The 42,639-nt window shown below is 69.3% G+C and carries 31 protein-coding genes and 1 rRNA gene (1 of these 32 only partly in view); 14 read left to right on the top strand and 18 right to left on the bottom strand.

What is annotated here, in order from left to right; all coding sequences use genetic code 11:
• The first annotated feature begins 5 nt into the window (after nt 1-5).
• Nucleotides 6-122 (top strand): 5S ribosomal RNA (rrf, locus tag DL991_RS31300).
• A gap of 590 nt (nt 123-712) precedes the next feature.
• Here the strand turns inward: rrf and DL991_RS31295 are convergent.
• The 7 genes from DL991_RS31295 to DL991_RS31265 form a co-directional block, all read right to left on the bottom strand.
• Nucleotides 713-1,450 (bottom strand): Sir2 family NAD-dependent protein deacetylase, encoded by a 738-nt coding sequence (locus tag DL991_RS31295; protein ID WP_125787957.1) that lies wholly within the window; start codon nt 1,448-1,450, stop codon nt 713-715.
• Nucleotides 1,451-1,465: 15 nt separating this feature from the next.
• The gene (locus DL991_RS31290; RefSeq protein WP_125787956.1) at nt 1,466-2,659 is read right to left on the bottom strand and encodes an Ig-like domain-containing protein; all 1,194 of its coding nucleotides are present in this window, start codon (nt 2,657-2,659) and stop codon (nt 1,466-1,468) included.
• A 92-nt stretch (nt 2,660-2,751) separates the two neighbouring features.
• Entirely contained in the window at nt 2,752-3,618 is an 867-nt protein-coding gene (locus DL991_RS31285; RefSeq protein ID WP_125787955.1) for a patatin-like phospholipase family protein, read from the bottom strand.
• Nucleotides 3,619-3,627: 9 nt separating this feature from the next.
• Nucleotides 3,628-4,293, bottom strand: coding sequence for a DedA family protein (locus DL991_RS31280; protein ID WP_125787954.1), 666 nt, complete (start codon nt 4,291-4,293; stop codon nt 3,628-3,630).
• 61 nt (nt 4,294-4,354) lie between these two features.
• Nucleotides 4,355-5,356, bottom strand: coding sequence for a lipoyl synthase (lipA, locus tag DL991_RS31275; protein ID WP_125787953.1), 1,002 nt, complete (start codon nt 5,354-5,356; stop codon nt 4,355-4,357).
• A gap of 37 nt (nt 5,357-5,393) precedes the next feature.
• Nucleotides 5,394-6,350 carry an oxidoreductase gene (locus tag DL991_RS31270; protein ID WP_125787952.1) on the bottom strand — a complete coding sequence of 319 codons (957 nt, stop codon included), beginning with the start codon at nt 6,348-6,350 and terminating at the stop codon, nt 5,394-5,396.
• A gap of 42 nt (nt 6,351-6,392) precedes the next feature.
• Nucleotides 6,393-6,923 (bottom strand): hypothetical protein, encoded by a 531-nt coding sequence (locus tag DL991_RS31265; RefSeq protein WP_125787951.1) that lies wholly within the window; start codon nt 6,921-6,923, stop codon nt 6,393-6,395.
• Between the two features lie 133 nt (nt 6,924-7,056).
• Between DL991_RS31265 and DL991_RS31260 the strand changes: the two genes are divergently transcribed.
• Nucleotides 7,057-7,674: a TetR/AcrR family transcriptional regulator gene (locus DL991_RS31260; RefSeq protein ID WP_125787950.1), complete on the top strand. Its 618-nt coding sequence runs from the start codon at nt 7,057-7,059 to the stop codon at nt 7,672-7,674.
• A 24-nt stretch (nt 7,675-7,698) separates the two neighbouring features.
• A complete protein-coding gene (locus DL991_RS31255) occupies nt 7,699-8,634 on the top strand; it encodes an LLM class F420-dependent oxidoreductase (protein WP_125787949.1) in 936 nt (311 codons plus the stop codon).
• Nucleotides 8,635-8,695: 61 nt separating this feature from the next.
• Here DL991_RS31255 and lipB read toward each other — a convergent pair whose 3' ends face one another.
• The 7 genes from lipB to lpdA form a co-directional block, all read right to left on the bottom strand.
• The gene (gene lipB / locus DL991_RS31250; protein WP_125787948.1) at nt 8,696-9,439 is read right to left on the bottom strand and encodes a lipoyl(octanoyl) transferase LipB; all 744 of its coding nucleotides are present in this window, start codon (nt 9,437-9,439) and stop codon (nt 8,696-8,698) included.
• A 10-nt stretch (nt 9,440-9,449) separates the two neighbouring features.
• Complete coding sequence (locus DL991_RS31245) at nt 9,450-10,064, bottom strand: phosphatase PAP2 family protein (RefSeq protein WP_125787947.1); 615 nt, start codon at nt 10,062-10,064, stop codon at nt 9,450-9,452.
• The gene (locus DL991_RS31240) at nt 10,061-10,945 is read right to left on the bottom strand and encodes a TIGR01777 family oxidoreductase (protein WP_125787946.1); all 885 of its coding nucleotides are present in this window, start codon (nt 10,943-10,945) and stop codon (nt 10,061-10,063) included. The genes DL991_RS31245 and DL991_RS31240 overlap by 4 nt, the downstream gene beginning before the upstream one ends.
• Before the next feature lie 14 nt (nt 10,946-10,959).
• The gene (locus DL991_RS31235) at nt 10,960-11,460 is read right to left on the bottom strand and encodes a helix-turn-helix transcriptional regulator (RefSeq protein ID WP_125787945.1); all 501 of its coding nucleotides are present in this window, start codon (nt 11,458-11,460) and stop codon (nt 10,960-10,962) included.
• A 22-nt stretch (nt 11,461-11,482) separates the two neighbouring features.
• Nucleotides 11,483-12,565 (bottom strand): serine hydrolase, encoded by a 1,083-nt coding sequence (locus DL991_RS31230; protein WP_125787944.1) that lies wholly within the window; start codon nt 12,563-12,565, stop codon nt 11,483-11,485.
• A gap of 155 nt (nt 12,566-12,720) precedes the next feature.
• Complete coding sequence (gene sucB, locus DL991_RS31225) at nt 12,721-14,472, bottom strand: 2-oxoglutarate dehydrogenase, E2 component, dihydrolipoamide succinyltransferase (RefSeq protein WP_125787943.1); 1,752 nt, start codon at nt 14,470-14,472, stop codon at nt 12,721-12,723.
• Nucleotides 14,473-14,528: 56 nt separating this feature from the next.
• Nucleotides 14,529-15,902: a dihydrolipoyl dehydrogenase gene (gene lpdA / locus DL991_RS31220; protein WP_125787942.1), complete on the bottom strand. Its 1,374-nt coding sequence runs from the start codon at nt 15,900-15,902 to the stop codon at nt 14,529-14,531.
• A 214-nt stretch (nt 15,903-16,116) separates the two neighbouring features.
• On the opposite strand from lpdA, the gene DL991_RS31215 reads away from it, so the two are divergent.
• Entirely contained in the window at nt 16,117-16,461 is a 345-nt protein-coding gene (locus DL991_RS31215) for an oxidoreductase (RefSeq protein WP_125787941.1), read from the top strand.
• Between the two features lie 578 nt (nt 16,462-17,039).
• On the opposite strand, the gene DL991_RS31210 is transcribed toward DL991_RS31215, so the two are convergent.
• A complete protein-coding gene (locus DL991_RS31210) occupies nt 17,040-18,023 on the bottom strand; it encodes an SMI1/KNR4 family protein (RefSeq protein ID WP_125787940.1) in 984 nt (327 codons plus the stop codon).
• A 203-nt stretch (nt 18,024-18,226) separates the two neighbouring features.
• On the opposite strand from DL991_RS31210, the gene DL991_RS31205 reads away from it, so the two are divergent.
• From DL991_RS31205 to DL991_RS31180, 6 genes are read left to right on the top strand one after another with little or no spacing between them, the layout of a single operon-like run.
• Nucleotides 18,227-20,794 (top strand): M64 family metallopeptidase, encoded by a 2,568-nt coding sequence (locus DL991_RS31205; protein WP_125787939.1) that lies wholly within the window; start codon nt 18,227-18,229, stop codon nt 20,792-20,794.
• A gap of 16 nt (nt 20,795-20,810) precedes the next feature.
• A complete protein-coding gene (locus tag DL991_RS31200) occupies nt 20,811-25,496 on the top strand; it encodes a DUF6603 domain-containing protein (protein WP_233599080.1) in 4,686 nt (1,561 codons plus the stop codon).
• A gap of 20 nt (nt 25,497-25,516) precedes the next feature.
• A complete protein-coding gene (locus DL991_RS31195; protein WP_125787938.1) occupies nt 25,517-26,671 on the top strand; it encodes a kelch repeat-containing protein in 1,155 nt (384 codons plus the stop codon).
• Entirely contained in the window at nt 26,668-29,685 is a 3,018-nt protein-coding gene (locus DL991_RS31190) for a hypothetical protein (RefSeq protein WP_125787937.1), read from the top strand. Before DL991_RS31195 ends, DL991_RS31190 begins: the two co-directional genes overlap by 4 nt.
• Nucleotides 29,666-34,582, top strand: coding sequence for a hypothetical protein (locus DL991_RS31185; protein ID WP_125787936.1), 4,917 nt, complete (start codon nt 29,666-29,668; stop codon nt 34,580-34,582). Before DL991_RS31190 ends, DL991_RS31185 begins: the two co-directional genes overlap by 20 nt.
• Nucleotides 34,579-36,402 (top strand): hypothetical protein, encoded by a 1,824-nt coding sequence (locus DL991_RS31180; RefSeq protein WP_125787935.1) that lies wholly within the window; start codon nt 34,579-34,581, stop codon nt 36,400-36,402. The genes DL991_RS31185 and DL991_RS31180 overlap by 4 nt, the downstream gene beginning before the upstream one ends.
• Nucleotides 36,403-36,470: 68 nt before the next feature.
• On the opposite strand, the gene DL991_RS31175 is transcribed toward DL991_RS31180, so the two are convergent.
• On the bottom strand, nt 36,471-37,973 hold the full coding sequence (locus tag DL991_RS31175; protein WP_125787934.1) for a leucyl aminopeptidase: 1,503 nt from the start codon (nt 37,971-37,973) through the stop codon (nt 36,471-36,473).
• 132 nt (nt 37,974-38,105) lie between these two features.
• Here DL991_RS31175 and DL991_RS31170 point away from each other — a divergent pair, with 132 nt between their 5' ends.
• Together DL991_RS31170 and DL991_RS31165 are read left to right on the top strand one after the other, a co-directional pair.
• Nucleotides 38,106-38,960: a hypothetical protein gene (locus tag DL991_RS31170; RefSeq protein ID WP_125787933.1), complete on the top strand. Its 855-nt coding sequence runs from the start codon at nt 38,106-38,108 to the stop codon at nt 38,958-38,960.
• The gene (locus DL991_RS31165) at nt 38,953-39,579 is read left to right on the top strand and encodes a DUF402 domain-containing protein (RefSeq protein ID WP_125787932.1); all 627 of its coding nucleotides are present in this window, start codon (nt 38,953-38,955) and stop codon (nt 39,577-39,579) included. The genes DL991_RS31170 and DL991_RS31165 overlap by 8 nt, the downstream gene beginning before the upstream one ends.
• Here DL991_RS31165 and DL991_RS31160 read toward each other — a convergent pair.
• Entirely contained in the window at nt 39,576-39,887 is a 312-nt protein-coding gene (locus DL991_RS31160) for a hypothetical protein (protein WP_125787931.1), read from the bottom strand. The two genes, DL991_RS31165 and DL991_RS31160, sit on opposite strands and share 4 nt — an antisense overlap.
• Before the next feature lie 117 nt (nt 39,888-40,004).
• Here DL991_RS31160 and DL991_RS31155 point away from each other — a divergent pair, with 117 nt between their 5' ends.
• The gene (locus tag DL991_RS31155) at nt 40,005-41,108 is read left to right on the top strand and encodes a branched-chain amino acid aminotransferase (protein WP_125787930.1); all 1,104 of its coding nucleotides are present in this window, start codon (nt 40,005-40,007) and stop codon (nt 41,106-41,108) included.
• A 162-nt stretch (nt 41,109-41,270) separates the two neighbouring features.
• Here DL991_RS31155 and cobT read toward each other — a convergent pair whose 3' ends face one another.
• Nucleotides 41,271-42,347 (bottom strand): nicotinate-nucleotide--dimethylbenzimidazole phosphoribosyltransferase, encoded by a 1,077-nt coding sequence (gene cobT, locus DL991_RS31150; RefSeq protein WP_125787929.1) that lies wholly within the window; start codon nt 42,345-42,347, stop codon nt 41,271-41,273.
• A 93-nt stretch (nt 42,348-42,440) separates the two neighbouring features.
• On the opposite strand from cobT, the gene DL991_RS31145 reads away from it, so the two are divergent.
• Nucleotides 42,441-42,639, top strand: partial view of a 2-C-methyl-D-erythritol 4-phosphate cytidylyltransferase gene (locus DL991_RS31145; RefSeq protein WP_125787966.1) — the beginning only. Its footprint extends 470 nt past the window's final position; the window shows 199 of its 669 coding nt (coding positions 1-199); it begins with the start codon at nt 42,441-42,443; the stop codon falls past the right edge of the window.

The following is a 42,639-nucleotide window of genomic DNA, read 5'->3' as shown; positions in this document are numbered from 1 at the left end:
CCAGTGCCGGTGGTCATAGCGTCAGGGAAACGCCCGGTCCCATTCCGAACCCGGAAGCTAAGCCTGACAGCGCCGATGGTACTGCAACCGAAGGGTTGTGGGAGAGTAGGACACCGCCGGACTAACATTGAACAAAGACGGGCCCAGGCCGGTTGAGAACCCCGAGTTCTCCCGACCCGGGCCCGTCTTTTTTCATACCCGAAACCCGGGACACCCGTGACCAGACGGCCAACACCCGTGACCACACAGACGACACACGTGATCAGACGGACGACACGGCATAGCGGCCTCCCCGGCCTCGTGTCGTCCCCCTGATCACACGTGCCGTCCACCGGATCACACGAGTTCCGGCTTCAATCACGCGAGTGTCGGGTCCAGACACGCGAGTTACGGCCCTGAACACGCGAGTTACGCGACCTAGGTGTCGACCGCACGAGTGGACTCGAGCACCTCGGGCCCCGCGCCCGTGACCGAACCCGGAACTCACGTGACCGGACTCGTAACTCACGTGATCAGAGACGTAACTCGCGTGAATAGAAGCGTAACTCGCGTGATTGAAGCCGTAACTCACGTGATTGAAGCCGTAACTCACGTGAATAGAGGCGTCACGGGTCCAGACACGCGAGTTACGGCCCTGATCACGCGAGTTACGGGGCTGGACACGCGAGGGGCGGGAGTGGAGGGGTGGGAGTGGAGGGGACCGCGGCGGGGGTTAAGGGGTTAGGGCGGGGAGGGTTTCGCTGAGGGGGCCGCGGACGACGGCGGAAGCCATGGAGTCGTAGGGCGTTTCGGAGCCGTTGCAGATCACCACGTCGGCGCCGGCCCGGGAAGCGACGCTCACCAGTGAGGCGGCAGGCTGCACGCTCAGCGAGGACCCGGCCACCAGCAGGAGGTCGCTCTCGGAGACGGCGGTCCGCGCGGCTCGGAGCAGGTTCTGGTCCAGGTGCTGGCCGAACGACACGGTGGCCGACTTCAGGATGCCGCCGCACAGCAGGCAGGGCGGGTCGGCCTCGCCCGCTCGGACCCGCTCCAGCGTCGAGCGCATGTCCTGGTGATCGTCACAGGACAGGCAGACGGACTCGAACATCGTGCCGTGCAGTTCCAGCACCCGCTCCGGCGTGAAGCCCGCCTTCTGGTGCAGCCGGTCGATGTTCTGGGTGACGACATGCGTCGGCGCCAGGCGCACGAGCGCGTAGTGGGCGGCGTTCGGTGCCGCGTCCCAGCCGGGGTGTACCAGCCGCGCCTGCCACGTGCGTTCGCGTACCTCGCGACTTTCTCGGTACGCCTGGAGGTTCGACATCTTCTCCGCGGTCGGGTCGCGGGTCCACAGGCCCTGCGGGCCGCGGAAGTCGGGGATCCCCGAATCCGTGGAGATCCCGGCGCCGGTCAGTGCGACGACCCGGCCGGCGCCGGCCACGAGGGAGCGGGCGGTGCTCAGGGTGCTGGTCACCCGCTCATCATGCCTCTAGTTGAGCGCGCTGCCCGCTTGCCAGTCCGCCCACGACTTCGACCAGTCGCCGTAGAGGTCCCAGACCGGCAGCTGCGGGCCGCCGGAGTTGGTCACCTCGACGACGTCGCCGAGCCCCATGTTCTGGTAGAACCACTGGGCGTTCGCGGCGTTGAGGTTGATACAGCCGTGCGACACGTTCGAGCTGCCCTGCGCGCCGACGCTGTTCGGGTTCTCGTGGACGAACTCGCCGTCGTTGGAGATCCGCAGCGACCACTTCTCGTTCGCCTTGTAGTACCCCGGCTGGCCCTGGCAGACGCCATAGGTGCACGAGTCCATCGTGTAGTTCTCGTGTTTGTCCGAAATGACGTGGGCGCCCAAATGTGTGGGCGTAGCGTCCTTGCCCATGGAAATGGGCATCGATTTCGCCAGTGTGCCGTTGTGGAAGATCTGCATCTGCTCGGTGTTGCCGTCGGCTTTCGCGACCCAGGAATCGTGCACTTTGTACGTTTCCGTGCGGTCGGTCGCGCCGTAGACGCCATTGCCGAAATCGACGCCGTAGATCATCGCCGAAACCTTGAGCGTCGTCCCCGGCTGCCAGTACACCTTGGGGCGGTAGTGGACGTTCTTGTCGTCGATCCAGTACCAGGAGCCCTCCTGCTTCGGCGTGGACTCCACCGACAGCTTCTTCTCCACCTCGGCCTTGTTCTTCACCGGCTGGCCGAAGGCGAACACGATCGGCTGCCCGACGCCGACACCACCGGACGTGACCGCGGCGGGTGCCGGGATCAGGTTCGGGTTCGCCTGCTGCTTCGGGCTCAGCGTGGAGACCCTGCTCTGCTGCTCGACGGGCTTCCCGTCAGTGCCCTGGGCGTGCGCCACGATCTTGTAGGTGCTGCCGTAGCCGAGCGGCTCGGTGGTCTTCCAGCTGAGCCCGTCGCCCGCCAGTTCGCCCTTCACCTGGTTGCCCTTGTCGGCGTTGCTGACGGTGACGTCGATCAGCTTGCCGTGTTCGGCCTTGACCACCACCGGGATCGCCGGATTGACGTTCGTCCCGCCCGCCGGGTCGATGGTCACCGAAACCGGGCTTTCCTCCGACCCGGCACTGTTGCCTGCTGAATTCGGAGTGTCGCCAGCGGGTGAGCAGGCCGAGAACAGCACTACTGCGGCGAGTATTCCGGCCGTCGAAAGTAATGTCTTCTTGGGAAACATGTGATTCTCTTTTTACGTCGCTCGATCAGCGGAAAGTTCTCTTTCAAAACTACGCGACGAAGAAGACGTGATCGATGCCGGATGGTTGCCTGTCAGGCCACGACGAGACCCGGGGCACCATAAAGTCCGGGGCCATCGACGCTCAATTCGCCCAAATAGGTCTTCGCGGCCTCATAAGCCTCGGCGGTGAGTGTCGTGGTGTGGCTGAAGTCCAGGGGACTGACGCGCACCGGCTTCGGCCCCGGCACGTAGACCACGGGTACCTCGGCCGCGGCGATGGGCGCCTCCAGTACGGCCTGGTTCCGCATGCTGATCATCGCGGTGAACATCATCACCTCGGCGAAGGTTTGCGGGGTGCCGGGCATCTTGCCGGGGAAGGCACAGTCGAGGACGACGAGCGACTTCGCGCCCATGGCGAGTGCCTGGCGCATCGGCACGTTGGCGACCAGGCCGCCGTCGTAGAGCATGCGCTCCCCGAACGGCACCGGCGGATAGATCCCCGGGATCGCGCAGCTGGCCAGCAGAGGCGCCAGTACGGGCCCGGAACGGATGAGCAGCGGTTCGGCGGTGTCGACGTCGGTCGCGACGACGCCCAGCGGCAGCGCGAGATCCTCGAACCGGACGCCCTCGCCGATGTGCTCGTCGATGATCGCGGCGAGCCCGGTGTTGGGGAACAGGTTGGTCTTGCTGTGCCGCAGGGTCCGCACCTGGCTGAGCACGCCGCCGGGGAACGCCTCGTGCCGCGTCATCCGCGACCAGATCCGATCGAGCCGGGCGCCTGCCTCACCCTCGAGCGCGAGGACGGCGGCGTTCAGCGAACCCACCGAGGTGCCGACGACGAGGTCGGGCGCGATCCCTCTTTCGGTGAGCGCCCGCAGCATCCCGACCTGCATGGCGCCGAGACTGCCTCCACCGCCGAGGACGAAACCGATCGGCTGGGGCAGGTTCAAGGCGGCCATGCCCGGAATCTAGTCCTCCGCGCCGACCTTCGCCGGAGTGGCGTCTTCGACCGTGACGGCGGCGAGCGCCTTCTTCTTCTTGTAGCGCAGCAGGAAGAACACGGCGACACCCACCAGCACCCCGACGATCACCAGGCCGCCGGTGTTGAGCACGCCTTCGACCTTCTTGGCGGCCTCGCCGAGGGCGGCGCCGATGCCGATGTGGATGGCCGACCAGCAGGCCGCGCCCGCCGCGGCGGCGGGCAGGAACTTGCGGAACGGCAGCCCCGATGTCCCGGACGCCGCCGGGGTCAGCGTGCGGATCACCGGGAGGAACCGCGCGAAGAACACCGCCCACGCGCCTCGCCGTTCGAGCACGCCGGTCGCCTTGTCCCAGGCGTCGAGGCCGTACTTGCGGATCAGCTTCGTCTCACGCAGGCGCGGGCCGAAGCGTTTGCCGATCGCGTAGCCGAGCGAGTCGCCGAGTGCGGCGCAGACCGTCACGACGGCCCACAGGGTCAGGAACCGGGAGACCGACGTCGCCGTCGTGGCCGCGACCAGCAGCCCGGACTCGCCGGGCGCGATGAAGCCGAGCCCGATGGTGCATTCGGCGAACACCAGTCCGCCGGTCGCCGCGACCAGTCCCGGTTCCGGGAGACTCTGCAGCCAATTGAGAAGATCAGTTACCAACGCCACCAGGTCACTTTACTGATTCGTGACCTGGTGGGTGGCGATGTCGCGGAGAGGGTGACCGGAGTCACCGTGCCAGCAGCGAGCTGGCTTCCTGTGCGGCGGGTCCTTCGGCGGCGAGATGGGCCAAGTTCTCCGACAGCGGCTCGCCGCGGTGGGCCTTCGTCTGGGCGAAAAGGCGACCGGCGCGGTACGAGGAGCGTACGAGCGGCCCGGCCATGACGCCGGCGAAGCCCATCGCCTCGGCGGCGTTCGAGTGCTCGACGAACTCTTCGGGCTTGACCCACCGGTCCACCGGGTGGTGACGAGGTGAGGGGCGCAGGTACTGGGTGATCGTGAGGATCTCGCAGCCGGCGTCGACCAGGTCCTTCATCGCGGGCGCGACCTCTTCGGGGGTCTCGCCCATGCCAAGGATCAGGTTCGACTTCGTCACCAGGCCGGCCTCGCGAGCGCGGGTGATCACTTCGAGCGACCGCGCGTAGCGGAAACCGGGCCGGATCCGCTTGAAGATGCGGGGCACCGTCTCCACGTTGTGCGCGAGCACCTCGGGGCGGGAGCCGAAGACTTCGGCCAGCTGGTCGGGGTCGGCGTTGAAGTCGGGGATCAACAGCTCGACACCGGTACCCGGGTTCAGCGCGTGGATCTGGCGCACGGTCTCCGCGTACAGCCACGCGCCGCCGTCTTCGAGGTCGTCACGCGCGACACCGGTGACGGTCGAATAGCGCAGGCCCATCGCCTGGACGCTTTCGGCGACCTTGCGCGGCTCGGTGCGGTCCAGCTCGGCAGGCTTGCCGGTGTCGATCTGGCAGAAGTCACAGCGCCGAGTGCACTGGTCGCCACCGATCAGGAACGTCGCCTCACGGTCTTCCCAGCATTCGTAGATGTTGGGGCAACCGGCTTCTTCGCAGACGGTGTGCAGGCCTTCGCGGCGCACCAGGCCTTTGAGTTCGGTGAACTCCGGACCCATCCGCGCGCGCGTCTTGATCCACGGCGGCTTCTTTTCGATGGGAGTCTGGGAATTCCGGACCTCGAGCCGCAACAGCTTGCGGCCATCTGGGGCAGCACTCACTCCGTCACCCTACGCCCGCCGGAGCAGTGGTCGCCGCTCACGCGGGGTCGGGGGTGACGCCCGTCAACTTGGTGGTCACGTCCCACAACGCGGCGCCGAGCGATTCGCTCCTCGCGGCCGTCAGAGGACGCACCTTGACCGGGGCGCCGCGAAGTCCGCCGAGCCCGCGAGGGCCGATGTAGTCGCCGCCTTCGACCTCGGGGGAGGTCGCCGCGAACAGCTGCGGCAGCGTGCCCTGGCGGGCGTTCTGCGCGATGAAGATCTCGCCGATCCGGTTGCCCGCGCCGACGAGCGCGCGCACCACCGGGTTGCGGTAGGAGCGGGCCATCCCCGAACCGAGTCCGGTCCATGTGTAGCCGGGGTGTGCCGCGACGCTGACGACGTCCTCGCCCGCGGCGCGCAGCCTGCGGTCGAGTTCGAGCGCGAACACCTGATTGGAGAGTTTCGACTGGCCGTAGGCCGAACCCGGGTTGTACATCCGGCGTTCGAAGTTCGGGTCGGCGACGTCGATGCGCGCACCTGTCGCCGCGACACTCGACAAGGTCACGACACGCGCTCCCGAGCCGTCGCGCAGCGACGGCATCAGCAGCCAGGTCAGCACCGCGTGCCCGAGATGGTTCGTGCCGAACTGGGTCTCGAAGCCGTCTTTGGTGTGACCGCGCGGCGTCGCCATCACGCCCGCGTTGTTGACCAGGACGTCGAGCTTGCCGCCAGTCAGTTCCTGGACCTTCTTCACGGCTTCGCGGACCGAGTCGAGATCGGCGAGGTCCAGCCGGACGAGTTCGGGCACTTCCCCGGTCGCGGCCGCGCGAACCTGCTCCAGCGCCTTGGCGCCGCGCTCCGGCGACCGGCAGCCGAGCAGCACGCGGGCCCCCTTGCCCGCGAGCACCTCGGACATGCGCAGTCCGAGCCCCGAGTTCGCCCCCGTGACGAACACGGTCCGGCCGGTCTGATCAGGGATGTCGGCTTCGGTCCAGCGCGCGTGAGCAGCCATGTCGGTACCTAACTACATCGTCGGCAGCGTCGCCACGCCGGATCAGGCGCTCGGCGCGAGCAACCGGAGCAGGTGACCCATGGGGCTGCGGCGGCGGGCGGGTTTCGCGTGCCGTCCGTGCCGGAGCAGGGTGGCGAACGCGCTGCCGACCTTGGTGATCTCTTCGGCCGGTTCGTTGCCGTCGGCCAGTCCCGCCGTCAGCGCGAGAGTGCGCAGTTCGGCTTCGTGCGACGGGATCAGCGCGGGGCGCCGTTCGAGGGCCGCGTCGAGAACGGCGCGGAGGGTCTCGTGCTCGGCGGTGGCGCTGTTCCAGGCGCGGGTGACGGCTTCGACCCTGTCGAGCGCGAGGTCCTGGTCGGCGTAGTCCGGATCGGTCATCTCGGCGCGGAGGTGACCGGCGAACACCTGGTTCCACTTGTACCGAAGCGCGAGCAGGAGCTCGTCCTCGGTGGCGAAGTACTTGGTGGCGCCAGGGATTGCTTCGAGTGAGATCGCGTCGGACGGGTGGTGACCCGCCTGGCGCAGTGCGGCTTCGAGGATGTCGCGCCGCTGGTAGAAGTCGTTCCAGCTCATGATTATGGGCTCCCCTCCGTGACCCGGTTCATACCGCAGGTTTGCGGCATACTCCCGGTACGGACCTGACAGGAGCCAACATACCATGGGTATGGAGTGGGACCGGCGGCGTAAAGTTGTGAAGGTGGCGACAATGAGGTCAAGGCGGCTGGACTATTCCGAGTCCACCCGGTCGGCACTCGTCGAGAGTGCTGTGGAGCTGTTCACCAAACGCGGGTACGCCGGCACGTCTCTCGACGAGATCGCCAAGCGGGCCAGGGTGACGAAGGGCGCGCTCTACCACCATTTCAGTGGGAAGCAGGCGCTGTTCGAGGCTGCCTTCGACACGGTCGAGAGCCAGGTCTTCGACCGGCTCGAAAAGATCATGAACGGCCCGGCCTCGCCGTGGGAGCGGGCGCTGTCGGGGCTTCGCGGCTTCCTGCAGAGCTGCCTCGACCCGGCGTACCAGCGCATCGCGATCCACGAGGCGCCGGTGGTGATGGGCTGGGAGCGCTGGCGCGAGGCGGAAGAACGGTGCAGTTTCGGCCTGGTCCGCACCGGGATCCAGGCGCTCATCGAGGTCGGCGAGGTCGACGACGTCCCGGTGGACGTCACCGCGCGGCTGCTGTTCGGCGCTTTGTCGAGCGCCGCCATCGAGATCGCGAGTTCACCGGAGCCGAAGAAGGTCAGCGCCCAGGTCGAGGAGGTCCTGGTGCGGCTGCTCGTCGGATTCCGCCGGGTTCCGCCCGCCGAGCACGGGAAAGCGAGCTGACGAAGCCGTCTATAGGGTGGCTTCGTGGACCTCAGGATCTTTACCGAGCCCCAGCAGGGGGCCAGCTACGAAGACCTGCTCCGGGTGGCCAAGGCCACCGAGGACGCGGGCTACGACGCCTTCTTCCGCAGCGATCACTACTTGAAGATGGGTTCGGCGACCGGCCTGCCCGGGCCGACCGACGCGTGGATCACCCTCGCGGGTCTCGCCCGTGAGACCAGCCGTGTCCGGCTGGGCACCCTCGTCACCGCCGCCACCTTCCGGCATCCGTCGGTGCTGGCGATCTCGGTCGCGCAGGTGGACCAGATGTCCGGCGGCCGTGTCGAACTCGGCCTCGGATCGGGCTGGTACGACGACGAGCACACCGCGTACGGCCTCGACCTGCCGCCGATCAAGGAGCGGTTCGACCGGTACGCCGAGCAGCTCGCCGTCGTCACCGGGCTGTGGGAAACGCCGGAGGGGGAGACGTTCTCCTTCGACGGCGAGCACTACAAGCTCGTCGGCTCGCCAGGCCTGCCCAAGCCCGCGCAGCGGCCCCGGCCGCCGGTGATCATCGGCGGTGGCGGCAAGAAGCGCACCCCGGCGCTCGCCGCCCGCTACGCCGACGAGTTCAACCTGCCGTTCGTGGGGCCCGACTTCGCCGCCGAGCAGTTCGGCCGCGTCGACGACGCCGCACGCCAGATCGGCCGCGATCCCAAGGAGATCCTCCGTTCGGCCGCGCTCGTCGTCGCCGTCGGCCGTGACGAGGCCGAGGTCGCCAAGCGCGCCGGCGTGATCGGCCGTGAGGTTTCGGAGCTGCGGGAGAACGGGCTCGCGGGGACGCCGTCGGAGGTCGTCGAGAAGATCGGGCAGTGGCGCGAGAAGACCGGGATCACCCGGCTCTACCTGCAGCTGCTGGACCTTTCGGATCTGGACCAGATCGAGCTGATCGCTTCCGAGGTCGCTCCTCAGCTGGACTGAAGTACGTGAAGGCCCCCTTCATTGCGCTAGACGCGGTGAAGGGGGCCTTCATGTACTTGGGTCAGTTCTGCAGGGCGAAAGTGACGCCGGGGGCGGCGGGTGCCTCGGGACGCGGCAGCCAGCGCTCGTCGTTCACCGGGAGGTCGCCATCCAGCGCGGCGAGCACGGCTTCGCGCGCCATCGGCAGCACGGAAGCCACGGTGACCTCGCGGTCGAGCTCGTAGGAAAGCGAAGTGACGCCCGCGTCCCGGATGCCGCACGGGACGATCTTGTCGAAGGCACCGAGGTCGGGGTCGCAGTTCAGCTCGAAACCGTGCATGGTCACGCCGCGCTGGACGCGGATGCCGATCGCGGCGATCTTCCGCTCGACGCCGCGGTCGTCGGCCGGGATCCAGACGCCGCTGCGGCCCTCGACCCGGCCGGTGTGCACGCCGAGCTGATCGCAGACGGTGATCAGGGCCTCTTCGAGACGCCGGACGTAGTGCACGACGTCGATCGGGTCGGCGAGTTTGATGATCGGGTACCCGACCAGCTGACCTGGCCCGTGCCAGGTGATCTTGCCGCCGCGGTCGACGTCGATCACCGGGGTGCCGTCAGTCGGCCTGTCCTCGGCTTCGGTGCGCTTGCCCGCCGTGTACACCGACGGGTGCTCCAGCAGCAGCATGGTGTCCGGGCCATCACCGTCGGCACGCGCTGTCACGTGCTTTCGCTGGAGTTCCCAGGCTTCGGTGTAGTCGATCGTCCCGATCTCGCGGACGTCGACGGGCTCGGCGGAGGCGCGGCATGACGTGGTCGAAGAGCTCACGTCAGCGACACTACGCCGGGTCTTCCGGCAGGGGGAGCAGGCCCAGCCCGGCCGCCGAAATCAGGCCGACGCCGCCCACGGCGAGTACGGATCCCGCGGTGTCGGTCAGCCAATGCACGCCCAGCACGATGCGACAGAGCGCACCGACCGCCGTCGCCGCGGCGGCGATCGTCATCGCGAGCCGCGCCAGATGCGGACGGGTCCACGCGCACAGCAGCACCGCGACGAACCCGGTGCACGCGACGGCGACCACGTGTCCGCTCGGATAGCTCAGATCGGGGAATTCGCGAGGCCGTTCCCGGTAGAAGACCGGTTTCGCGATCAAGCTGGTCATCCGGCACAACAGCAGGACGACGGCCAGTTTGACGCACAACACGGTCAGGTCCCGGCGGCGCCAGGCGAGCACCGCCAGCACCGCGCCGAGCGCGAACGGGAGGACCGGGCCGAGGACGTTCGTGACCAGACCCGCCACGTGCCCGGAGGCCTGGGTGTGCTGGCCGCGGAACGCGTCGGCGAGGGCGACGTCCACCGGCGGCGGCCGCTGGTCGACGTACAACCCGAGGGTGACGAAACCGATCAGCAGCAGCGTTCCGGCGAGGGTGTACAGGCCGCGCCGCACGGTCATGTCGCGGCGGCCAGCGCGTCCTCGAGGGTCGGATGGCGGAACGCGTAACCCGCCTCCTCCAGTACCCGGGGCAGGGCGCGCTGCCCGAACAGCGCCATCTCCTCGGCCGCCTGCCCGAGGGCGATCTTCATGGCGAAACCCGGCACCTGCCAGATCGCCGGCCGGTGCACGGCGCGGGCCAAGGTCTTCGTGAAGGCGGCGTTCGTGGCGGGCTGCGGTCCGCAGAGGTTCACGGGACCGGACAGAGATTCGTTCTCCAGCGCGAAAACGATCGCGCCGACCTCGTCGTCGAGCGAGATCCAGGGCATGTACTGCTTACCGCCGCCGAGTTTCCCGCCGAGCCCCAAGCGGAACAGCGGCCGCAGGACGTCCAGGAGCCCGCCATCGCGCGCAAGCACCAGCCCGGTGCGGACGCGGACGACCCGGGCACCCGCGGTGGCCGCGCTCTCGGTGGCGCCCTCCCACGCGGTGCAGAGCCCGGCGAGGAAACCGCGCCCGACCGGACTCGATTCGTCCACAATGGAGGGACCGGGATCGCCGTAATAGCCGACGGCGGAGGCGTTGACCAGCACGGGGATCCCGTGCTCGGCGACGGCTTCCGCGAGTACCTCGGTCGGTTCGACCCGGCTGTCGAGGAGTACCTGTTTGCGGGCCGCGCTCCAGCGCCCCGGCAGCAGGGGCGCGCCCGCGAGGTTCACCACGGCGTCGACCCCGTCGAGCGCGCCGTCGGCGATCTCCCCGGCCGGGGGATCCCAGCGGCGCTCGTCGGCCGCCCGCTCCTCCCGGCGCACAAGGCGGACCACTTCGTGCCCGGACCGGCGTAACCGGGTCGTCAGGGAGGTGCCGATCAGTCCGCTCGCGCCCGCGATCAGAACTCGCATGATCCGATCGTGTCCTATCCGCGATCCGGTCGCACGCTCAGGTTCTTCAGTTGCCCGGCGACGTCGGAGGCGGCGGTGAGCAGCACCAGCACCGGGATCGTCGCGGCGGGGCGGAGCCGGTAACTGCCGCGTTTGTCCTGCTCGACGATTCCGGCGCCGGTCAGCGCCTTGAGGTGGTGGTACAGCTGGCCGGGAGACCCGAGTTCGGCGGCTTCCTGCAGGGCGGGCGCGGTCTGCGCGCCCTTCTCGGCCAGCGTCCGCACGAGCGCCACTCGCGCGGTGCTGGACAGGGCCGCGAGCACTTCGACCCGCGGCCCGTCCGCGAACGCCAGCATCGGGCCGGGCGTGACGTTGATCGCCCAGCTCAATTCGAGGGGCTCGGTGAGTTCGCCGTGGTAGCCGACCAGGCCGCCGGGGCTCGCCGCGGGCTCGGCCTGGTGCTCGCTGTGCTGGTTTTCGAGCGCGGCGACCCGTGCTTCCAGGGCGGCGATCCGGTCGGCGAACTCAGCGTTCATGCCGGTTATCTATACCGTCGCCTCAGCGGAGCGCTCGTTCCAGGGCGGTGAACCGCGCCGGGTCGGACAGCGCCGCGAGCACGAGATCGATGAGCGGCACGGCGTTCTGCATGTCCTGGTCGCTCACGCCGGTGAGCAGGACGGCGGCCGTACCCGATCGTCCGCCCGGCCAACGGACGGAAAGACCGATGGTCAGCGAACGCGGCAGGCTTCCGCCCTTGAAGAGCACTTCGCTCGCTCCGGGCGGTACGCGGTCCGCCAGCGGCTTCGCGAGGATCTCGCGCGCGGGTGTGTAGAGGCCCTTCGCGATACTGCGGTGAAGCGAGAACAGTTCCGACGCCGACCCTTGGCCGTGCCCCTTGATCCACGGCCACTGGGCATCGGAGGTGCCCGGCATGTCCGGCCAGCGCTCGAAGGCTTCGGCGCGGAACCGCGGATCGCGGACGAACCGTCGTGCGACCGCGTCGCCCATCGCCCGCCGGACGCCGACCGGGCTGCCGGGCGGGGGCGCGTACTCCGGCATCATCAGCATCAGGACCTCGCCGCCCAGCGAACGGGTGTCCGGCCTCGGCCAACCGCCCCGCGCCGCCGCCCGCCGGAGGGCGGGATCGCCGAGGCGGATGCGGAGATAGTCGGTCGCTGCGTTGTCGCTGAAGAGGATCATCGCTTCGGCGAGCCTCGCCAGGGGGACGCGCTGTTCGGGGTCCTTGGCGATACCGAAGTCGTCGCGGGGGACGCCCAGCCAATTGAGCGCCTGGAAATGCGCGCGGCCGTCGGCGACGAAGGGGTGGTGAGCGTCCCAGTCGCCCATCCGGATCTGTTCCTTCGGGTCGAGCCTGCCCTCGGTGACCGCGACGGCGTACGCGCTGAGATGCACGACCTTGATGGACGAGGCCAGCACACGCCGGGCGTCGGCGTCGCGCGCGGTACGGCGTCCCGCGCCGTCGTCGATCAGGACGGAGACATCGCCGCGGTGGGCGGCGATCCAGTCGAGCCAGCCCTGTGCGGTCGTCGTGTCCGGCTGGGCCGCGCTCGCGGTTCCCGGCAGCAGCAACGTCGCCGATCCCGCGGCGGCACCGGCCAGCAGATGGCGTCTCGTCAGCATGGGTGACATCCTTCCTCTAGTTTTCCGTAATTCCGGAATACTAGAGTTCCGGTGGCCTGTCAAACCCTCGCAAGTAGGTGACGAATTGCGGAGAGAAAGAAGAAGGCCCCCGCCCCGCCGAAGCGGGACGAGGGCCTTGATCGGCTACCCGAGGATCAGAGACCGAGCTCGTCCTCGAAGTTGCCCTCTTCCAGACGCTGCTTGATCGTCGTGACGAAGCGGCCCGCGTCGGCCCCGTCCACCAGGCGGTGGTCGTAGGTCAGCGGCAGGAACGCCATCGACCGGACGGCGATCGTGTCGTTGCCGTCGGCGTCCGCGATCACGACCGGGCGCTTCACGACCGCGCCGGTACCGAGCATGCCGGACTGCGGCTGCACGATGATCGGCGTGTCGAACAGGGCGCCGTTGGAGCCGATGTTCGTGATCGTGAAGGTGCCGCCCGACAGCTCGTCCGGCTTGATCTGGCCCGAACGCGCGCGGCCCGCGAGGTCCGCGATGCGGTGCGCGAGACCGGCGAGGCTGAGCTCACCCGCGTCGTGGATGACCACCGACAGCAGACCCTTTTCGGTGTCCACCGCGATCCCCAGGTGCACCGCACCGTGGTAGGTGATCTCCTTCGTGTCCTCGTTGTAGGACGCGTTGACGTTCGGGTGCTGCTTGAGCGCCTCGACGGTGGCCTTCGCGAAGAACGGCAGGAACGTCAGGTTGACGCCCTCGCGCTCCTTGAAGGCAGCCTTCGCCCGCTGACGCAGCTTGGCGACCTTCGTGACGTCCACCTCGTGGACCTGCGTGAGCTGCGCGGAGATCTGCAGCGACTCGCGGGTCTTCGTGGCGGTGATCTGACGGATCCGGCTGGCCTTCTGCACGGTGCCGCGCAGAGCGGCGAGCTCCGGCGAAACCGCGGCCTTGCGCGGAGCCGACGGGGCGGCGGCGGGAGCCGGGGCGGCGGCAGCGGGCTGCGCGGCGGGAGCCTGGGCGGCCTTCTGCTTGGCCTCGGCGGCCGCGAGCACGTCCTGCTTGCGGATGCGGCCACCGACACCGCTGCCGGTCAGCGACGACAGGTCGATGCCGTGCTCCGTAGCGAGCTTGCGGACCAGCGGCGTCACGTACGGCGCGTTGTCCGAGCCGTTGTCGCTGCTCGCCGCCGGCTTCGGGGCCTCGGCCTTGGGAGCCGGGGCGGGCTTCGGCGCGGGAGCCGCTTCGGCCTTGGGTTCGGGCTTCGGTTCCGGTTTGGGTTCCGGCTTCGGCTCGGGCTTGGGTTCCGGCTTGGGCTCGGCCTTCGGAGCCGGGGCGGAACCGGCGGCACCGATCACCGCGAGCACCCCGCCGACCTCGACGGTCTCGTCCTCACCGGCGCGGATCTCCAGCACGGTGCCGGCGACCGGGGACGGGACCTCGGTGTCGACCTTGTCCGTGGAGATCTCGAGCAACGGCTCGTCGACCTCGACGCTCTCGCCGACCTGCTTGAGCCACCGGGTGACGGTGCCCTCGGTGACGCTCTCGCCCAGCTCGGGCAGCTTCACCTCGGTGCCTTCACCACCCGAAGCCGGCGCGATGTCCGGCTGGGACGGCGCGGAGGCCTCCTCCTGCGCGGGCTCCGGCTCGGGCTCGGGCTGCGCCTCTTCGGCGGCGGGCTCGGCGGAACCGGAGGACTCCGGCACCCCGCCGGTCCCGTCGTCGATGACGGCGAGCTCGCCGCCGACCTCGACGGTCTCGTCTTCCTGCGCGCTGATCTTCACGACCTTGCCGGCGACCGGGGACGGGACCTCGGTGTCGACCTTGTCCGTGGAGATCTCGAGCAACGGCTCGTCGACCTCGACGGTGTCGCCCTCCTGCTTCAACCACCGGGTGACGGTGCCCTCGGTGACGCTCTCACCGAGCTCCGGCAACGTGACGGAGTAGGCCATCGTTCGCTGACTCCCTTGATATGTCTTGCTTGGTCTGATTCTTCGACGGTGAGACGTCAGCTGTGGACGTGCAGCGGCTTGCCCGCGAGGGCGAGGAACGCTTCACCGAGGGCCTCGGTCTGGGTGGGGTGCGCGTGGATGAGGGGAGCCACGTCCTCGGGGAACGCCTCCCAGCTGTAGATCAGCTGTGCTTCGCCGATCAGCTCGCCGACGCGGTCGCCCACCATGTGCACGCCGACGACCGGCCCTTCCGGAGCCTTGATCAGCTTGACCCCACCGGAGGTCTTGAGGATCTGGCTCTTGCCGTTGCCGCCGAGGTCGTAGGTGAAGGTGGTGACCTCGGAGCCGTACTTCTCCTTCGCCTGCGACTCGGTGAGCCCGACCGAAGCGACCTCGGGGTGCGAGTAGGTGACGCGCGGGATGCCGCTCTCGTCGATCACGCGCGGCTCCTGGCCGGCGATCTCTTCCGCGACGAAGATGCCCTGCTGGAACCCGCGGTGCGCGAGCTGCAGGCCGGGGACGATGTCACCGACGGCGTAGACGTTCGGCAGGTTGGTGCGCAGGCGGTCGTCGGTGAGGACGAAGCCGCGCTCCATCTTGACGCCGGCCTCCTCGTACCCGTGCCCGGCCGAGTTCGGGCCGCGGCCGACGGCGACCAGCAGCAGGTCGGCTTCCAGCGTCTCGCCGGATTCCAGTGACACGCTCACACCGTTGTCGTCCTGCTTGGCGCCGGTGAACCGGACACCGGTCTTGAAGCCGATCTTGCGACGACGGAAAGCGCGCTCGAGCTGCTTGGACGCGTACTCGTCCTCGTTCGGGACCAGGCGGGGCAGCGCCTCCACGATGGTGACGTCGACGCCGAAGGACGCCCAGACGGACGCGAATTCGACACCGATGACACCACCGCCGAGGACGATGACCTTCTTCGGAATGTAGTCCAGCGAAAGCGCCTGCTCGCTCGCGATGATGCGGCCGCCCAGCTCGAGGCCGGGCAGCGTCTTCGAGTACGAGCCGGTGGCGAGAATGACGTTCTTGCCGGTGTAGCGGGTGCCTTCGACCTCGACGGTCGTGCCGCCGACGAACGTTCCGGTGCCCTCGACGAGGTTCACCTTGTGCGCCTTGGCCAGGCCCTGGAGGCCCTTGTACAGGCGGGAGACGATCCCGTCCTTGTACTTGTTGACCCCGGCGATGTCGATGCCTTCCAGCACGGCCTTGACACCGAAGGTCTCGGCGTCGCGGGTCTCGTCGGCGACCTCCGCCGCGTGCAGGAGGGCCTTGGTCGGGATGCAGCCTCGGTGGAGGCACGTCCCGCCAAGCTTGTCCTTTTCGATCAGGGTGACGGAAAGGCCCAGCTCGGCCGCGCGGAACGCGGCGGCGTAGCCGCCCGATCCGCCACCCAGGATCACAAGGTCGGCGGAGGTGTCGGTCACTTCAATAACTCCTCGGCAAGCGGTAGGGGTGGAGCTCTGGCGCCGCTTCGCGCGGTATACGCGCGCGCGGACACTTGCCATCTTGTCACTACGTGTGGAGAGCCTGCGACCTAGGCCGCGTCCTGTGACCCACGGGACACGGCCCGCGTGGGTCACCACGGGGAGCACACGCCCGAGTCGGGATAATGGACATCGGACACGAGTGGGAAGTGAGGTGGTCGGAGTGGGTCTGTTCGACTCGCTGCGCCGGCGCTCCAAAGGCGGGCAAAAGCCCGGTACGCTGCGGAAAGCCTCTTCAAACGACTTCAAGCATCTCGAGGAGTGGGCCTCTTCGAGGACCGGTGTCGAGGCCTATGTGGAGCCCAAGACCAACGTCACGGAGACCACCGTCGTCCTCATCGCCCATGACGGCGAGTGGACCAGGCGCCGGATCGAGAGCCTGGACGCGGCGCAGCAGTTCGGCCGCAAACGGTCCATCCCCGTGTACGAGGTCGCCCGGGTCGGCTACCCGAAGCGGATGCGGGAGTACACCGAGCGTAAGAAGCGCGGCGAAGCCTGAGGCCCTGGTGATCGCGGGACCGTGGTCCGTGAAGGACTCCTTGAGGGACTCTGGGTCTCTCAAGGAGTCCTTCACGGACTCGAACACGCACCTCTAGCCCCAGTAGTCCCACCAATCACAGCGATGGCGCGTGAAGGTGCCGTCCCAAGTACGTGAAGGACCCCTTCACGTACTTCGAGCGACCAGGGTGCCGGAAAGCGTCGGTCACGGTGGTCTTGAGTGGCGATTCGGGTTATTGAGGGGTAAGGCAAAAGGTGGAGTGCTCGCGGAAGCTTGTTTCGCGACTCTGACCTCCAGAGGCTTGCCGACCGTCCACAGAGGACGCGAATCACGGGAAATGTCTGCTTGCTCCTAGTTTGACCGTATCGGTAAGTACGTGATGGCCCCCTTCCTTGCGTCTAGCGCAAGGAAGGGGGCCATCACGTACTTACCTGCCCGAGCCAGCGCGAAAACCGCCGGACCGCGAACCACTCCTGGCATCGACCCTCAAGGTAGGCAACGAGGCCTTGACGGACCGACGAGCGCCGCTGGACCCATACGCCACGCTTGCCTTACCCCTCAATAACCTGCCATACCACTCACGAGGCCTGTGCCAGCAACAGCAGGTGCCGCTCGAGCAGCGCCCGGAACGTCGGGTGCACGGTCGTGCCCAAAGCCGGGTCGATCTCGACCGTCCGCCACTGCTCCCCGGCGGCGGTGAGCAGCACGACGGCCGGGTCCGCGATCACGACGACGCCGCCTTCCGCGCGGAGTTCCGCCGTCCCGAGAAGCCGGGGGAAGACGACGTCGGCGGGCAGGCCGTCGCAGGTCAGCAGGAACTCTCTGTAATCAGCGGGCAGCCGGAGTCCGAGGCGTGCTTCGGCCGAGTCGATGTTCCTGGCCGAGGCCGCCGGGGGCACGGTGCCGCCGCCGCGCAGCCGGAGGATGCCCGCGATCATCTCGCGCCACGATCCGGTGTCCGGCGGGTAGCGCTCGTACAGCGCCGCGACCAGCGCTCCTGCGCACAGCCCCGTCCACTCGCCGAGTCCGAGCGGGTCGGCTCCGGTGGCTAGACGCGGCGCGAGCCGTCGTGTCGCGGCGAGCACGGCGACGTCCGGGCGGCCCTGGCGCGAGGCGATCCCGGCCCAGGCGTCGAGGTCGCCGCGCGAGACGGCGTCGCGTAACCGGTCCGGACGCGATGGCCCGAGGTGCGAGACGACCTCGCCGATCGGGGAGCCGCCGAGCAGACCGTCGAGATCGGACACTCGCCGGGCGAGGTACTCGTCGTGGGCACGTTCCTCGGCGTCGAGATCGAGCGGAGTCAGCGCGGCCGCCCATTCCGGCCGCGCGCCGTACGCCTCGAAGAGCATCGCCCACGCGCGGGCCTGCACGGCGCCGGGAACGAGCGCGGTGACGGGACGTTCGGTGAGCGCGTGCCAATGCGTGATCAGCCTGTCGGCTTCCGCCATCGCCCCGGACGCGGCGAACAACAGTGCCGCGTGCGCGATCCGGTCGTCGAGCGTCGCGTCTTCACCGCTCAGCACATCCTTTATCGCACCTTCGAGATACGCGTCCCTGTCCACGGAAACGACCTTGCCACAACGGGGTTCGCCCTGCCCGCCGCCTCATGGGGCAGTTCATCGGGCCATGCGTTGACGGCTGCTCCATTCGGCAGCCACGCTGGTGACATCCGCATCGACCGGATCGACCGGACGGCGTCGCGCCGGATTTCCCGCGACGCCGAATCCGATTGTTCTCCGCGCGTGGATGACAAAAGGGGTGGGGAATGGCCGTCACTTCCATCGGCATGGTGTTCTTCCCGCACTGCGACCTGCACGTCGCGCGGACCGGAACACCTCCGCTCCGGGTGTCCTTCCAGGCACTGACCTTCGACGACGGCAAACCCGATCGCTACGCGCTCGCGGACATCACCAAGGAATGCGCCTTCGATTTCTTCGCGCCCCACAAAGAGGTCGGGAAGCGGCTGGAAGGTCTCCCGTCCGTCGACCCGCTGACCGGCTTGGTGACCGCGAGGGAACTGGGCGTCTTCCTGTTCCAGGTGCGCTGGCGGGAGATCTACCTGGTCGGTCGCCTGCAGGTACATGATCGCGCCGAGTCCTGGTGGTTCGGCAATGACTCCATCACCACGGCGTTCGAACCGGATCGGCCGGGAAATCCGGGGGTGGCGCACGCGCAGCCGTCGCTCTACGCGAAGTTCAGCGACGACGCCACGGGCGCCGATCGAATCGGGGACATCACCGGGCACGGCTACGTGACGCTGACTCCCGACGACGCGGCGAAGCTCGCGATAACACCGCAGGGCCGTCTGCGCGGGCTCGCCGAAACAGTGGATCCCACCCTGCCGACGGGGATCAAAGGCACTTTTCTCGGCGTGACGAACGGCTTGCCGGTGCGGGTGGTCGACTACGCGAAGACCCGCCAGGACCTGATCCCGGTGCAGACGCCCGACGTGGCGCACGCGGATGACCTGGCCGACATCGTCTTCATCCCGGAAGGGTTCATCGACGACCCCGCCGACCGCGCCCTGTTCGACGAAGTCGTCACCAAGACCGTGCAGGACATCTTCGACAAGCCGAGGCATGAGCCGTACGCGATGCTCGAAGGGAGCTTCAACATCTTCAAGGCTTTCCTGCCCTCGCGCGAGCATTATCTCACTACGGGTTTCCGGGTCACGGACGAGAATTTCTCCAAGGCGATCCCCATTCCTTTCAACGGGAAAGCGGGCGAGAAGGAAACCAGCTACACGATGCAGCAACTGGTGGCCAGGGTCGGCCTGCCGATGCACAACGAAAGCCGGTTCGACCCGCTGTCGATCTGGATCACGCAGAGCCTCAAGGATTTCGACCCGAACCTGGTGGACAGCCAGCTGATCGCCCGGTGGAAGACCCACGACGCGGCGGGGATCCTGCACGCGCGCGACACGGTCTTCGGTATGTATCTCGGCAGGCGTGCCGGCGATCGGCCGTTCGGGTCTTCGACCCCTCAGGTGACCCCGCCGCCCGCGGACACCCCGTCACCGGCGCTCAGCGCTTTCGTCGCGAGGGTCTACGAGTTCTACGACTTCGGCAACACCCGCGGGCTGACCCCCGATCCGCGACGTCACCCGCCGGAACGCCACGGGGGCAACCGGGAGAATCCCGGCGGCTCGCTCATGCGGTACCTCGGCGGTCTGCGATACGGGTTCGCGCCGTTCCATCCCATCGGCCCGAACTGGGTGCCCGACGCCACGAAGTTCAAACCGAGCCGGGGCCTGGTCGCCATGATCTGCTACGACGACCTGCAGGGCGGGTCGAACATCGACGCCCGTACCACCGCCGCGCAGACGATGGGCAGCGCGCGCACGCTGCAGATCGTCTACGCGGACACCGTCGACAAACGGGAGATGCGGCGCCGCGACCCACTGGCCGGGGTGGTTCCGGACATCGCGGGCGTCGCGAATGTCGTGGCACACGAGTTCGGGCACAGTTTCAACCTCGGTGACGAATACGAGTCGGCGAACGGCGACGGCCGGGCGGCCACGCAGACGACCGATGCCGATTTCGACAACCTCACGGTGCTGGGATTCCTGCGTGACCCGAGTTCGCCCGCCCCCGGCAGGCTGGTCGATCCGACGAAGATCAAATGGCTCGAACTGCCGAGAGCGGTCCTGTCGGCGAAGCTTCAGGTGCCTTCGGAGAATGTCGCGGGCGGGATCAAGGTGACGATCGATCCTCGCTACATCGGCAAATGGGAGCAGGCGGAAAAGGACGGGCTCGAAGTCCATCTGCGCAATTTCTCGATCACCCTCCAGGGGCGGCAGCTTCCCTTGGCGAGCGCCACCGGTCAGCACCTCGCCGGGCTGAAGGTGAGCGCGGTCGATCGGACGAAAGGCACCTTCGTCCTGACAGGGGCGGCCTCACCGCTGCCCGTGTACGCGCGTGGGTCCGTGGTCTACGTGCCGCTCAAGAACCAGGACGGTGCGGTGGTTCCCATCGTGCACCCGAAGGTGAAGGAGCGGATCTTCGTGGTGAAGGGCCCGATCAACCTGGACGAGGACCACGAGCACGTCCGGGACAAGGACGACAAGCCCCAGGACATCGAAGGGTTCACGCCACCTTGCAACTCGACAAGGACCATCGGCTTCTTCGAAGGCGGGAACGAGTTCTCCGGTGGCTTCTACCGGCCTTCCGGGTCGTGCAAGATGCGCAACCACATCGGTGAGGGGAACTTCTGGACGGAGGTCGGCCAAGACGCCGGTGCCTTCTGTTACGTCTGTAAATGGCTGATCGTCAACCGGGTGGACCCGGGCTATCACGCGATTCTCAGTGCCGCCTTCTATCCAGGGGAGCTGTGAAATAGCCGGGCCGGGCATGTTCGAGAAGGTCCTCGTCGAGATAGGGCAGGCCACCCTCCCGCTGCGTGACGCCGTGCGCTCGCCGGAGGCGTTCATCGTCTTCATGCAGAAGCTGGGCTGGCGGGTGGATGCCGTTCCACCCGCGCTGTCCGGACTCACGGCGGGGCTCGACACCCTCATGGATTCCCTGCGCGGCCTGCTCGGCGACGGAGGCCTTACCGTCGGTGGAAGCCCGTCCTCCGGGATCGAAGCCGAGTTCGACCCCGATGCCGTGGCCCGGGTGCTCAGCGCGGTGCAGGCCGTCATCGCCGGTGTCAACGGGATCGCCGCCGCGCCGGATTCGGCGATCCCGGAGTCCTTGCGGGTGGACGGGTTCCGGGAGAAGTTCCCCGGGCAGTTGCTCGACTTCCTGATCGTCACGTACCTGCGGCGCCACCATCCCGCCCTCGGCTTCGGGCTGCACAGTGTCGGTGTGATCAAGGGAAAGTACGCGCCGGCGGCCGGTAATCGCCCGCCGTACGCGCACATCACCTTCGATCCGGCCGCACTTCCCCGGTTGCTCGGCGAGCCGGGGCAGCTGCTCAAGGACGCTTTCGCCTGGGGGGAAGCGAACTTCGACTTCGCCGCGCTGGCTTCGCAGGTCGACAACCTTCTGATGAGCCTCGGGGTGGACGTCGACGTGCGGACGTTGCCGTCGAAGACCGCCGCGGTGCTGCGGGACGTCGAGCACGATCAGACGGCACCGTTGGTCAGGGCGGTCACGGGCACCGTTTTCGAACGGCTCCTCGCCCAGAACCGGCGGCTGGCGGCCGAAATCCGGCTGATCGAACTACCGGGAGCCGGCGGCGTCCCGCCGGGATTGGCGCTGCTGCCGTACTTCACCGGCACCCTGGGGGCCGAACTGCCCTTGACCGACGATCTCACCCTTCTCATCCGGAGCGAGCTCGATTTCGAAGGCGGCATCGCCCTCCGGATCCGTCCCGGTCAAGGGATCGAGACCGTCGTCGGTTTCGAAAAGGACTCACCCGGCAAGGTCGACGGCGCCATCGAGGTGACCGTCGAGCGCGGGGACAAGGCGGCCGAGCCCAATCTCCTGATCGGCTCGAAGGGCGGCACGAGGCTGCAGTTCCACAAGATCGCCGCGACCGGGGGCGTCCGGATCAGTGACGGCGTGGACGTTTTCGCCGAGTTCGAGATCAAGGGGCTCGAGTTCGTCTTCAAACCGGGCGGGGCCGACGGCTTCATCGCGAAGCTCCTGCCGGGCGACGGATTCACCGTCGGCGGCGACCTCGTCGTCGGGATCTCGCACGCGCACGGGTTCTACTTCCGGGGTTCGGCGAATCTCGAGGCGAACTTCGCGGCGCACCTCAAACTGGGGCCGCTCGAGATCCAGGGATTCGCGATCTCCGCGTCGCCGTCGGGGGACGGGATCCCGATCGGTCTCGGGACGACGTTCAAGGCCGGACTCGGCCCGATCACGGCGGTGGTGGAGCAGATCGGGCTCACCGCCGACCTCGCCTTCAAACCTGGCAATGACGGCAACCTCGGGCCGGTCGACCTGTCGCTGGGGTTCAAACCGCCCAAGGGGGTCGGGCTGTCGGTCGACGCCGGGATCGTCTCCGGCGGCGGATACCTGTACTTCGACCCGGATCGCGGGGAGTACGCGGGCGCGTTGGAGCTGGAGTTCGCCGGGCTGGTCGAGCTCAAGGCCATCGGGCTGATCACCACGCGGATGCCGGACGGTTCCGAGGGATTCTCGCTGCTGATCGTGATCGCCACCGAGTTCGGGGGCGGCGGGATCCAGCTCGGGTTCGGGTTCACGCTGCTCGGCGTCGGCGGGGTGCTCGGGCTCAACCGGCGGATGGACTTCGCCGCGCTGCTCGACGGCGTGGTCAACGGCGGCGTCGAATCGGTGATGTTCCCCAAGGACGTCATCGCGAACGCGCCGCGGATCATCAGCGACCTCCGGCGGTTCTTCCCGCCGGAGGAAGGCCGGTTCCTGATCGGGCCGATGGCGAAGATCGGCTGGGGGACACCGGCGCTGGTCACCGTCTCGCTCGGGGTGATCGTGGAGATCCCGCCGGGTAATGTCGCGATCCTCGGGGTGCTGAAATGCGTGCTGCCCAGTGAAGACGTCGCCCTGCTGAAACTGCAGGTCAACTTCATCGGCGCGCTTCAGGTCGACAAGTCGAGACTGTGGTTCTACGCCCAGCTCTTCGATTCGCGCATCCTGTGGATGACCATCGAGGGCGGGATGGGCCTGCTCGTCGACTGGAGCGACAACCCGGACTTCGTGCTCAGCGTCGGCGGATTCCACCCGTCGTTCAAGCCACCGCCGCTGCCGTTCCCGGTACCGCCGAGGCTGTCCATCGACATCCTCAACGCACCAGGACGGCTGATCCGCGTCTCCGGCTATTTCGCGGTCACCAGCAACACCGCCCAGTTCGGCGCCAAGGCCGAACTCCGCCTCGGTTTCGGCGGGTTCGGCATCGAGGGGCATCTCGCCTTCGACGCGCTGTTCCGGTTCTCGCCGTTCTCGTTCATCATCCAGATTTCCGCGGGTGTCTCGCTGAAGGCGTTCGGGGTCGGCGTGTTCGGCATCGATCTCGACTTCCAGCTGGAAGGGCCGACGCCGTGGCGCGCGCACGGCCGCGGGTCGATCTCGTTGCTGTTCTTCGAGATCTCGGCGGACTTCGACATCACCTGGGGCGAGGAACGCGACACGGCGCTGCCGCCGGTGGCGGTGCTCGGGCTGCTGGAGAACGAGGTCCGCAAAACCGAGGGCTGGCGGACCCGGCTGCCCGCCGGCGGGTTCAACCCACTGGTCACCCTGCGGCAGCTGCCGGGGATCGGCGATCCGGTACTGCACCCGCTGGGCTCGCTGTTCATCCATCAGCGCGCGATCCCGCTCGACGTCCGGATCGATCGCGTCGGCGCGCAGCGGCCCAGTGACGGCAAACGGTTCGGTGTCGTCCCGATCCCCGGCAGCGGGATGGAACGGGCGTCGATCACCGGTGACAAGTTCGCCATGGGGCAGTTCCAGGAGTCCGACGACGCGGCGAAGCTTTCCCGCGCCGCCTACGAGGATCAGAACGCCGGACTGGAGCTGGTCGCGGAAAAGGGCGCCATCGCCTCGCCGAGGGCGGTCCGCCGTAGCGCCAGGTACGAAATGTACATAGTGGACAATGAGCGGCCGGAAACGGTGACCACGCTGGGTATGCGCCGTCGCCGGGTCCGGATGGCGGCCAAGGCGCCCGCCGCGCCGAAGCTGTACAGCCCGCCGCCCGCGGTGTTCCGGACGCTGCTCGACGGCAGCAGCACCGCGCGTTCGCCGTTGTCCCAGCACGAAACCCGGTTGCGTCAGCCGTTCACGCCGGACGAGACGGTGCTCGTCACCGGCGATCGTTTCGTCGTCGCGTACCGCCGTAACAACCTGCAGGCGTTCCCGCCGTCGAAGGCCGGGTCGACGCTGGCGAACTTCCGGAGCGAGGCGAGCGCGGCCGACGCGATGGCGGACTGGATCGTCGCCGACGCGAGCCTCGCCGGGCAGCTGCACGTCCTGCGCCGCACCGAGGCCGGAGGCGCGGGCGTGACCGAGCCGGGCACGTGGTCGTCCGCGGGTGAGCCGCCGTCTTCGGCTTCCGGTGCCGACGCGGCTCGCCTCGTCGCGGGCAAGGTGCTCGTCGTCGGCGGCGCCGACGCGGCCGGGAAACCGGTGACCACCACGGCGTTGTTCGATCCGGTCTCGGTGAGCTGGGAAGCCGGGGTCTCGCGGTTGAAGTCGGCCAGGTTGCGGCACGGCACCGCGCGATTCGCCGACGGAAGGGTCGTGGTGGCGGGCGGACAAGGCGCGGACGGCACGCCGCTGGCCTCGGCCGAGGTGTTCGACCCGGCCACGAAGACCTGGGCGGACGCGGGGAACCTGACCACCGCCCGGTCCGGCCACACCGCGACGCCGGTCGGCGCCCAGGTGCTCGTCACCGGGGGCGTTTCGGCGCGGGGCGCGGCGCTGGCCTCGGCCGAGCTGCTGGACCCCCGGACTCTCCAGTGGACGCCGATCCTGCCGATGACCGACGCCCGCACCGGCCATCGGGCCGTCCTCCTCACCGACGAGAAGACCAAGAAGGTGACGGGCGTGCTCGTCGTCGGTGGCGCGGTGCCGACGGGGCAGGGCGAGCGGGCACTGGCCACCTGCGAGATCTACGACCTCGCCACGAAGGAATGGCTCCCGACCGGCGGCCTCGCCGTTCCCCGCAAGGGACACCAGGCGACCGTGTTGCCGGACGGGCGCGTGCTCGTCACCGGCGGCGACGCCGTCGGAGGGCTGCCGTACCGGCCGGAAAGCGTTGCCACGGCGGAGATCTACCACCCGGTCGACCGAACCTGGGCCAGGGTCGCCGATCTGCCCGGCGGCGGCCGGAGCGGGCACCGCTGCGTCGCCACACCGATCGGCGCGGTCGTGATCGGGGGCGTCGGGCGTCCCGGCGCGACCGCGGGCTATCGGGCCACAGTGGCCTTCGATCCCGGCTCCGGCGCCTGGCGGGCGACCGGCGCACCCGCCGATGGCCGCTGGGACTTCGCGGCCGTCGACCTGGCCGACGGCCGCGTGTTCGTCGCGGGCGGCCTGACCCGCACCGGGGCCTCCGCGCCGGGGCCGGAACCCGCCGAACTTTCCGCGACGGCCGAGATCTACCTGTCATGACCAGGGAAGGGACCGCTTCCATGACCAGTCCGACGCTCGCGGCCGAACCGACCGCGCCCGAATATCTCGCGGCCGTGACCTGGGCGGGTCAACATGACGGCCCGATTCTGCTCGAAGGCGGCAAGAAGGCGCTCTTCGCCGGAGGCTCGGACGCGCTGTCGGCAGGGGTCAAACAAAGCGCCGTCTTCGACTTCGACACGACCAAGTGGTCGGACCCACTCACCCTCGGCACCGCGCGGCAACTGCACGCGCTGACCCCGTTGCCCGGCGGGAAGGCGCTCGTCACGGGCGGGATCAGCGCCGCCGGCGGTCCCGCGCTCGCGACGGCCGAGCTGTTCGACCCGGGGACGGGCAAGTGGACGCCGGTCGCGACGCCGATGAAGACGGCGCGCTGGGGACACAGCGCGGTGCTCGTCGGCGGGAAGGTACTGGTGGCCGGGGGCAGCACGCTCCGGCCGGACGGGAAGGCCGTGGCGCTGCGCTCGGCCGAACTGTTCGACCCGGCGGGCACGGGATCCTGGGCGACGGCGGGGGAGATGACCGACGCGCGCACGGGCCACATCGCGGTGGTCCTCGGCAAGAAAGTCCTGGTGTGCGGCGGAAGTGTGCCGGTCGGCACGACGGAAGACCCGGCGCTGGCCTTTTGCGAGCTCTACGACTCCGAAGCCGCGGCGGGCATCTCGCCATGGTCGCCCGCGGCGACCATGCGCCATCCCCGCAGCGGCCACACGGCAACGGCGTTGTCCGCCACCTCCGTGCTGGTCACCGGTGGCAAGGCGCCGGGAGTGACCGGAGACGGCGCGTTCGACCCGTTCGCGCGTGCTACCGCCGAAGTGTTCGACCTGATCGGCGCGGCGGGTTCGTGGAAGGACGCCAAACCACTGCCCGGTGGCCGGGCCTTCCATCGGGCCGTCGCGGTCGACGGGGGAGCCGTCGTCGTCATCGGGGGCGCCGACGACCTCGCGAACGAGGCCGGCTACCGCAGCGCCCTGCGATACGCGGCCGGTGAGTGGAAACCGTTGCCAGGGCTGGTCGAAGGACGGTGGGGCTTCGCCGCCGTCGCCGCCGGGAACACCGTCCTCGTCGTCGGCGGCGTCGCGCGGTCCGGGCAGGCGGCGGCCGGGCAGAAGACCGAGCTGACGAAGACTTCCGAGAAGTTCGGAGGCGGTTCGTGAGCGCGAACGCCTACTCCTTCCTGCCGTGGTTGCGGACCGGGCTGACCACCCGGATCTCAGGTGACGCCGTCGGGCCGCGCGCGAGCATCCCGATCGGACTGAGACTGACCGGTGACGCGATCGAGGACGGAAAGCCCGCACTGCTCCGCGAATTCACCCAATCGCTGCAGCTCTACGGGCCGGGTGACGTCGTCGGCGTCGATCCGCGAGCCGTCTCCCGCACCGAGCCGAGGCCGGGCATCACCAATTTCGAGCCGAACTTCCTGGCCCACATCGAGTTCTATGACGAGGACTTCCCCTGGCGCTACAGCCCCGCGAAACCGGACGACACGACGAAACGGCTGGCACCGTGGCTCGCGCTGGTCGTGCTGTCCGAGACCCCGGCCGAATTCGCGGACGGCCTCGTCCCGGACAAGCCGTTGCCGTTCATCACCGTGAAGAACCCGCAAGCGCTCCAACCGCCGGGCGAACTCGGCGCCTGGGCACACGTCCACGTCAACGGGGAACTCGACGGCAGGATCGCCGTCGAAGGCGAGGACATGGCGCGGACGCTGGGAAACCTGGCCCGGGTGCTACGCGAGGCCCCGGACAGCGCCTGCTCGCGAGTGCTCTGCCCGCGGCATCTGAAGCCCGGCACGACCTACCACGCCTTCCTGGCGCCCGCGTTCGAAGCGGGCAGGCTCGCCGGGCTCGGTGAACCTGTTCCCGACGACCTGTCCGCGACGAAACCGAGCTGGGGCACCGGATCCGGCGACGTCGTGCTGCCGTACTACCACCGCTGGTCCTTCACGACGAGCACCGTCGGCGACTTCGAATTCCTCGTACGGCTGCTGAAGCCCTACGAGGCCGACGACCCGGTCGGCAGGCGTGACCTCGACGCGCACCGCAAGATCTACGACCTTCCCGAGCTCACCACCCCGACCCGGCCGTCCGGGGTGCTGAAACTCGGTGGAGCACTCCAGCTCCCCAAGACCGACGGTCATCCCGACGACTACGAGAACTGGGACGGCTACCACACCGAACAGGCGTCGCCGTACCCGAACCAGTGGCAGCGGGCGATGGCCGGATTCATCAATCTGGCCGACGCGTACCGGAAGAAGCCGCCGCAGGAGGCGAACGCCGAAGCCGGGGTCTCCGCGGTGGAGAACGAGCCCGATCCGGTGATCACCCCGCCGTTGTACGGCTGCTGGCCCGCGCTGACCCAGACCCTGCTGACCGAGAACGGGCAGCCGGTGGAGGCCGAGCGACTGCGCAACTGGGTGCACCGGCTCAATCTCGACCCGCGCCACCGCGTCGCCGCCCAGTTCGGCACGAAGGTCGTCCAGGCCCGGCAAGAGGAGTTCATGGCCGCCGCGTGGAACCAGCTCGGCGACATCCAGCGGGCGAACGCGCTCATCCGGGCCGCGCAGCTGGGCCGTCAGATCGGGAACGCGTTGCACGGCAAGCATGTCAAGCCGTACGCCCCCAGCACGGCGGCACTTGACGACGGGCTCGTGCCTGCGAAGGCGTTGACGCTGACGGCACCGGCGCACGGGCGGGTGCTCGAACGAGCCACGACCGCGTTCGCCAGGGCCGCGGCGGAAGACGCCGAGCCGGAGCTGTTCGCCGTCGGGTACAAAGTGGACAGAAGCCGGGTCGCCGCCGCGCCGATGTCCGCGCCGATGCGCCGGATCACCCGGCCGGGTTCGAGGCTGCGCAAACGGTTGCTGACGGACGGGAACCGGTTCGACCTGCTGGTGGACCGGATCGACCGCGAGGAGGTCTTCGCCGCGCGGCCCAAGGTCGCGCCGCCGGTCACCACCGCTTCGTTCGGCATGGCCCGGCGCGTGGCCGCCGAACCCGTCGATGAGGCGCTCGGCGTGATCGAGACGATCGACGACATGCTCGACGGTCTGCGTGCGGAGAAGACCGTGCTGGAGAACCTGGTGGCGTCGATGAACCTGCCGGAGCGGCTGAGGCTCGCCATCGGTGCGGACACCGGCAAGGACCTGGTCGAGATCCTCGCCTACCCGGTGTTCGACATGCCGATGTACGAGGAATTGCTCAAGTTCTCCGTCGAGACCTTCGTGCCCAACATCGGGCTCCTGCCGGAGAACTCGATCACCCTGCTGGAGAACAACCGTCAGTTCATCGAGTCCTACCTGATCGGGCTCAACCACGAAATGGCGCGGGAAATGCTTTGGCGAGAGTTCCCGACCGACCAGCGTGGGACACCGTTCCGGCAGTTCTGGGACCCGCGGCCGGTGGTGCCGCAGCCAGGCGAGTCACGGGAGGCGTGGCGGGAAAGGCTCTACGACATCCCGCCGCTGCATCGCTGGGGCAAAACCGCGAAGCTCGGCGATAACAACCACCGCCGTCTGCCGCCGAAGCCGGGTGAGAAGCAGGAGAAGGACCTCGTCCTGGTGATCCGCGGCGAGCTGCTCAAGAAGTACCCCAACGTCTCGATCTACGCGCACAAGGCCGTCTGGCCGCTGAAGCGGGACGGCACTCCGGACATGTCCGGCGAGCGCACCATCGCGCCCGTCCCGGCGAACGTCCCGCTGAGCGACGACCTGGTCCGCCTTCCGGTCTACGAAGCCAAAGTATCCCCGGATCTCTACCTGCTCGGCTTCCCGCTGAGCGAGCGAGAGGCCCGTTCCGGCGGTGCGGACGGGCTCGGCTGGTTCTTCGTGCTCAAGGAACGGCCCGGCGACCCGCGATTCGGCCTGGACGAACCACCGCCCGGCGAACTTCCCGAAGTCGAGGTCTGGAACGACGCCACCTGGGGGCACCTCGATCCGGGGAACCCCGGCAGCGGATTCGTGCGGTTCGATCGAGGGGTCGTGGTCCACCTCGACGAGCTCCTCGAAACAGAGGACCAGGAAAAGATCCGGCAGCGAGAGGACGACGAGTTCATCACCGAGTGGGCGCCCGGCGTCAGTGCTGCCGACGTCGCCTACATCCTTTTCCAGGCACCGGTCCTGGTGGCCGTGCACGCACAGGAGATGTTGCGGGATGCCCGACCTCAACCTTGATTTCCCGGTGCTGCTCGGACCGGTGCGGGTCGAAACCCGGTACGTGGGGCGAGAACTGCTCGTTCGGGTGTTCCCCGACGAGTGGTCCGTCGACAAGTTCGAGCCCAAACCGACCCGCGCCGAACTCGCCGCGCTGGACGCGTACCGGACCACCCTCTGGGCTTCCGGCGGCGCCCCGGCCGGCGAGCAGGCGGCGTGGCGGCAATTCGTCGCGCGTGTGCCCGCCGGACGGGCGGCCTGGCTGGCGCGGACCTACGAACCCGCCAATCCGGCCGACCGGCCGACCGGGGTCCCCGTCGGCACGACGGTGCTCGTGGTCGTCACGCCGCGGCCTGTCGTGGCGGAAGACCGCCCGCCGACGGTGACGTACTGGACCGCTGTCTGGAGTGCGCACGGCGACCAGGAGAAGGTCCGGGACGCCGACATCGCGCTGATCGCCGCCGTCGGGGCCGCGCGGGCGAAAACGATCCGCGATCGTCGTCCGTCCGGTATGGACAGTGCGCCGTCGACGACGGGCAGCAAGGTGGTGGTGGCGTTCCTGGAACTCCCCCCGCTGCCACCGGGCGAGATCGCGGAGGAGTCCTGGACCGTGGCCGCGACGGCGAAACTGCTGCCGGACAAGTTCACCGCATACGGTTACGTCGGCGGCACCCGCGTGTTCGCCGAGAGCGGTGGGCCGGTCGAAGCCGAACTCGCGGTCAGCCCCGATCCGGGAACCGACAACGACAAGCAGCTCAAGGTCACCGAGGAGACCGGTGCGCTGCGGATCCCGGACGCGCTGGCCTGGCTGACCGACTTCAAGGCGGCCGAAGACGTCGGGATGGGTATCCGGATCGGCCTGGAAACGTCCTTCGAACAAGGTCTCGACAGGCTCGTCGTGCTCGGCCTCCGTGAGCAGGCGACCCCGGAGAAGTCGGCGTCGGACTGGGGTGGGCTGCTCGCCGACCAGATCCGCACGCCCGCCGGGTTCGCCTTCCTCCCGCAGGGCACGCCGACGAACAACTCCGAGCAGGCGCCGGCGGGTCAGGATCCGAAGACCGAGGCCGAATCCGCGCTCGCGACGGCGACCGGGTTCGCGGCGGCCGCCGAGGACTGGACGACCAAGACCGACGGCGAGTGGTTCGCCGAACTGCTCGGCATCGACCCGGCGGTACTGGCCGGAGTGCCGAACGCCGAGGGCGCCGACCGCCGTGACGCCCGGGCGGCGCACACCGCGCTGTGGCCCGCCACCTGGGGCCACTACCTCACGGCGTTGCTCAACGGCGTGCTCACCGAGGAACAGCTCGCGCAGACACGGAAGTTCTTCCTGGAACACGTTTCCGGACGTGGCCCGCTGCCCGTGGTCAAGATCGGCAGGCAGCCGTACGGGATCCTGCCCACGACGGTGTTCACCAAGCTCGCCTTTCCCGCCACCGCCCCGCATCGTGCGGCGCTGAACGAGGTGCTGAAGCAGGTGTCGGCGCACTGGGAGGCCGCGCTCGGGCGGGTTCAGTACCTCGACTCGTCCGGCGGCGACCCGCACCAGAAGCTCCTCGACATCCTCGCGCTGCACCCGACGTCGGCCGAGTACCACAGCCGCGACACCCAGAGCTTCGAAGATCCGCGATGGGTCGCCGAACTGACCACGACGCTGGCCCGGTTCGGGCATCACGACGGCGACCCCGACCTCCTGAAGCAGGTGTTCGAGGAGGAAGCGGAGCTCCTGCGCCTCCCGGTCGTCGACGACCGGCCACTGTCCGAAGTGGACAAGATCCGGTCGTACGCGCCGGAAGGAAACTACTTGGACTGGCTGGCCCACTACGGCGGAACCGACCTCGAAACGGTGCGCGAACAGGAGGGCTTCACCGACAACGTCCTGCCGGCCGCGTTGCTGTACCTGCTCGCGCGGCACGCCGTGCTCCTGGGCCCCGCCGCCGACCGGTCCGAGCAACTCGCCGCCGTCGACCTGCTCGCGGACCTGCCGACGGCCAGGCTGGAACGGGTGTTCGCCGAGCACCTCGACTGCGCCACCTACCGGCTCGACGCCTGGCGCCTCGGGCTGGTCAACGAGCGGCTGGCGGAGCTGCGCCGCGACCCCGCCGGTGGCGCGCCGAAACGAGGCCTGCACCTCGGGGCGTACGGCTGGCTGGAGAACATCACGCGCGGCCCGGCGCCGGCCACGAAACCGCTTCCCCCTGGCCTGCCCGCGATCTTCGGCTCGGAGCCGTTGCCGTACGACGAGAACAACGGCGGTTACGTCCACGCGCCGTCGCCCGCCCACGCCCGGACGGCGGCCGTGCTGCGGGCGGGTTTCCTCGCCAACGGCAAGCAGCGCGTGGACAGCACGTTCGCGGTGAACCTGAGCTCGGACCGGGTTCGCGTCGCGGTGTCGCTGCTGGACGGAATGCGGCAGGGCCAGTCGCCCGGCGCGTTGCTGGGATACCGCTTCGAACGCGGGCTGCACGACCGGCGGATCGGGCTCGACAAGATCATCGCCGCGCTCCGGCTGAACTTTCCCTTGATGGCGAACAAGATCACGGAAACGGCTCCGCCGTCGGAGGGGCCGGGAGCGCCGACGAGCATCGAACAGGTCGACGCGGGCAACGTCGTCGACGGTCTCGCCCTGATCCGCCACCTGGAGACGCTGAAGAAGGACGAACGGGTCTACCCGTACAAGATCAAAGGCCTGCCCGAGGTCACCGACCCCGGCGAACTCGCGGACATCGGCATCGAGGTCGACGCCCTGATGAACGCGCACGACGCGCTGGCGGATCTCGTCGTCGCCGAGGGCGCGCACCAGGTGCTGCAAGGCAACACCGAACGCGCGGCCGCCACGCTGGATTCCTATGCGAAGGGCGGTGTCCTGCCCGAGCCCGCGGTGGTCGAAACGCCGCGCAGCGGGACCACGCTCACCCACCGGCTCGGGTTGCAGTTCACCCCCGGCCTCGGACCCGACCACGGCGCGCCGCCGCTGGGGCGGAACAACCCGCGGGCCAGGGCGGAACCGGCGGTCGACCAGTGGCTCGACGACGTGCTGCCCTCGCCGTCCGAGGTGGCCGTGCTGGTCACCTGGAAGGATCCCGCCCGTCCGGACGAGGCCGAGCCGGAGAGCCGTGTGGTGACCCAGGCCGAGGCCGGATTGCAGCGGCTCGACCTGCTGTGGGCGGTTCCGCCGGCGGAGAACGCGGAGGCGACCGACCTCGACGACCGGATCCTCGGCGTGGTCATCGAGAAGTCGCGTCCGCGTCCGGACGCGAAACTCGAAATCCACTACACGCGAAGGGTTCCCCGCAAGGTCGGCTTCTTCGAGCTGTCCCCGCTCATCGGTGCCCTGCGGTCGCTGCTGACGACGGCCAGGCCGCTGCGGCCGACCGACTTCGTCCCCGCCTCCGGTACCGCGAAGGTCGAGAGCATCGCCGACGAGGCCGTGTCGCTGAGCCGGGAACGCCAGGTCGCGGTACTGGAGTCACTGACGGACCTGGGTGGCGATGTGACCGAATTCCTGACCGACCTCGGCGCGCACTATCCGGACGGCGGCGAAATCCTCGACGAGATCGACGACTTCCTCGCCAGGTACGCGAAACTGGCCAAGGCCGCGGGCGACTTCGGTGTGGTGGTCAGCGGCTGGGGTGAGCTTTCGCTGTGGCGTGGTGGTGTGTTCACCGCCGTTCTCGACGCGGTCGCCGGGGTGGCGGCCAGGATGGGCCGCGCGCTCACGGCCGCGAACCTCCTGCTCGACCGGTACGAAGCCCTGCCTTCGTCCACATCGGACGGTGAACGGTTCAGGATCCTCGAACAGGCGGAGCGGTTGCTCGTCACCAAGCCGGAACCGCGTGAGCTGACGCCGTTCCGGATGCGGGTGCGGGTGCGTCAGGCGCGGACGAGGTTCGAGATCCGCCTCGACCGCTTGGCCGAGTTCAAGGAGACGTCGGAACCGACCTTGAGCGGACTGCTCGCCGCTGTGACGCGGCAGCTGCCGCTCACCGACATCGACCCGGCAGGCCTTTCGCTGAAGCCGTTCGAAGACCAGGTCGTCGCCTACGGCCGGGAACTGCTGGCACGAGCGGGAAAGCTCGAAACCGAGCTCATCGGTGAGGGCGGCCGGAAGCAGACCGCCGAGAAGCTGCTGGCGGTCCGCGACAAGGCCGTGACCGGGCCGGACCGGGTGCGGGCCGGCATCGACGTCCTCAAGGCGTTGCTCGGCGAGGACGTCCTGGTCGTGCCCGAATTCACGCCGTCCGAAGAGGTCCTCGACCGCTGGCGTGACGCGCGCGCCGACAGCCGGGAGCTGGTCGCTCACCTGAAGCCCGGCGACATCGACGACCCGAACGGCCGCGACTTCCCGGTGGACGACTGGCTGCACGGCATGGCCCGGGTCCGTGAAAAGCCGCGACTGTGGGAGAAAACGGTGCAGCTGGCCGGTGCGTTGCTCGCCCCGGGCGGACTGCTCGGCACCGAGATCCTCGGCTGGGAGGAACCGGTACTCACCCCTGTCCAGCTCCCGTACGTCGAGAACGACCACTGGCTGGCCATGGAATTCTTCGACCCGGCCAAGGTGGACGAGCAACTCGACCAGGACAGGCTGCTGTACACCGCGCACTACAAGGCATCGCTGGGCAACGACAGCCAATGCGGGCTCCTGCTCGACGAATGGACCGAAGTGATCCCCGCCGCCCGCGAGACCACCGGGATCGCGCTGCACTACGACGGCCCGGATTCCGAACCGCCGCAGACCATGCTGCTCGTCGTCCCGCCGAAACCGGAGCCTGGCGGGAACTGGACGCCGGAACTGCTCCTCGAGGCGATCACCGAAACCTTCGGCCTGGCGAAGATCCGCGCGGTCGAACCGGACCACCTCGCGGACACCGAACTGGGGCAGCTGCTCCCCGCCGTCGCGCACCGGAAGGCCACGTCATGACCGAACCGACGTCGTTCACCAGGCTGGAGGGCAGGCCCCGCACCGTCGGCTTCGACCGGGCGCTGCGCGCCGAGGTCCGGGATCCTCTGTGGATGCTCACGCGGCAGTGGCAGCTCGGCGAGTTCCGCGGCGCGAACGCGGGGAGCCCGGTCACCGTGACCTACGCCGTCTCACCGTCACGTCCCACGCGGTTCCGGGCACCGCAGGGGCAACCACAGGACCTGACCGGCGACCGTCCACTTGAGACTGTCGCGGAGCGGCGACGGCTGCCGCTCGCGTACGGCACCCCCGGGAGCGAGAAGGTCGCGTTCGATCTGCGGCTCGCGATCGGCCGCCACTGGCTGAAGCTGCTGGACTCCGCCGGGGGCCTGCTCGGCCAGGTGCTGGGGTTCAAGAAGTTCTACGTCGAGCGGTATCCCATCGCGCTGCCCGACGCCGCGCGGGCGGACGACGTCGCGAAGCTGGCGCATCCCGAGGTCTGGGCGACCATGCAGGCGATCTCCGGGCGCCGGATGGACGGCTACCTGTTCTACCAGCACCTCAAAGCCGGACGGGACGCCGACGAAGGGCTCGGTCTCGGCGCGATCCTGCACCGCCAGACGCTGCGGAAACTGGGAAAGCGCCTGGTGATCTGGTACGAGAAACTGATCGACCAGCCGGCGGCGGCGGCCGACGCGACCTGGGATCCGGGCAGGCTCGAGCACCGGTTCTCGGTGGCCGCTTCGACGCCGGGCGGGGAGAAGAAGCTGGCCGCCCCCGAATATCCCGGCGGAACCCTGGAGTGGCACGCCTTTTCGGTCGACCCGAAGAATCCGCTCGGCGGGACGAAACCGCCGGAGCCGACGCTCACGCGGACGGTGTTCCCCGCCCCGGTCCGCTATTCCGGGATGCCGTTGCCGCGCTGGTGGGCGCAGGAGGACGGGAAGACCAACTTCGCCGCCGTCCGCCCGGACAGCACCGACCTGGCGCGGCTGGTCTTCCTCGAATTCGCCCTGGTGTTCTCCAACGACTGGTACCAGGTGCCGTGCGACCTCCCGGCGGGCACGTTGTCCAGGATCCAGGGACTGTTCGTCACCGACGTGTTCGGGGAGAAGCAGTGGATCACCCCGGCGGGCGACGGGCGCGACGAGGAGTGGAAACGCTGGTCGATGTTCACCCTGGACACCCTCGGCCCCGAGGACGTCCGGGCGGACACTGATCTCTTCCTCCCGCCGAGCGTGCCGAAGGTAACCGAAGGGCCCGCGCTGGAAGAGGTCCTGCTGATCCGCGACGAGAACGCGAACCTCGTCTGGGGTATCGAACAGACCGTGAGCACGCCCGCCGGCGAACCGCGCCGGGGAAGCGAGGCGGCCGCGGAGGTCACCACGTTCCGGCAGCGGCTGCACGACGCCGCTCCCGCCGAGGCCGCCGAAGACCCGCCGCGCGCGCCGATCTCGTACGTCGCGATGAACTCCGTGCCGGGGCACTGGATCCCGTTCATCGCGGTGCACGAACCGGGAGACAACCGCGAGGTCCGGTTGCAGCGGGCGGCCATGCCGAGCGTCGTCGACGCGACACCCGTGCGGCCGCGCACGAGCCTGCTCCGGGTGGGGCTCGACGAGCTCCCGGCCGGTGGGAAACCGCAGTACTTCGTCCACGAGGAGGAGGTGACCCGCGCGGGCACGCGAGTCACCCTGGCCTACAACCGGACACGCTGGCACGACGGGCGCGCCGTCGTCTGGCTCAGCGCGCGGCGAGGTGCCGGGAGGGGCGAGGGCTCCAGCGGGCTGGCGTTCGACCTGGTGGTGGACACGCCGCTCCCGCTCCCGCCCGCGCCGTGAAGTACATGAAGGACCCCTTCCTGTACCTAGGCGCAAGGAAGGGGTCCTTCATGTACTTCAGAAAAGGGTCAGCCGTTCGCGGCGATGTCCGCGAGGACCGCGGCGATGGTGCGGACCGGGACGCCGGTGCCGCCCTTGCCGGTGTAGCCCCACGGCCCGGCGGTGTTGAACGACGGGCCCGCGATGTCGATGTGCGCCCAGGGCAGGCCCTCGGTGACGAACTCGCGCAGGAAGATGCCCGCGGCGAGCATGCCGCCCCAGCGGTGCCCGGTGACGTTGGCCAGGTCGGCGAGGCGCGAGTCGAGCTCGGCGCGCAGTTCCTCCGGCAGCGGCATCGCCCAGCCGCCTTCACCGGTCGCCTGCGCGATCGAGGCGATCCGGTCGCGGAACTCGTCCGAGCCCATGACGCCGGCGGTACGGTTGCCGAGGGCGACGACCTGCGCGCCGGTCAGGGTCGAGGTCTCGATCAGGTAGTCGGGGTTCTCCTCGCCCGCGCGCACGATCGCGTCGGCCAGCACGAGACGGCCTTCGGCGTCGGTGTTGAGCACCTCGACGGTCTTGCCGCCGTACATGCTGAGCACGTCGCCCGGCCGGTACGAGGTGGCCGAGGGCAGGTTCTCCGCCAGCGGGATGTGCGCGACCACCTCGAGCGGGTACTTCAGCTTCGCGGCCAGCACCACGGAGGCGAGCACGGCGGCCGCGCCCGACATGTCCGAGGTCATGTGGTCCATGTTCGCGGCGGGCTTGATCGAGATGCCGCCCGAGTCGAAGGTGATGCCCTTGCCGACCAGCGCGACCTTCTTCGCCGCCTTCGCGGGTTTGTAGGCGACGCGCAGCAGGCGCGGCTGGCGGGCCGAGCCGCCGCCGACGCCGAGGATGCCGCCGAAGCCCTTGCGCTTGAGGGCCTTCTCGTCGAGGACCTCGAAGTCGAGGTTGTTCGCCTCGGCCAGCGTCTTCGCGCGGTCGGCGAAGGAGGCCGGGAACAGGTCGTTCGGCGGGGTGTTGATCAGGTCGCGGGCGATGATCACCGACTCCGCGATCAGGCCGGCGGCCTTCAGCGTCGCCTTGTGGTCCTTGGCGGTGCCCTCTTCGGGGCTCACGAAGTCCGCCTTGGCGAGCGGGCCGTCGCCCTTCTCGGAGCGGTACTCGGTGAAGGAGTACGCGCCGAGCGCGGTGCCCTCGACGGCGGCCTGGAGGTCGATCGCCGACAGCGTGACGAACGCGCGGTCGGTTCCGTTCAGCGCCCGCGCGGCGGCACCCGCGCCCCGGCGGACCTGCTCGGCGGTGACGCCGTCGGCGCCTGCCTTGCCGAGGCCGACCGCCAGTACGACACCGGCGGGCAGCTTGCCCAGCGTCGGTACCTTGACGACCTCGTCGGCCTTGCCGGACGCGCCGAGGCTGCCGAGGACTTCGGCGAGCTTGCCGTCGAAGGCGGCATCGGCGACAGAGGCGCCGGCGGCGAGCGCCAGGCCGTCCTCACCCTGCAGGGTTCCGATGACGACGACGTCGGCGCGCGTCTTGGCAAGCGCCGCTTCGGCGTTCTCGGTCAGGGCAAGCTTCGGCACGGTCACTTCTGGCTCCTCGCGCGTTCGCGGTGGTACCGGGCGGTCGCCCGGTTGGATCGTGAGCCATGCTAATGACAGCGGGACCTGGGGTAACAGCGGGGCCGACCGGGTCACTCGGTGTAAAGGAAGGGAGACGGCGTGCGGCTGGCGGGCGGGCTGCTCATCGCACTGGCGGTGGGCACCTCCGGAGCGGACTACTGGGTACTCGGCGCCGCCGTGTTCGCGGCCGTGGTCGCCGTCGCGGCCGAGGCGCTGCTGCCACCGGTGGGCGACACCCGGCCCGAGCGGATCACGAGCTCCGTTTCGCGGCTGGGCCTGGTCTTGGTCCTCGCGACGACGTTCGGTCAGTACCTCTTCCCGTCCTCGCCGGGAGCCGCCGCCGCGGTGTTCGCCGTCGTCGTGGCCGTCGCCGACCTGGCGGGTGTCCGCCTCGGTGACTACGCCGCCCGCTGGGTCACCGGCCTGTCGCTGGCCGCGGCCGTGTCCCTGATCGCGATCTGCGTCGGCATCCCGCCGCTGGCGCAGTTCATCGCGCCGGACCCGCCGTCCGTGCCAGGACTCGGCCTCGCCGTGCTGGTGCTGCTGCCGTTCCTGCTGCCCCGCCGTCCCGGCGCGGGCCGCGCGGCCGCGGTGGGCGCCGTGGCCGTGTCGATCACCGCCGTCGCCCTCTACCAGCTCGGACCGGTCCGGCTGGGGCTCTCCGCGACGTCGTTCCGCGAGCTCCTCGCCGCGGCCGACGCGGTCTCGCTGCTGCCGGTGCTGACCGTGGTGGTCGCCGTGGCGACCGTGCCCGTCGCGGTGGACGCCTTCACCGACGGCCGGGAGCGGCTTTCCCCGGAACGTCCGAAGGCGACACTCGCTTGTGGACTGATCGTGGCCGTCGCGGCCGCCTTCGCTGGGCCGGTCGTGGCCCTCGGGCTCGCGGGAGTGGGAACGCTCGCCGAACTGGTTCTGCGGGTCCGCGCCCGTCGGTACCGTGCAAGGCGTGCGTGATCCTCACTGGACCCCGGGCGACACGGTCGTCGAACGCTTCCTGCGACCGGACGGCTCGATCGGCCAGCACCACCCGCTGCGCGTCCTCGCCGACGACGGCACCGTGCTGCTCGGCTGGCTGCCCGCGGACACCCCGATCATCGGCAGCAGGCTCGCCGACGGACGGCTCTTCCGCGAGGCGCCCTTGGCGGAGCGGTTCCGGGTGCCGAGGGTGCGGGTGGCCGACTTCTGGCGCGACACCTCGACGCTGCGCCGCATCGCCGACGACGAATGGTCGTCGGTCTGGTGGTTCTTCGACGCCGAGGGCCGCTTCCTGAACTGGTACGTCAACCTCGAGGTCCCGCTGGGGCGCACACCGTCCGGACCCGACCGGATCGACGGCATCCTCGACGTCGCCGTCCAGCCCGGCGGACGCTGGCAGTGGAAGGACGAGGACGAGGCGGAAGAGGCCGTCCTAGCCGGCCGCATCACCGCCGGTCAGCTCGAGCGGCTGCGCGCCGAGGGCGAGCGGATCGGGGCACTGGCGGACGCCGGGCGTTTTCCCTTCGACGGGACGTGGACCGACTTCCGGCCGGAACCGGACTGGCCGGCGCCCGCCCTGCCCGAGGGGTTGCTCTAGCTCACCTGGAGGAGCAGGAGCAGCACCAGCACGACGTTGATCACCGTGAGGATGACCACCGACTTGGTGGACAGCTCGCGCGGGAACACCTTGCCGTGGATGCTTTTCCACCAGAAGATGCCGAAACCGCCGGCGACCAGGCCGAGGAACGCGCCGAAGCCGCTGTCGAGCAGGGCCCAGCCGTCCATCATCAGCACGCCGGTGCCGAAGGTCAGCAGTACCGCGGTCGCGAACGTCTTGATGTCGGGCCCCGCGCCGGAGGTGGCAGGTTTGGCAGGCTGGGTGGGCTGCATGGGGTTTAGCGTCACGCCGCCATCCTAGGGGCGCGAGGCCCCGCGTGTTCGTCCCGACGGACAGATCGCGGAAGGTAAAGATATGCGGACGTCCGACTAACGTGGGTCCGACCAAGCGTTATCGTCTTAGTCATGACGACCTCGACGCAGTTCACCCACCTCCCGCACCCGAGCCCCGCGAGCCCGGAACGCGTCGCGGACGTATTGGCCGCACCCGGCTTCGGCCTGCACTTCACCGACCACATGGTGACCGTGAAATGGAGTGCCGAGCAGGGCTGGCACGACGCCACCGTCGGGCCGTACGCGCCCTTGACGCTCGACCCGGCGACCTCCGTGCTGCACTACGGCCAGGCCATCTTCGAGGGGCTCAAAGCCTACCGCCAGCCGGACGGCACGATCGCCGCGTTCCGGCCCGACGCGAACGCGATCCGGTTCCGCAACTCGGCCGAGCGCCTCGCCATGCCGCAGCTGCCGGTGGAGGTCTTCCTCGACTCGATCCGCGAGCTCGTCGCGGTCGACTCCCGCTGGGTCCCGACCAAGCCGGGCGAGTCGCTGTACCTGCGGCCGTTCATGATCTCCACCGAAGCCGGGCTCGGCGTCAACCGGCCCGCGAACGAGTACCTCTACGCGCTGATCGGCTCGCCCGCGGGCTCGTACTTCTCCGGTGGCGTGAAGCCGGTGAGCGTGTGGCTCTCGACCGAGTACGTGCGCGCCGTCCCCGGCGGCACCGGTGAGGCGAAGTGCGCCGGCAACTACGCGGCGTCCTTCGTCGCGCAGGCGCAGGCCGTGGAGAAGGGCTGCGACCAGGTCGTGTGGCTCGACGCCGTCGAGCGGCGCTGGGTCGAGGAGATGGGCGGGATGAACCTGTTCTTCGTCTTCGGCTCCGGCGACGAGGCCCGCGTAGTGACCCCGGAACTGACCGGCTCGCTGCTGCCGGGCGTGACCCGCAAGTCGCTGCTGGAGCTGGCGAAGTCCTTCGGGCACCAGGTCGAGGAGCGGCGCGTCTCCACCGACGAGTGGGAGAAGGCGGCGGCTTCCGGCGAGCTGACCGAGGTGTTCGCCTGCGGGACCGCGGCGGTCATCACCCCGGTCGGGCACGTGAAGCACGCGAGCGGCGAGTTCTCCGTCGCGGGCGGGCAGCCCGGCGAGCTGACGATGAAGCTGCGCGGCGCCCTGACCGGGATCCAGGAGGGCACCCGGCCCGCACCGGAAGGCTGGATGTACCCGCTGGGCTGATCCGCCCGGCCGGCGAGTCCGTGAAGGCCTCCTTCACGGACTTATGCCTTCCTGTGCCACGCCCGGCCCCGGCCGATGCTATGAAGGACGCTTTCATTGCAAATTTTGCTATGAAAGCGTCCTTCATTGCAGCCCGGAGTGGGCCCGGCGGCGTGAAGAGCGTCAGGTGGCGGGGGCCTCGATCAGCGGCCCGCTCACCCCGGCCTGCTCGTGCGTGGCCATCTCCGCGAGCACCCGCGTCGCCATGAACACCAGCGGCAGCGCCGCGACCGCGCCCGTCCCCTCGCCGAGGCGCACGTCCAGATCGAGGATCGGCTCCAGGTCGAGGTGCTCCAGCGCCAGCGCGTGCGCGGGTTCGCCGCCGCGCTGACCGGCGGCCCACCACTGCCGGGCGCCGGGGACGAGTTCCTCGGCGACCAGCGCGGCCGCGGAGGCCACCAGGCCGTCCAGGATCACGGGCGTCTTCCGGAGCGAAGCCTGCGCGAGGAATCCCGCCATCGCGGCGATGTCGGCGCCGGCGGCGGTGCGCAGCAGCGCGACCGGGTCGGCCAGCACGGTCCTCGCCCGCCGCAGCGCGTCACGGACGGCCGCGGCCTTGCGCATCCAGGCGTTGTCGTCGATACCAGAGCCGCGGCCGACGACGGCCACCGGTTCGCTGCCGGTCAGCGCCGCGACCAGTACCGAGGCGGGGGTGCTGTTCCCGATCCCGAGGTCGCCCGCGATGAGCAGATCGGCCCCGCCGTCGACCTCGGCGTCGGCGATCGCCCGGCCCGCGCGGACGGCGGCACGCGCCTCCTCGTCGGTCAGCGCGTCCTCGACGTCGATCGAGCCGGACCCGCGCCGCACCTTGAACTCGCCGATCGACCGCGTGGCGGGGGCGTCGCTGTCGACGGCCATGTCGACGACGCGGACGCTGGCGCCCGCCGAGGCCGCCAGCACGTTGATGGCCGCGCCTCCGGTCAGCATGCTGCCGACGAGCTGCGCGGTGACCTCGCCCGGGTACGCCGAGACGCCCTTCGCGGCGATGCCGTGGTCTCCGGCGAACACCACGACCCGTGGCCGGGTGAACGGACGCGGCGGCGACTGCCCCTGGCAGGCCGCGACCCACACGCCCAGGTCTTCGAGCCTGCCCAGTGACCCGGCCGGTTTGATCAGTTTCGAGTGCAGGGCGATCGCCGCCGAGCGCGCGTGTTCATCAGGCTGCTCGACTTCGGCGAACTCGAGGATATCGTCGTCCAACGCCCTGCCCCTTCGGATCGCTTCGGTGGCCGCGCCCAACCTACCCACCCGCCTGTGCCAGAGTTGCCTGTGGCTCAAACGAAGGCCGCCGGGGTGGTGCTCGCGAGCGGAGCGGGCACCCGGGTCGGCGCCAAGCTCAACAAGGTGTACCTGCCGGTTGCGGGCAAACGGGTCGTCGCGTGGTCTCTCGACGCCTTCGCCCGCGTGCCCGGTATCGACGTGCTCGTACTGGTCATCCGGCCGCAGGACACCGAACTCGCGCGGGAGGTGCTCGCCGCGCATCCGGGCGAGG

Origin of the sequence: Amycolatopsis sp. WAC 01375, from assembly GCF_003947325.1 — a bacterium.
Classification (GTDB): Bacteria; Actinomycetota; Actinomycetes; order Mycobacteriales; family Pseudonocardiaceae; genus Amycolatopsis.
Note: the sequence above shows the minus strand (reverse complement) of the source record. Positions and strands in the feature narration are given on the sequence as shown.

What these genes read in the sequence shown, in the direction of transcription:
- DL991_RS31290 (WP_125787956.1), bottom strand. Translation starts at nt 2,659, where the DNA reads ATGTTTCCCAAGAAGACATTACTTTCGACGGCCGGAATACTCGCCGCA.
- DL991_RS31285 (WP_125787955.1), bottom strand. Translation starts at nt 3,618, where the DNA reads ATGGCCGCCTTGAACCTGCCCCAGCCGATCGGTTTCGTCCTCGGCGGT.
- DL991_RS31270 (WP_125787952.1), bottom strand. Translation starts at nt 6,350, where the DNA reads ATGGCTGCTCACGCGCGCTGGACCGAAGCCGACATCCCTGATCAGACC.
- DL991_RS31265 (WP_125787951.1), bottom strand. Translation starts at nt 6,923, where the DNA reads ATGAGCTGGAACGACTTCTACCAGCGGCGCGACATCCTCGAAGCCGCA.
- DL991_RS31260 (WP_125787950.1), top strand. Translation starts at nt 7,057, where the DNA reads ATGAGGTCAAGGCGGCTGGACTATTCCGAGTCCACCCGGTCGGCACTC.
- DL991_RS31245 (WP_125787947.1), bottom strand. Translation starts at nt 10,064, where the DNA reads ATGACCGTGCGGCGCGGCCTGTACACCCTCGCCGGAACGCTGCTGCTG.
- DL991_RS31240 (WP_125787946.1), bottom strand. Translation starts at nt 10,945, where the DNA reads ATGCGAGTTCTGATCGCGGGCGCGAGCGGACTGATCGGCACCTCCCTG.
- DL991_RS31235 (WP_125787945.1), bottom strand. Translation starts at nt 11,460, where the DNA reads ATGAACGCTGAGTTCGCCGACCGGATCGCCGCCCTGGAAGCACGGGTC.
- DL991_RS31230 (WP_125787944.1), bottom strand. Translation starts at nt 12,565, where the DNA reads ATGCTGACGAGACGCCATCTGCTGGCCGGTGCCGCCGCGGGATCGGCG.
- sucB (WP_125787943.1), bottom strand. Translation starts at nt 14,472, where the DNA reads ATGGCCTACTCCGTCACGTTGCCGGAGCTCGGTGAGAGCGTCACCGAG.
- DL991_RS31205 (WP_125787939.1), top strand. Translation starts at nt 18,227, where the DNA reads ATGGCCGTCACTTCCATCGGCATGGTGTTCTTCCCGCACTGCGACCTG.
- DL991_RS31200 (WP_233599080.1), top strand. Translation starts at nt 20,811, where the DNA reads ATGTTCGAGAAGGTCCTCGTCGAGATAGGGCAGGCCACCCTCCCGCTG.
- DL991_RS31195 (WP_125787938.1), top strand. Translation starts at nt 25,517, where the DNA reads ATGACCAGTCCGACGCTCGCGGCCGAACCGACCGCGCCCGAATATCTC.
- DL991_RS31185 (WP_125787936.1), top strand. Translation starts at nt 29,666, where the DNA reads ATGCCCGACCTCAACCTTGATTTCCCGGTGCTGCTCGGACCGGTGCGG.
- DL991_RS31180 (WP_125787935.1), top strand. Translation starts at nt 34,579, where the DNA reads ATGACCGAACCGACGTCGTTCACCAGGCTGGAGGGCAGGCCCCGCACC.
- DL991_RS31155 (WP_125787930.1), top strand. Translation starts at nt 40,005, where the DNA reads ATGACGACCTCGACGCAGTTCACCCACCTCCCGCACCCGAGCCCCGCG.